Consider the following 53663-nt stretch of genomic DNA (forward strand, 5'->3'; position numbering starts at 1 on the left):
GATTAAGTTCGTAGGGCTGGAAAACTTTAAGGAGATTTTTCAAGATAAGTTATTTTATCAATCATTAAAAGTTACGTTTATCTTTGCTTTAATATCAGTACCTTTGTACCAAGTGATATCACTATTAATAGCAATGCTGCTTAGTGTACGCAGTAAAGCAATGAAGTTTTATCGACTTATCTACTTTATGCCATCGGTTATCCCAGTAGTAGCTGTGTCTATGATGTGGATTATTATATTAAATCCTGAATATGGAATTCTTAATCAAGCATTGGCTATTGTTGGCATACAGGGGCCTGCATGGCTGCAAGATCCATCATATGCATTAGGTGCACTTATTGTAATGGGAATATGGGGAATTGGAAATACGATTATTATTTATTTGTCTGGGCTTCAAGGTGTTCCCGAGGAACTTTATGAGGCTGCGGAAATAGATGGTGCAGGAATTATACGTCGCTTTTTTCATATAACGATTCCTATGATTTCCCCGACAATTTTCTTCAATTTAGTAATGGGGATTATTGGTGGATTTCAATATTTCACACAAGCATTCGTCATGACAAATGGAGGTCCAATGAATTCTACCTTATTTTACAACTTGTATCTTTATAATAAGGCATTTGTTTCATTTGAGATGGGTTATGCATCCGCATTGTCTTGGATTCTATTTGTGATTATCTTATTGTTTACGTTGCTTGTAATTCGTAGTTCTTCTATGTGGGTTTACTATCAGGGTGACGATCAGAAAGATTAAGGAGGTTTTTCAAAAAATGAAGATAGAAAGGGTTAATGCGAAAAAACTTGCGAGCTTCGCCTCCTTGTTTATTCTTACGATTGGTGCCATCATCATTTTGGTTCCACTAGTTTGGACATTTTCAACTTCTTTAAAAACGCCCGCAGAGGTCTTTAGCGATAATTTTTTTCCAAAAGTATGGAATTGGAAAAATTATAGTTATGCAGTTACTTCAATACCATTCTTTCGCTATTTAATGAATACCCTTATCATTTTAATTCCGGTATTAATTGGAACGGTATTTTCATCGGCGTTATGTGCATACGGATTTGCACGATTTAATTTCCGAGGCAAGCGAATCCTATTCCTTGTATTGTTGGCGACGATGATGCTGCCTGGTCAAGTTACGATGATCCCTATGTTTATTATGTTTAAAGAAATTGGCTGGGTAGATTCATTTCTACCTCTAATCATCCCGTCTTTTTTTGGTGGAGGTGCGTTTAATATTTTCCTAATCCGCCAATTCATGCGTGGTATTCCAAGGGAACTAGATGAAGCCGCATATATGGATGGTGCGTCTCGTTGGAAAATATTTACAAAGGTTATGCTCCCACTAAGCACTCCTCCAATGGTTGCCGTCTCTATTTTTACTTTTATGGGCGTGTGGAATGACTTCCAAGGTCCTTTGATTTATCTTAATTCAACAGATAATTATACGTTGGCTCTTGGATTGTCTATGTTTAAAGGGATGTACAACATTGAATGGAATATGTTGATGGCTGCAACCATTTTGATTATGCTTCCGGCATTAATTGTATTCTTTGTTGCACAAAAGTATTTTATAGAAGGCATCTCTATTTCTTCAGCTACGAAGGGCTAAGGTAATTATATAAAATGGCTGTTTTCTTAAAGATTGTTGGTAAAAGCCCAAAAGCTGGCTTTTACACCTAATTAGAAAGTTTGACGATTCTTATGAGGTTTCCAGCTCTTTTCTCAGTTGGATTATTCATTTGAAGAACAGAATCCATTTATCATCATAAAAACTCATAGTAATTAGCAACAATGTATGAGAAAAGAGCCTACAAAATAAAGGAGAATGAATAATGACTAGCATTAAAAGTAAACATCCTATGAACCTTTATTTAAATGCAGGAGAATATGTAAAGGTTACCGGGGCGCAAGATGGTTATTTTCCGGACTTTGGACACCATGTTCCCAATGAGATGGGAGGAATATGGTTACATCCCATTAAACTCTTGGACGGATTTTGGCTAAAAGTTTCAGATTCAACAAGAAATATATCTGTTTGGTCTAGAGCGGATGAATTTGAAAACCATTCATGGGGGAGCCAATTTCGATATGATCATGGATTAGGCCATATTCCAATATCGATAACGAGAACCCAGTTTGCTCCGGAATTGGAAAAGGGATTCATTGTAAAATATGAAGTTTTTAATTACAGTACAACTGAGACAACACTTGATCTTAATCTCTTGGCACGCACCGATTTGCGGCCGGTCTGGTTTTCAGAAGAGATCGGCATTAAGGAAGGTTTTGAAGATCATGCAGATATACTTTCTCCCCGAAAATTAATAGCCAAAGATTCCGACAATGAATGGTATACAATTGTAGGAACCGATATGACTGGTGACAAGATTGAGACCAATCGGAATCTTTACGGTCCCGAATTTACTAGTGGCAATGGAATAGGCGTAAGCTTCCAAGCATCCATAACACTTGCTCCTAATGAACGGATTACTTTTAACCTGTTCATAGCGGGTTCTTATACGTCACGAGAGGATTGCTTGGAAACATACGAAACGATATCAAAACATGCCAATAAACTGATGGATGAGAAAATTGCTTTCTATCAACAAATTGCTTCCCAGACAGACGTAGAGATTGAAGGGGAAACAAAATTGAACGATGTATTTAAATGGGTGAAATGGAATAATCAGTGGCTCGTTCAGAATGTTGATGGTATTGGCCGTGGCTTGACTGCTGGTTCTCCAACTTATCCATGGTGGTTTGGCTGTGATAATACATATTCCTTACAAGGGGTCCTTGCCACAGGCGATCATGAACTTGTCATGGATACAATAAAACTTTTACGTGATAAATCCCGTGAAGTGAATGGAAATGGTAGAATCGTTCACGAAATTACAACGATGGGGGCTGTTGCGAACCCTGGAAATACACAGGAAACAGCACATTTCATTGCATTCATATGGGAAATGTATAAGTGGTTAGGTGATAAGCAACTCTTAAGCGAATATTACGAAGATTGCATTCAAGGACTGGACTGGCTGCTAGGTGAAATGGATCCCGATGGGGACTTACTGCCGTCAGGATATGGGATTATCGAGATTGCCGGACTAAATATGGAATTAATAGATTCAGCTGTTTATACTGTAAAAGCTGTAGAAGCTCTAATGAAGATTAGCCTTGTTCTTGGGGATCATCAAAATCATCAAAAATATAAAGCTTTATATGAACGGATTCTACCTCATGTAGAAGAAATGTACTGGTCTGAGAAACACTCATTATATTGTGATGCTGTTGCAGCTAAAAAAGATATTGCTCCTAATATTGATATTATTACCTCAAGAATGGAAAGCGGAGGGGTTTCTGGATATAGGGATTATCTCCAGAATATGATGGATGAAGAAGCAGATGCCGATAAAGATCGTGGTTGGCTATTTAATAAGAGTTGGGTCATTTTGACGCCAATGGAGGCTGGTATATCTAGTCCAGAACGTGGGCGCCTTGCGCTAGAACAAATGCGCAATGAAGATTATATTGGTGAGTATGGGACATATCTGGCAGGAATATATAAGCAGGGAATCATGACCATATCAACCGGTGTACACGCAGTGGCAGAAGCAACCTATGGAAATGGAGATGCCGCATTAAGTTTACTTGAAAAGATGCTAAAAACCTTTTCAATGGTCTTGCCGGGATCTATGAATGAGATGTCGCCTGATTATGGTTGTAATGTTCAGGCTTGGACAATCTATGCAATGGCGGTTCCAGTTATTAAACATTTCTTTGGAGTTCAGCCTGAGGCATATAATAAGTCAGTGCAAATTCAGCCTGTTATCCCTTCTAATTGGGAAGGCAAAGAGATGAAGCTTCGTAATTTCAAAGTAGGGGACACATCATTTAATATACAATTAAAAACAGAAGCCGGAAGGTTAAATGTGCTAATGGATAATCCTGATGAATGGAATTTAACCGTATCTTGGAATGGTAAGGAAATAAACAGTAGTGAAAAACTCATTCAATTAGAGATGTAGAGTGGAGATTAAAGCAAAATTATTATTAATAGAATAGTAGAGAATTAAGATTATCGCATAAAAGAGGAATACTGCCCGAAATAAACAAATTGGAAGGCGTGAAAATAAATGAAATTAGGTTTAATAGGAAATCCCAATGAAGATACTTTTCGAAAGGCAAAAGAAAAAGGGTTGGAATTCGTGGAGTTTTGCATCAATGTTAATAGTGATGTTGATTCATTTCTTAATGATATAAGTATGATTGCCAAGTTTAGTGGACATTATGAGATGGGAATTCAATCAATTGGGCGTTGGGGATCGGATCGAATAAGTCTTACGGGTCATATCATTGAAGAAGAGCTTCAAATATCCTATCAATTGATTGATGCTGCAAGTCAATTAAATTGTGGGAATTTTATTTGCGGGTGTAATTATATAGATACACTATCATATTATGAAAATTGTTCCTTAGCTATAGAATATTTATCGAAGGTAATGAAATATGGTAAAGAAAAAGGTGTCAAGGTCTCAACTTACAATTGCGATTGGAATAACTTTATTTGTAATGAAATGGCATGGACCTTGATACACGGTTATTTACCGGATTTAGGCATTAAATTTGATCCATCTCATTCTCGCTATGCGGGTCGGGATTACTTAAAGGAAATGAGAGATTGGGGGGAACGTTTTTCTCATGTTCATTTAAAAGGATCCGTCATTATTGATGGCGAAAGATTTGATGATCCTCCAGCAGGACTAGATCAAACTGATTGGAATTCGTTTATGGCTATTTTATGCGCAAAAGGATATGATGGAGGACTTAGTATTGAGCCACATTCTGATAATTGGCAAGGCGAACTTGGAGAAAAAGGTATCGATTATACAGTAGACTTTATGAAACCATTTTTGATATAACTTTTCTCTGACTTCCCAAATAAATCTTTGTAATATGCACTTGTGGAGATACCTTTTGGTCATTTCTCAAGTGCTTTTTTCTATGGTGAAAAATTGTACCCAATATGGTGCCCTTTCCATTTATCTGAAATTTAAAAATATAGAGCATATTTTTGCAAAGCTTGTTATTATTAAATTAGTTATGGATAAGAAGGTGGGAAAGACGTGAAAAAAAGAATTCCAGCTTATTTAATAATTGCGATTTGTGCGTTCATGATGGCAGGCTGTCTTGGCATTGGTGCTAGTAATAAAAGTAAAGTAAAATTAAATGCCATTATCGTAAAACATCCACTGACCGAAGATGTGGTCAATATGGATTGGCTAAAAGAAGCTGAGAAAAATGCCGGAGTGGAAATTGAATGGCAGGAAGTGTCTTCATCTGATTGGGAAAAAGTGAAACAAGAATTACTATTGAGCGGAGAAATTCCTGATCTTATCATTGGATCTAATGCAATAAAGGATGCTGAATTTGCCCAATATCCAAGTTTGTTTCAAGATTTAACGGAGTTAATTGAGAAACACGGTCCGAATGTTCAGCAGATGTTTCAAGATAAACCAGAAACAAAAGTAATTGCGACTCAATTAGATGGAAAGATTTACGGTTTGCCTAAATATCAACCGTTTGGAACGGAAACTGCGACAAGACAATTTATTAATAAGCAATGGTTAGATCATTTAGGGTTGGATATACCGACGACATGGGATGAGTTGTTTGCTGTTTTAGTCTCTTTTAAAGAAAATGATGCAAATGGAAATGGCGATCTCGATGACGAAATTCCGATGGATTTTGCCCCCCTTGGAATGGGAGGATTTGAATTCTTTACTCCTACCGTCCTGTTAGGCAGTGTCGGAATTACAATAGCGAATGGCGGCGGCCAAGGATATTTCGTGGAAGACGGAGTTGTTAAGAACTTTTTCGTAGATGATCGTGCTAAAGAATTAATTACATTTTTACATAAATGTTGGGAAGCGGGTGTGCTGACAGAAGACATTATTTCCCGGGACTATGCAACATATCAATCCGTTGCACGCGGTAATGGCGACATAGCTAATGTTGGCTTTACATGGGGCTGGGAGATATCAGAGAGGTTTGGCAATACGCTTGCTCCACAATACGTTTCGCTGCCTCCATTACAAGTTTCAGCGAGCTCTGATAAGCAACTATCTTGGAGTTATGATTATTATGGATTAACATATGGAGCAAATATGGTTCAAATGTCTGCATCTGCTAAAGATGAAGACGCTGCCATGAAATTCATTAATGAACTATATGATCCGATTGTCAGCATGCAAGTTTTATTTGGTTCAATTGGATCAAATATTTCCGATAATGGAGATGGAACGTATACGGTACTTCCACCAGAAAATCTCGGAATGGACCCCGCCACATGGAAATGGACAACGACATGGGGAGACAATGGGCCATTGTATATACCTGATTCCTTGCAGTTGACACCAAGCGCTGACTTGGAAGCAATCGTTGATCAAACGAAACCATTGAAGCCTGCACTTGATTCGATAGATAAGGAAAAAGATATTTACCCTGAGATTTTTATAAAATATAGTCCGGATGATTACTATGTTTTAACACAGCTTAATACTGCCTTAATGAATATTTCAATGGGTGCTTTCGGCAAGTGGATAACAGAGGGTGGAATGGATGAAGAATGGGATGTTTACGTACAGCAACTAGAAAGCATTGGGATTGCAAAGACGATTGATATGATGCAGAAGTACTATGATGAGTATGAGGAGAATAAAATAGATTTTTAAAAGGGAATAAGAGGAAGAGATGGAGTCTTCCTCTTATTTTTCTGGTTGTATTGTAATCGTTGTCAATTAGTTAGGAAGGTGAGATGGATGAGAACAATCGTATGCCAAGAGCCATTTGTCTTCAATATTAAAAATGCTGAAAAACCAAAATGTCATCATGGAGAGGCGCTAGTAAGGATTAAGAGAATTGGCATATGCGGAACAGACATGCACGCCTTTAGAGGAAATCAACCATATTTTTCTTATCCCCGAATACTAGGACATGAACTATCTGGAATTGTGGAAAAAGTGAACTGTGACCATTCTAATATTAAGGTCGGAGATCGAGTATCAGTACTCCCCTATATGGAATGCGGAGAATGTTCGGCTTGTCGGTCAGGTAAAACTAATTGCTGTTCAGCATTATCAGTACTTGGAGTTCACGAAGATGGGGGAATGAGAGAATACATCACTGTTCCAGTCGATCATATAATAGAAACGAATAATCTAACTTTAGACGACGCAGCGATGATTGAACCTCTGAGCATTGGGGCACATGCAGTAAGAAGAGCACATTTGCGTAAAGGGGAAAAGGTCCTTGTTATTGGAGCTGGCCCGATTGGATTAGCAGTGATGTCATTCGCTGCATTGGAAGGCGCCTCTGTTGTCGCGATGGATATAAATGAAGAACGATTGACATTTTGTGAAAATCAGATTGGTGTACTCGACTCGATTGTACCGAACGAACAAAGCAGGGAAACTCTAAGGGAAATATTTAATGGGGAGCTGCCAGAAACCGTCTTTGATGCAACAGGAAATGTTCATTCTATGAATTCATCTTTTCAATTTCCGGAGCAAGGCGGCAAACTAGTGTTTGTCGGCTTAGTGAAGGAACAAATTACTTTTTCAGATCCTGAGTTTCATAGAAAAGAATTGACGTTATTTAGCAGTAGAAATGCAACAAAAGATGATTTTAATTACGTAAAGGAATCACTTGAAAAAGGAAGAATAAATATTAGCAAATTTATCACACATCGCAGTACATTTGAAAATCTAACATCGACTTTTAATGAATGGCTGAAACGAGATTCCAATGTTATTAAAGTATTGATAGAAATAGAATGAATTCCGGATGGTTATGCGTACAGGTAGAGAATATATTTACTTTTATTGTAAAGATCTTCCTTAACTAATTGAATTTACATACCTAAAATGATAACATGTTCGTACAAGTAATTTTAAAAAAGGAGGGATTGCAACATATGGAATTAGAAGAAATGATAAGCGAAATAGGAGCATTAGGTAAAAAATGCACTTGTGGACATATCCATCATCATATTCCAATTGAAACGATGTTTATTGGTGTCGATGCTTTTGAAACATGCTCGTCCTTTCTTTCAGAAAAAAAATTTAAGCGTGTCCTTCTAATAGCAGATCATAACACATACGCTGCTGCGGGAGAAAAACTAGCAAAAACTTTACGAAATTCCAAAATCGAATGTTCCGTATGCTTAATTGAACCAAATAAAATTGGCGACATAGTAGCAGATGAAGTTTCGATTGTGCAAGCATTTTTGGATATTAATGAACAAACGGATGCTCTTCTTGCAGTCGGATCAGGCACCCTGCATGATATTACAAGATTTTGTAGTGCTAAATCAGGAAAGCCGTTTATTTCGATTCCTACAGCAGCCTCTGTTGATGGTTTTACTTCGCTAGGTGCTCCATTAATCGTTCGTGGTGTAAAAAAGACGTTTCAAACTGTATCGCCGATCGCCCTTTTTGCTGATATCGATGTACTGGTGAATGCTCCAACAGAGATGACAGCAGCTGGATTTGGCGATATGTTGGCGAAATTTACATCTCTTGCGGATTGGAATTTTGGCAGATTCATAGCCGACGAGCCGTATTGTTCACTTGCTGCCTCAATAACGAGGGAAGCGCTGGAAAATTGTGTGGACAAGATTGATAAAATTGCAGCGAGGGACGAAGAGGGGATTCGTATTTTACTTACTTCTCTTATTCAATCGGGGCTCGCGATGCTTTTATTTGGGCAGTCCCATCCTGCTTCTGGCGGGGAACACCACCTATCGCACTATTGGGAGATGGAATTTTTACAGAAAAATCGCCCTCAAGTATTGCATGGTGCAAAGGTCGGTGTCAGTTCGGTTTTACTCTCGAAGCTTTACCGCGAATGGTTTACATCAGGGGAATTATTACCTAAAGCATTAAACGATCGAAATGATCAAATCGCTAAGATTGTGGACGCGATTCCTCATGCTGACCAGTTAGCAGAACTGCTCAAAAAAGTCGGAGGGCCAACAACACCTGAAGAGTTAAGCATAAGCGAAGATCTTGTTAAAAGAAGTTTAAAAGAAGCCCATTTGTTGAGAGATCGCTTTACAATGTTGAAGTGTTATAACATCAAGTTCAGTCAATAAGAAGAATTTTAGAAAAATTAAAATTCATAGGAGCTGAAAAAATGTTAGGTCAACCAAAAGTAACGGATACGTTCTGGTGCAGGTATATGGATGTTGTTAGGGATGAAGTTATCCCTTATCAGTGGGAGGCTTTAAACGACCGCGTAGAGGGAGCTGCAAAAAGCCATGCGATTGAAAATATTCGGATTGCAGCAGGTGAAGCAGAAGGGGAGTATCACGGTTTTGTTTTCCAAGACAGTGACGTGGCGAAATGGCTGGAAGCAGTCGCGTATAGTTTGGCGACAGATCCAAATCCAGAACTTGAAAAAACAGCGGATCAATTAATCGAATTGCTTGGTAGAGCGCAACAAGAAGATGGATATTTAAATACATATTTTACTGTTAAAGAACCTGATGCAAGATGGACGAATTTACGAGATCAGCATGAATTATATTGTGCTGGCCATATGATTGAAGCGGCAGTCGCCTACTATGAAGCAACTGGCAAGCGTGAATTATTGAATATTATGTGCCGGTTTGCGGATTATATTGATTCAGTGTTTGGTGAAGAAGAAGGGAAAATCCAAGGGTATGACGGTCACCAGGAAATCGAGCTTGCACTTGTAAAACTATATGAAGTGACAGGAAATGAAAAATATTTAAAACTGAGCAGTTTTTTTATCGATGAACGTGGGAAACAGCCGCATTTTTTTGATAAGGAAAGTGAAGCGCGGGGCGACACGAATCCATTTTGGTATTTTGGAAGCTATAAATATAGCCAATCCCATCTGCCTGTACGTGATCAAAAAGAAGCGGTCGGACACTCAGTTCGTGCGATGTATATGTATGCAGCAATGGCGGATCTTGCTGTTAAAACCGGAGATGACACTTTAAAAGAAACGTGCAAGACACTCTGGGATAATGTGACGAATAAACAAATGTACATAACTGCTGGAATTGGATCAAGTGAATTTGGCGAAGCGTTCAGTTTTGACTATGATTTGCCGAATGATTTGTCTTACACAGAAACGTGCGCTTCGATTGGGTTAGTATTTTGGGCAAGGAGAATGCTGAACCTAGAAGTGAATTCCTCCTACGCAGACGTGATGGAACGTGCACTATATAATGGAACGATTAGCGGTATGCACTTGGATGGGAAAAAATTTTTTTACGTAAATCCGCTTGAAGTATGGCCGGAAGCATGTTCTAGGCATGAAAAAAGACACGTAAAACCAGAGAGGCAAAAGTGGTTTAACTGTGCATGCTGTCCGCCAAATCTGGCAAGGTTAATTGCTTCTATCGGCCAATATATTTACACAGAGCGCAATGATGAGATTTTTGTTAATTTATATATGAGTAATGATGCTTCATTTGATATTAATGGCAAAAAGGTTAATATCATTCAGAAAACAGAGTATCCGTGGGATGGAACAGTGTCGATTGCCATTTCACCTGAAGAAGCTGCTGAGTTTACAGTTGCCTTAAGAATTCCGGATTGGTGCAGAAAGGCGCATTTAAAAGTAAATGGAGAAAATATAGCTATCGAAAATACTGTTAATGGCTATGTTTATTTGAAACGCAATTGGAACAAGGATGATCAAATAGAATTATTGTTTGATATGCCAGTGGAACGGGTGAAATCCCATCCGCGTGTCAGAGAGAATGCTGGAAAAACAGCTCTGCAAAGAGGCCCAATCGTTTATTGTTTAGAAGAAGTAGACAATGGTTCTAATTTACCGAATATCTTTTTATCACAAAACGCTAGACTTGAAGCCCATTTTGACCAGGAACTTTTAGGTGGGATCGTTGTTATTCAAGCAGAGGCTAGTAGATTGAAAGAATCGGATTGGGGCCAAGTTTTATATAAACCAGCAAAAGAAATATATCAATCACATACATTAACGGCTGTTCCATATTTCGCTTGGTGTAATCGAGAGCCGGGAGAAATGCTTGTTTGGGTTAATGAGAATTAAATTATAATTACTAAGGCTGTACCTTTAGATCTAAGTTGTTAGATTAAAGGGCAGCCTTTAGCTAAATGTGAAAACTTGTAAAATCGCATTGACGTTTGTTTATATCAATAATATGATAAAGTTATGCGAAAACTGACATAATTTTATGACTAAAGTATGATACTTCCCAATTCAATTTTGGAAAGTTATATTGTAAGCGCTGACTTTGTAGGTTTTGTGCGGTAAAAAGGGGGGCATTTAAAGCATTCAAGCTTAAGCATCCAGAAATGATAGAAAGGTGCTGTAGAAATGGAACCAGTTGTAAAAATAGAAAATATTAGCAAGTCTTTTGGATCAGGAAATAAAAAAGTAGAGATTTTGGATGAAATTAACTTATCCATTGAGCCATATCAGTTGGTTGCCCTTAGAGGAAGATCGGGATCTGGAAAAACAACGTTGTTGAATTTAATCGGTGCCCTAGATAAACCAACAGGTGGAGAAATATATATTGAAGGAAATCCGATCAGTAAATACAATGAAAAGCAGCGTTCAGAGCTGCGTAGAAAGAAAATGGGCTTCGTGTTTCAGTCCTATGGACTCGTTCCACTTATGACAGTGGAAGAAAATATCGAGTTTGGACTTAGAATATCGGGGGTGCCGCGTGCAGAATGGGCAGATAAAATAAATGAATCAATCGAGCTTGTCGGACTGTCAAAACGGATCAAGCATCGCCCATTTGAAATATCCGGTGGAGAGCAGCAAAGGGTTGCCATCGCAAGAGCAATTGCAACAAAGCCAGCTTTATTACTTGCGGATGAGCCTACTGCCGAATTAGACACGAAAACGGCATTCAGTATTATTAGCGCTTTTCAGGAATTGGTGAAAAGTCGATCGACTACGATCGTGATGACGACCCATGACCCTGGCATTCTCGAAATAATAGATCACGTTTATACATTGGAGGATCGGAAAATTGCAAAAGAAAAACAAGAAATTATCATCTAATAGACTAAATGTTTACTATTTAATAGGGGTCCTATCATTGCTTTTAATCTTTTTAGGTGGATGTTCTTTTTTACCGAAGGAAGAGCCTGTATTAGCTCCACCGCTTGTTGAACCAGCTAAGCTTGATTATGAAACGGCAGAAGTGAAAAAATCTGAGATAATCAAAAGGGTTAAAGGTTCGGGGACACTCGTTCCAACAAGTCATCAAGATTTATATTATACAAAAGATGGCGGACGTTTAAAAAAGATTCATGTAAGAGAAGGGGACTTAGTTAAAAAAGGTCAAACACTTGCAGAATTAGAAACTGGGAATCTCGCATTTGAAATAGATCAAGCAAATATCGATTTGCAAAAAGCACAACTGAGACTTCAGCAAATGGAGGCAAATCAAGAAGATAAGTATTCCGTCGAAATGGGAAAATTAGACGTTCAAAGTATTAAAAATCGTCTTTACTTTATGAATAATCAGCTTGCTGAATCGAAAATTATTTCTCCAATTGACGGAGTCATTACATTCGTCACTGAAATACGTCAAGGACAAGGTGTTCCTGCCTATGAATCATTATTCCAAGTAGCTGAAACTACCCAGCTGCAAATACAATATACAGCTATGAACGCGAATGATTTAGCTGATGTTAAACTTGGAGTGGCTACTGTTACCAACTTAAAAGGTGAAGATATCAAAGGAAAAGTAGTACAAACACCTAAAGATGTTCCTGCAGATATTTATGAACAAAATCCAGATTTATATAGCAAGTCAATCCTTGTAGAGGTCGAAAAGCTACCGAAAGATGTAAAAGTCGGGGACATTGCTGGTATTGAAATTATAACAGCAAGGAAAAAGGATACTCTCGTCATCCCTAAAAATGGTCTTCGGACAACAGTGGGTAGAAACTATGTCCAAATCATGGTTGATAATACGAAACGTGAAGTAGACGTTGAAGTCGGAATTATTTCTTCTACAGAAGTGGAAGTGTTAAAAGGACTCGATGAAGGAGACATCATCATCTTAAAGTAGGAGGGATAAGTCCGTGGCTATCATAAAGTTAATTTTTCGTAAGATGCTTAATAATCGCTGGCTGACCGGAAGCTTATTCCTTGGGTTAATCATAACTGTTTCACTCGTTTCAAGTATTCCAACATATACTTCCAGCGTTTTACAAAAATTATTAGTTCGAGAATTAGAAGATCATCAAGTGAAAAAAAATCAATACCCAGGTGAATTTTCATTTTCTGATACATTTGCAAATTCTATAGTGAAAAATCCTGCTGAATCGCTTGCGAAAGTGGAGGAAATTAAAAAGAATATTGTAGATAGTGCAGGAATACCAGTAGTAGCAGATGTTAATTTAATCTCTACAACTCCGCTAAGAACAATGTTTGAAGAAGAGGAGCGGCGCGGAAGTTCACAAAATGCGGCAAAATTGCTCATGATTACTGGGATTGAAGATCATGTCACAATAACAGATGGAAAGTTTCCAAGTGAAAAAGCTGTAGATGGGGTCGTAGAAGTGCTAGTTTCAGAAACGGCTCTAGTTAAAAGAAGCATGGTGCTTGGGACTAACTTTATAGTCGGAAGTGAAAAAGAACATCAATTTATTATAAAGCCTGTAGGTACATTCCAACCGAAATCAGTTGAAAATCCATTTTGGTCTCTTGTTCCGCAATCATTCAACGATGATTTTATCGTTAATGAAAAATGGTTCAGAAGTGAATTGATACCGAAGCATGAAGCCATTTTAGGAATTGGCAGATTTAGTTCAGCTTTTGATTACCATAAAATTGAAGCTATCCATTTTCCAACATTGCTTCGTATGGAATCAAAGTTGAAATCAGAAGTATCCAGCGTTAAGAAAGCAACTATTTTATTTAACTTCCCAATCAAAAATATTTTAAAATCATATGACAGTAAAGGAAAGCAAATGACGACGATGCTTTGGTCGCTGAATGTACCGGTGCTCATTATGCTCGCCATTTATTTATATATGATTTCTCGTTTAATCATTGAAAGACAATTAAATGAAATAGCCGTCTTTACAAGTCGAGGCGCAAGTCGTTTTCAAATATTAGGAATCTATTTTATCGAAATAGCCATTTTAGGTGCACTTGCTTTATTAATTGGCCCTCTCATCGGTTTGCAACTATGTAAATTACTTGGGGCTTCCAATGGATTCCTTGAATTTATCCAAAGATCAGCTTTGCCGGTAAAACTCTCACTCAAATCCTATATGTATGCGCTTATTGCAGTATTAGCTTCTATAATTATGATCATGATCCCTGTTTATAGAGCATCAGGGCAAAGTATTGTAAGTCATAAGCAACAATCAGCACGTGATGTTGGAAAAGTACCTTGGTACACGGTGATTTTTGAATTTGCGGTTTTAGGAGTTTCTATATATGGACTTATGTCGTTTAACCGCAGCCAAAAGTTTTTACAGTCAGTTGATGTTGAAAGTTCTGATATCATGATTGACCCAGAACTATTTTTCATGCCGGCACTTTTCATCATCGGTTTAGGATTAGTAGCGCTAAGAATCTATCCGTTGATTTTAAAATTGATTTATAAAATTGGCGAAAAGTTCTGGCCAGTATCGTTATATAGTACATTTTTACAAGTGAGCAGATCTACAAAACAATACCAGTTTCTTATGTTGTTTTTAGTTATGACGATAGGGATGGGTGTGTTCAGTGCGAGCGCTGCCCGGACGATCAACACGAACTTAGAAGAACAATTACTTTATAAAAATGGTTCGGAAATTCGCATGCTTTTAAGATGGGAAAGCAGTCGACCAGTGAATAGCGGTTATACTCCACCAAGCCCGAGCGGCCCAGACGGCGGCGGTGGCGGTGGCGGTTCAGAAGCTGCAGTTGAAGAAATCGAACCGCTAGTATATACGGAACCACCGTTTGATCCGATTCAAAAATTAAAACAAGTGGATAAAGCGGCTAAAGTTTTTAAAAAGGATTCCGTTTCCGTTACAACTCCAAGCGGAAAAAGTATCCATTATCCAACATTGATGGCAGTTGAACCGAAGGCATTTGGAGAAACGGCGTGGTTTAAGCCTTCCTTATTGCCGCATCATTGGTTCCAATATTTAAACCTAATAGCAAATGAGCCTAGTGCCGTCCTTGTATCGAAAAAGGCAGCTGAAGCATTGGATCTTAAGCAAGGCGATTATATATCGATGCAATGGGCTGGTTCTGATTACGGTGAATTTGTCGTATACGGTATTATTGATTACTGGCCTTCCTTTAACCCTCTGGAAAAGTCAGTAGAAAATAAATCAGAGGGAGCGCTTATTGTAGCAAACTTACCGTACGTTCAAAATATGCTTGGGCTTGAGCCGTATGAAGTTTGGCTGAAAATGAAGCCAGATGTATCACGATCTGAATTTTACCAAGATATAAAAGACGCAAAAATTCCAGTTACCGTTATGAATGATGTCAATCCACAAATTACAGATTTGAAAAATGGGGCATTATTATTAGGATTAAATGGTACAATGACATTAGGTTTCCTCATATCATTATTGATTTCATTTATCGGTTTCCTTTTATATTGGGTGCTCACGATCAAATCGAGAACACTACAATATGGTATTTACCGGGCAATGGGGATTCCAATGCCAAAATTAATTGGGATTTTAGTTTCTGAACAAGTTTTAACCTCTGGATTTGCATGTATTCTCGGAATCATTGTAGGTGGGGTGACAAGTCAATTATTTGTCCCATTATTCAAGCTCTCGATGAATGTTAGAGACTTGATGCCGCCATTTACTGTCATTTCGGATGCAAGCGATGAGGCGAAAATCTATATATTCTCGGCTCTTATGCTCATTCTGGGATCCGCCATATTAATTGGCTTCTTGAGAAAAATAAAAATTCATCAAGCCATAAAGTTAGGTGAAGATTAATGATCGATTGCCAAAATTTAATGAAAATCTATAAGATCGATGATGATCATGAAGTCATTGCTTTGCAAGGCCTTGATTTGAAAGTCGAGCAGGGCGAAATGATGGGCATTATCGGGAGCAGCGGCAGTGGTAAATCCACTTTGCTAAATATGCTTGGTGGCTTGGATCGTCCAACAGCAGGAAAGCTAATGGTAGGCGGTAAAGATTTGCTTCGTTTGTCTGATAAGGATTTAGTAAAATATAAACTCGAAACAGTCGGCTTCGTTTGGCAAAATAATGCCCGCAACTTAATTCCGTATTTAACTGCGGTTGAAAATGTTGAGTTGCCTATGCTCATTAAAGGACGCCATAAACGAGAACGCGCTAAAGAATTGTTGGAAATGGTCGGAATGGGACACCGTTTAAATAGTAAACTGAATTCCCTATCCGGTGGAGAGCAGCAAAGGGTCGCCATCGCAATCTCGCTTGCGAATGACCCTAGTTTAGTCCTAGCGGACGAACCGACGGGAAGTGTCGATGTAAAAACAGCGGATATTATCCTCGACGTATTGCGAAACTTAAACCGCGAACTTGGAGTCACGATCGTAATCGTTACCCATGATACGCAGCTTACAAGAAAAATGGACCGCGTCGTCGCCATTCGTGATGGAAAAACATCGAGTGAAATCTTACGTAAATCATTCTATTTGAATAATGACGACAACGAAAGCAGTAATGACGGTGAAGAGGAAGATACACACGTAGAATTAGCCGTTCTTGATAGTGCAAGAAGAATCCAAGTTCCCGAAAGCTATTTGGAAGCCATTGGTATTTCTGAAACGAATAAAGTACGAATGGAACTTGAAGACGGGAAAATTGTCATCGTCAATCCAAATGAAATAAAATCAAAAGTCGTATAAAGCTTGTATGAAGCAGCCACCCTTTTTTGAAAATAGGGTGGCTGTTTTTTAAAAAAAGTTCTCTTCTAATAAAGCTTGGATTCGTACTTAAAAAGCGCTGATCCAAGATTACGTTCCGAATAAAGCTCAGATGCATACTAGCCCCAGACAGTCCAAAATATGGTAAGGGAATGAGTAGAAATTTATTAACTTATTCCTTTTTCATAAAAGGAAATCATTATAAACATAAAACTTTTTCCGGATGACATTTTGTCCATCATAGTCGTTATACAGATAAAATTCTAGTTCGAAAGCTATATGTAGCCTTAATTCCTCTCCCTCATTTCAGCTGTCGAAAAGCCCGAATCATAAACCTCGAAACCTTTACAATTATTTTAAAATCCTACTTTGACAATATATTTTCTAAGAAGTAGAATTAACTCATAAAGTTATCGATTAACTAATTCTCTTTTTTTGCTGGAGGAATAATGATGAAGCAACTAAAAAATGAAGTGGCGATTGAATTAACAGAGCATATTCTCCCGTTTTGGCTAAGGCTGCTAGACCCTGAGTATGGCGGTATGTACGGACTCGTTGACTATGATTTGAATCTGGACAAAAATGCCGATAAGGGGGGCATTGTAACAGCTAGATTTCTTTGGACATTTTCGGCTGCGTACCGAGAAACAGGCAGACAGGAGTATTTAGATGCCGCAACTATGCTATTCCGATTTTTAAAGGAAAAGGTGTACGATCATGAATTTGCGGGGCTTTATTGGCTCGTCGATTATAAGGGAAATCCGAAGGATGCGAGGAAGCACATATATACTCAATCTTTTGGGGTGTATTCATGCAGTGAATATTATTTAGCGTCTAAAGACGAAGAGGCGATTGAACTGGCTAAAACCCTCTATTACCTTATAGAAGAAAACGGGTTTAACCGGGAAAATAATGCATACCGTGAAGAGTTTGATAGGGAATGGAATGAACAGCCTAATCAAATGTTGAGTGACAATGAACTTTTAGCTGATATTACGATGAACACTCATATTCATGTTCTCGAAGCATATACGACTTTGTATAAAGCGTGGCCTGCACCTGAACTGAAGGAAAGAATCGAAAATCTTCTCCACATTTTACACAAAAACATTTATCTTCAAGAATCTAAGTTTCTTGGAGTATTTTTCGATAAAAGCTGGAATAATTTGATCGATTTAAAATCGTTTGGTCATGATATTGAAGCGAGTTGGCTCATTGATGAAGCAATCAAAACGATTGGCATTCATCATCCAAAATATAATCAAATGGTGATTGATATTGCCTACAATATTGCAGATTGCGCGATTGAAGAAGATGGATCCCTTATTAATGAACAAGTGAATGATGAGATTGATCGAACTCGCGTTTGGTGGGTCCAAGCCGAAGCAGCAGTGGGATTTTACAATGCGTATGAACGTACCGGTGATGAAAAATTTCTTAAGCTAGTAAATGGTTTATGGAATTACATTAAAAATAACATTATTGATCAACGTGAAAATGGTGAATGGTATTGGGCAGTAGATCCGGAAGGTATCCCGGAAATAATGAATATTGTGGATCCATGGAAAGCTTCTTACCATAATAGCAGATTTTGTCTAGAATTTATGAAAAGGGTGACGGATAAATGATACATGAAAAATACTTTACGTTATTGGAAAAACAAGAAAAGCTAATTACTAGGAAAAATGAAGTTAATGAAGATTTTTATAATGGCGTTTTTGATCGTTATCTTTACCCTGTCGTCACTCGCCATCACGTTCCACTTCACTGGAGATTTGATTTGAACAAGGAAACGAATCCTCATTTTATGGAACGTTTAGGCATTAATGCGACGTTAAATCCTGGAGCTATTTATTTTGAAGGGAAATATTATCTCGTCGTTCGAACAGAAGGCTATGATCGAAAATCGATTTTTGCCTTGGCTGAAAGTGATAATGGAGTAGATAATTATAGATTTATAGATACTCCACTCGTATGGGAAGATATCGATAAAGATGAAACGAATATGTACGATATGCGCCTTGTCCAGCATGAAGATGGTTGGATTTACGGAATTTATTGTTCTGAAAGCAAGGATCCTAACGCAGAACCATTCGATACGTCTAGTGCCGTGGCTCAAGCGGGTCTTGTTAGAACGAAAGATTTGAAAAAGTGGGAGCGGCTTCCGAATATTGAAACACCTTCTCCACAACAACGAAATGTCGTACTTCATCCTGAATTCATCGAAGGAAAATACGCATTTTATACTCGTCCACAAGATGGTTTTATTTCGACTGGAACAGGTGGAGGAATTGCTTTTGGTTTATGTGATCATATTGAAAAGCCAGTCATTCACAACGAAACAGTCATTGATGAGAGAAAATATCACACCGTATATGAAGCAAAGAATGGACAAGGTCCTGCACCGATTAAAACGGAAAAAGGCTGGATTCATATTGCACATGGAGTTCGGAATACAGCAGCCGGCCTTCGATATGTTTTATATGTTTTCGCGACAAGTTTAGAAGAACCTGCTAAAATAATAGCAAAACCAGGTGGTTACTTTATTGCACCTTATGATGATGAACGGGTTGGGGATGTATCGAACGTTATTTTCTGTAATGCTGCTGTAGTAAATGAGAAAGATGAAGTGTATATTTACTATGCTTCTAGTGATACTCGAATCCATGTAGCAGTGACAACTATAGAAAAACTGGTCGATTATACATTTAATACACCAGAAGATCAGTTCCGTTCGCTGGAAAATGCGGAATTGCGTAAAGATTTAATAGAAAAGAATAATGAGCTGCTCAAGTAGTTTAAATAAAACATAAACTACGCGCTGGGCATGTGAGGGATGTCAATGAAAAGTAATGTAACAATGAGAGATATCGCTGAAAAAATTGGAGTCAGCAGCGTGACCGTTTCAAAAGCGCTTAATGACAAAGAAGGCGTCAGCGACGAATTAAAGGAAAAAATTAAACAGTTGGCTGAAAAAATGGGGTATCGCTTCAACACAGCAGCGAGATCGATGAAGGATGGGTTGTCATTCAATATTGGGGTCATTATTCCTGAACGATTTACAGGCTTGAATCAATCTTTTTATTTGAATTTCTACCAATCCATCTCGAAGGTTTTAGAGGAGCAAGGATACTATGGCATTCTCCATATTTTACGGACCGAGGATGAGAATGAATTGGAGCTCCCTAGAATTTACTTAGAGCAAAAGGTTGATGGCTTTATCATTCTTGGGCAGATCAAAAAACCGTATATAAAAAAACTGCAAACAGTAGAGCATCCGACCGTTTTCATGGATTTTTATGAAGATGAAACAGACATTGATGCCGTTATTACTGATAATTTTTACGGTGCTTACGATATTACAAACTATTTGATTCGGAATGGCCACAAAAAAATTGCCTACGTTGGCAATATTTATTCTACAAGCAGCATTCAAGATCGATTTCTTGGATACTACAAATCTTTGCTTGAACATCAAATACAATTGAATGATGATTATATATTAAGTGATCGCAATGAGCATGGAACGTATATTGATATCGAACTTCCCGATGATCTTCCTACCGCATTCGTATGCAATTGCGATCAAGTCGCCCATAATTTAATCGCTAAATTAAAGGATTTAGGCTATCAAGTCCCGAATGACTTTTCCGTTGTTGGATTTGATAATGATATTTATGCGACCATCACGGAACCTAGTCTTACGACTGTAGAAGTGAATATCGAAGAAATGTCTCGGACAGCAGTCGGTTTTATTCATGAAAAAATCCGTGATAAAGATAAAAGTCATGGCAGGGTACAAATTAAAGGAAATATCGTTTATAGGGATTCAGTGAAAAATATAAAGGGAAATTAATTAAGGGCTGCCCAAAGTCGTAGTAATGACTTGGGAAGCCCTTCTTTTTTTACTTTACTTTACTTTACTCTATTAACTTGGACAGTGATTTCCGCTGGCAGTATCCCACTACAATCAACAATGTGGCTTTTTCGAGGGGAAAAGTGCCCGGAAATTCCCAGTTGCTTTATTTAAGGACTTTTCGGACAGCCTATTGATTATTGAGCGCTTAATTTAATCCACGTGCTCGCATAATCCCCATGCAGCTTTGGTAAATAAAGGCCTGCTGCAAGAAGCTGATCCCCACCATATACAACATTATCATGGTTAGAAAGATAGTTGAAATCAGGATTCAAACCTTTAAGAACGAGACGCTTGCTTAGCATATGAGGTTCAGCCAATACTTTAAAATAAAAAATCAATGCTTCACGCTTATCCTCGGAAACAAACATCCACGCCGCTTCATTTCCGTTAAATGGGTTCTTTAATCGGTAAAAGTCTCCTGTTTGTACGAGGGGGCGAATTTCTTTATAAAGCGCAACCTGCTTTTTAGCGATTTCTTTTTCTTCATCCGTAAATGTGCGTAAATCCATTTCATATCCAAAGTTTCCAGACATTGCAACATCCCCGCGTGTTGTGAGTGGAGCCATTCTGCCGACTTGATGATTAGGCACGGATGAAACATGAGCACCGATTGAACTAATTGGATACACAAGGCTAGTCCCATACTGAATTCTTAAGCGTTCGATTGCATCTGTCGTATCACTTGTCCACGTTTGCGGCATATAGTAAAGCATGCCTGGATCGAAACGACCGCCGCCGCTTGAACAGCTTTCAAATAAAATATGTGGGAATTTTGTTGTGATCCGTTCAAGTAAATCATACAATCCTAGCACATAACGATGCGCAATTTCCGTTTGGCGATCTGCAGGCCAGCCTACCGAACCGATTTCCGTTAAATATCTATTCATATCCCATTTAATATAGGAAATCGGAACCTGTGTGAAAATATCACTCAACGCATTAAAAATATAATCTCGCACTTCTTCGCGGGAAAAATCAAGTACGCTTTGTGTCCGTTGCAAGCTTCTTCGTCTTCCTTCTACATGAATACACCAATCTGGATGTCTTCTATACAGTTCACTTTCTGGGGAAACCATCTCAGGTTCAACCCATAGTCCAAATTGCAATCCTGTTGCTTTCACGCGTTCGGCTAAATCTTCAAGACCATTCGGAAGTTTCCTGCGATCTTCATACCAATCGCCAAGTGAAGTCGTATCGTCGTCTCTTTTACCAAACCAACCATCATCTAAGACGAACAATTCAATTCCGAGTTCAGCCCCTGCCTTTGCGATTGATTCAATTTTATCTGCATCAAAATTAAAATAAGTTGCTTCCCAATTATTGACGAGAATTGGACGTTCTGTGTCGCGAAACTCTCCTCTTGCAAGACGAGTTCGGTACAGCTTATGATACGTCCTAGACATTCCTCCAATTCCGTCTCCAGAATAAACCATCACTGCTTCAGGCGTTTGAAAGCTTTCTCCAGGATTAAGGGTCCAGCCAAAATCGAATGGATTTATTCCAATTGACACTCTCGTATTAAATAATTGATCCACTTCGGCCTCTGCTAGGAAACTTCCACTATATACTAAGCTAAAACCATACACATCTCCATGATCTTCATCTGTTTCCGGGCGCATAATCGCTACAAATGGATTGTGCTGATGACTGCTGACTCCTCGTTTACTATCGATAGCAGTATGGCCAGGCAGCAAAGCTCTTCTGCGAACTTGCGCCTCTCTTGCCCATGCCCCCGAAAGATACATAATGTCATATTCGGAATCGTGAAAATCAACAGAAGCACTAAGCGCACGCCATATTTCAAGCGGTTCTTTACCGTTATGGACAAACCTTACTGACCTGGCAATGGCGTTATGATCAGCAAAAATTGTATAGCTTAAATAAACAATCAATCCGCTGTATTCATCATGCAATTCAAGCACAAGTGTTTCTGCCTCGCCGTCATCCTCTACATATATCGCTGGCAGCCCATCTAGCTTCGGTTTGCCTATATTGATTGTATGATTTTTATATACAAGTTCTGTAACTCTACTGCCATCTCCGAGCTGGACTTGATACGCTGGGCTTCTAAAGTCACCCGTTCCATATTGAGGATATTCCTGTGGGAGCCCGTCCAGTGGAAGACTATTATGTGTATCTTTCCATCGTGGTGCTAAGAATTGTTCTAAACTTGGGTCATTACGTAACTTTTTACCCCAGTATGCATGGGCAGGAGTGCCGTTTACAATTTGAATAATATAGCTCATATCTTTTGATTGAAGGTGGAAAATGCTTGATTCACGATCGTAATGTATTGCCATTTTGCTGCTCCTTTTTGTATGTGTTTTTTCAACATGTATTAGTATGTGTAAACATACTAAAGTCATGATTTTAAATACTTATTTGCTATAAAAATTAATTGCCTAAAGTTAACGATTAAGTTATCATTTATTATATAATATGTTGATTTTTTTCAAAAGCAAAAAGGGAAATGTAAAATAAAAAAATGAGGAAGGAGGAAAAAAATGCAGGAATTATTTGTGAAAGGAATGACGTATGGATGGAATTCTTCCAGAGGTGCGTATCGGACGCCTGGGGCTGTAGAGTCTATGAAAAAGTTAAAAGAAACAGGCAGTGAGTGGATTGCCTTGTCCTTTTATACATATCAAAACACTATTTTCTCGACCGATATTCCTTTTGATTACGGTTTCACCATGACCGACAGTGATATCATGTTTGCAGTGAAAAGAGCTAAAGAGCTTGGTTTGATAGTTTGTTTAAAGCCTGTAGTCAACTCCAAAGATGGATTATGGAGAGCAAGAATAGGTTTTCCAGAAGATGCATATGATTATTGGGCGCAGTGGTTTGAGTCATATACGAACTTTTTGCTTCATTATGCGGAATTAGCAGAAGATCTCGAATGTGAAATGTTTTGTATTGGCTGTGAAATGATAGGAACAGAAGCGCAGACAGAGCATTGGGTCAAGATGATTGAAAAGGTCAGGAAGGTCTACACTGGACCAATAATCTACAATGCAAACCATGGCAAGGAAGACGGGATAGAGTGGTTTGATCAAGTTGATATTATTGGGACAAGCGCCTATTATCCAGTTGCTGAAAAGCCTAATGACTGCGAAGAAACGATGTTGAAAAATTGGGAGAAAGTAAAAGAAAGAATTGAAAATCTCCACAAGAAGTTTAATAAGCCGATTTTATTTATGGAAATTGGCTGTAGAAGTGCTGAAGGCTGTGCAATGATGCCATGGGATTTTGAACATCGCGACCTGCCATTCAACGAGGAAGAACAAGCTAATTTTTACAGTTCCGTCATGAAAACGTTTTGGGATGAGCCGTGGTTTGCCGGATTTTTCTGGTGGGATTGGAGTACAGAACTTTACCCACTTGAAGAAGCAAAAAGCAATCGAGGCTTTGATATTTACGGCAAAAAAGCAGAAGAAGTTTTAAGAGATTGGTATAGTAATAAATAAAGAAACTATCGGAATTTCGAGACATAAATTTGCTGAATTTTCAAGAGCTCTGGTAATTGAGTTTTATTGTAAATATTGTTGTTTACTAAGATTGTGCATGGTTGATTTCCGCTCCAGTTGCTCGCGCTCCCGGAAAGCGTCCGTCTGGAACGGAAATCAACGGTAATAGACTCATACGTTATTATTTCTTATTATCTTGTTCAATATTGATTTTGCAATCCATTTTAAAAATGAACAAATTAAATATAATAGGAGAAAAAAGAGTCGGTGAATGCCGAGAGTCTACATAAAAGTCAGGAGGAAGACTATGAAGGATAAAGGGCGAATTTTATTTATTGGCGACAGCATTACGGAATCGGGAAGATATGAAGATGCAGAAGGTATTGGTAATGGATATGTTCGCCTATTGCATGATTATCTCATCACAGCTTTTCCGAGCAAAGAACTAGAGATTATGAATAAAGGAATTGGCGGCAACCGTGCTACAGATTTGAAAGCAAGATGGGAAAAAGATGTTCTTGCTTTGAATCCTGACTATGTTTCGGTTTCGATTGGAATTAATGATGTGTGGCGCCAGCTCGATAGTCCGGACATGGAACAGGTCTATCCAGAACAGTTTGAAGAGATTTTGACAGGGCTTTTAGAAAAAACAAATGGGCAGCTTATTTTGATGGAACCAACGGTCATCGAAGAGGATGTGGATTCTGAAGGAAATCAAAAGCTTGTTCCTTATGTAGAGATCATCCGTAATCTTGCCAAGAAATTCAATGCGATTCTCGTTCCGACTCATCAGGATTTTATTGATTATTTAAATACAGGGACAGCGTATAAGCTTACGACCGATGGTGTTCATATGAACTCTGCGGGAAATATGCTAATGGCTGCATCATGGATTAAAGCATGTGAAAGTTTACTAAAATAATAGCAATGTAACTTCAAGGAGTGGACAAAATGGTAAAAGTCGATTTAAACGGACAATGGAAAATGCAGGAAGTAGGAGCATCAGAGTGGCTCGATGTTCAAGTACCGGGTTCTGTTATGAATGATTTATTGCAGCATGGTAAAATTGAAGATCCTTTTTATCGAGATAATGAAAAAATTGGGCTTGAGGTTGCAGCAAAAGACTTTGTATATACTAGAATGTTTTCGGTAGATGAAGACCTTTTATTAAATGATAAAGTGCTGCTTGTTTGTGATGGACTTGACACACTCGCCGAAGTTTTTGTGAATGGTGAGCTAGTTGAGAAGACGAATAATATGCATCGTATATATGAAATAGATGTAAAGGATTTTTTAAAAAAGGGAGAAAATGAAATTTCAATCAAGTTTAATTCTCCTACTAAATATATAGAAGTCTTGCAAAACGAAGATCCGCTTGCACCACTTGATGGCGGCGATGCGCTTCCTGGATTTCCATATATCAGAAAAGCCCACTATATGTTCGGATGGGACTGGGGCCCGAAAATCCCCGATATGGGAATTTGGCGTAATATATCTATTCAAGCATGGAGTTCTGCGAAGCTCGATGATGTATATATGACACAAGAGCATAGAGAAAACGAAGTACAACTTGATGTGCGCGTGAAAGTAGAAAGATTGAGTCAGGCGGAAGATCTCCAAGTGGAAGTTACATTAACAAGCCCAGCTGGAGATGTGGAAGTAAAAAACGTCAGTATATCAGCTGTGCAAGAAGTTATTGCATTTAATGTGCAAAATCCTGATTTATGGTGGCCAAATGGATATGGAAAACAGCCTTTGTATAAGGTCGAAGTTTCGGTACTGAATAATGAAGGTTCAATACTTGATACAAAAGACTATAATATTGGTCTTCGTACAATTGAAGTTAAATCTGTTCCAGATGAGTTTGGAAGATCATTTGAATTTTACGTGAACGGTATTTCGATTTTCGGAATGGGTGCAAATTACATTCCGGAAGATAATATACTTGCTAGAAATTCTGTTGAAAAAACAGAGAGACTTTTAAAAGATAGTGTTGAAGCGAATTTTAATATGGTCCGCATTTGGGGCGGCGGTCATTATCCGGAAGACTATTTTTATGATCTTTGTGATCGCCTCGGTCTTATCGTTTGGCAGGATTTCATGTTTGCGTGCGCTTCGTATAAACTGACAGATGAATTTTTGGATACCGTTAAGAAAGAAGTTGCAGACAATGTGAAACGTCTCCGTCATCACGCGAGCCTTGGTATTTGGAGCGGAAACAATGAAGTTGAAGAAGGTTGGGTGCATTGGGGCTGGCCACAGGATCCAATGCGTAAGACTGATTATATAAAGTTATTTGAATACATTATTCCTGAAATGATCAAGGAGTTGGACCCGCAAACATTTTACTGGTCATCTTCACCGTCTTCAGGCGGCGGTTTTGATCAACCGCGCGACCCGAATCGTGGAGATATGCATTATTGGGAAGTATGGCATGGATTAAAACCTTTCACAGAGTATCGGAAATACTTTTTCCGATTCTGCTCAGAGTTTGGATTTCAATCCTTCCCATCGATGAAAACGGTAGAAAGCTTTACAATTCCAGAGGATCGCAATATTTTCTCGCGTGTAATGGAGAAACATCAGAAAAATTCAGGAGCAAACGGAAAGATTCTCTTCTATTTATCTGAGAACTTTCTTTACCCGAAGGACTTTGATTCTTTGCTTTATGTATCTCAACTTCTGCAAGGTGAAGCCATTAAATATGGGGTTGAACATTGGCGCAGAAATCGCGGACGCTGCATGGGATCATTATACTGGCAATTAAATGACTGCTGGCCAGTCGCTTCATGGTCAAGCGTTGACAGCTTTGGCCGCTGGAAGGCGCTCCATTATTTTGCGAAGAAGTTTTATGCGCCGCTTCTTCTGTCCATTGAGGAAGAAGGAAAGACTGCTTCTATTCATGTGACGAATGATTCATTGGAAGACATTCAAGGTCGAATCGAATGGAAATTACGCAAGAATACGTCTGAAGTATTAAAAGAGGGCAGCATTGAAGTAAAAGTCGGGAAACTAACTGCTAAAAACTGTATTGAGCTGTCTTTTGAGGATGAGTTATCAGATGAAGATATGAGAAATACTTATCTTGAAGCCATCTTCATAAAGGATGGGGAAGTCCATTCTAATGCAGTTGTTTTATTTGTAAAACCGAAGCACTTTGAATTTGTTGATCCACAAATTACTTTTGATATACAGGAAGAAAATGATCGATTTACTCTTTCGCTCAAGGCTCAAGGCGGATTGGCGAAATATGTGGAACTTGATTTACAGGAAGCTGATTGCAAATTCAGCGATAATTACTTCGATCTCTCACAAGGGGATACGAAAAAAGTGACGATCATGAAGGATAGCTTAAGTGTAGATGTAAGCTTGGAAGAATTAAAAAGTAAATTATCTGTGCGCAGCATCTATAATACGTTCTAATGGAAAAACAGGCTCACAATGGGCCTGTTTTTTTGTTTCTTGTGAAATGATAAATTATAAGCCCTTGTTTTGGAAGTTTTACATAATCATCACTAAATTACACATACTGACATTAATATATTCTGACAAGTTATGAGGGATACGATATGTCAGGCTGGAAATGGAAAAAGAAGCAGAAACAACTTGATCAAAAAGAGTTAAGCAATGCTCCTCACGTAAAAGTAGAGAAACGTGATTTACGAATATTAAATGGCGATCTTGAAGAAACGATTGACTTCATTACGAGTATTTTAGGAGCGAATGATGACTTTATTACTCGGAAGTTTAAAATTTTTGGAAAGTATCCGGCGGCCATTTTCTACATTTCGAGCATGGTCGATCCGGCTGTCATTAATCACGATCTTTTAAAGCCGCTCATGTTTCCCCCAGATCATCTAGAAATCAAAGAAGTACAGCAAAATCATATATTAAAAGTCTTGTCTGAAGAAGTTTTATATCATAGCGACGTTAAGTTTGAATCGAATGTCGCAAATTTAATAGATGTCTTATTAGTTGGAGAAACGGTGATTGTCACTTCTGGTGTCCTGCAAGCCTTCCACCTTGATACTCGTAAAATTGAGAAAAGAGCACTTTCACAACCTGAAACTGAACAAGTTATCATAGGACCGAGGGAAGGTTTTATTGAGCAGATCGACACAAATATTGGATTAATTCGCTATCGTTTACCAACGGCTGATTTATGTGTGAGAACAATGAAAATAGGACGGTTAACGAAATCGAAAGTAGCCATTTGTTATATAAAAGGAATAGCGGATCAATCCATCGTTGATGAGGTGGAAAAACGTTTATCTGAGATTCATGTGGATGCCATTCTAGATGTCGGATATATTGAGCAATTTCTAGAAAATTACCAGTTCTCACCTTTTCCGCAAACAATCTTGACTGAACGGCCAGATAGTGTAGTTGGCAATATTATTGAAGGGAGAGTAGCCGTTCTTGTGGACGGATCACCATTTGTGTTGATGGTGCCCGTCGTCTTTAATCAGTTTTATCAAACGACGGAAGATTACTCTACCCGCTTTTTATTAGCAAGCTTTACTCGTCTTGTTCGGATTTTAGCTCTTATCTTTTCACTAGTTTTTCCGGCACTTTATGTTTCGTTCATTTCTTTCAATCCTGAATTATTACCTACTGAATTTGCAGTAGCCGTGGCGGGAGGTCGAGCAGGAGTTCCGTTTCCAGCAGTCATTGAAGTGCTGATGATGGAAGTGGCGATGGAAGTTTTACGGGAAGCAACTGTCCGTTTGCCGAAACAAATTGGCGGCGCTTTATCAATCGTAGGAGTTTTGGTCATTGGGCAGGCGGCAGTTGATGCTGGACTTTCGAGCCCGATTACGGTTGTCGTCATTGCGATTACAACAATCGGCTCATTTGCAACTCCAGTTTATAATGCTTCTTTCGCTTTACGGATGCTGCGGTTTCCATTAGCTATACTCGCAGGACTTTTTGGACTTTATGGGCTGGTAGTGGGCATCATTATTATTTTCAATCACATGCTGTCCATAAAATCCTTTGGCGTGCCATATATGAGTCCTGTTTCTCCTGGCAACGCACAAGGGATGAAGGATGTTGTGATCAGAATACCTTTTAGATGGATGCCGCAGAGACCTGAATTTCTCCATCCAAATAATAAAAAAAGGATGGGAAACAACGAGGAAGTATTTTCAGCCAATGCGGCTAATACTTCAAATCAAACGAAGATAAGTAAAAAATGAGCGGAGGGAACTTTTAATGGAGCATTCACGTCAAATAACAGCCGTCCAAGCCACGACTATACTGATCAGTACGATTATTGGTGTTGGTGTTTTAAATCTTCCGCTTATTGCTGTTAAGGCTGCTGATACTAGTGCTCCATTGCTTACATTCTTATCGGTTATGGTTAGTTTTGCGGGATTATATTTTATCACAAAGCTTGGAATACGATTTCCGGATCAAACCATCATTGGCTACAGTCAGGTTGTGCTTGGTAAGTGGGTTGGGCGCATGTATGGGATTTTAATAATCATTTTTTTTACATTTTTAACTGCTATGGCATCGCGAGAATTTGGTGAGGTTGTCGTAGCGGCGGTATTAAAAAACACACCAATAGAAGTAACCGTTATTGTCATGTTATTAATGGCTGCGATCTTTACTCGTGATGATATTAATACATTTGCATATATTCATAATTTTTATGTTCCCGCTATTATAGTACCAGGGTTGTTAATTGTGATTTTATCATTCAAAAATGCCAATCCGCTTTACTTTCAACCAATTATCCAACCAATCTATACGAAAGAATTTGATCCTTTATTTGTTGGAATGTTAACAGTCGTTGCTTTGTTTCAAGGATTTTTTATTATGACGATTGTTATTCCTTCCATGCAGAAACCCAAAAAAGCTATGAAGGCGGCCTTGTTTGGATTGGGCATTTCAGGAGCGTTTTATATCATGGTTGTTCTAGCGGCACTGTCTGTTTTTGGGGTGGAGGAAATGAAAAATCTAATGTGGCCAACACTGGAATTGGCAAGAGCAACCTCTTTACCCGGAAACCTTTTACAGAGATTAGATGTTGTGTTTCTCGCAATTTGGGTAACGGCTGTTTTTACGACGATCTTCTCCAGTTATATGTTAACGATTCATTCTTTAAGTAGATTTTTTCATTTGCAAGGTCACAAATCATTTTCTCTTTTTTTGCTACCCTTTGTTTTTTTTATCGCCATGATTCCTAGGAATGTACTGCAAATGTACGATGTGATTAAAATAGTAGGGAGACTTGGCCTTTTAGTTACAATTGGATTTCCACTTTTCATATTATTGATTGCCGTCATTCGCAAAATCCCCGGCAAAAAAGGCGGGCAATAAATGGATAAAAAATATGCCCATCTATTATGCACCATTTGTTTATTTATCCCTCTTTTATCTGGGTGCTGGGATAGCCTAGATATAGAAAAACGAGCAACTGTACTAGCAATCGCGATTGACAAAGCCAAATCAGGTCATGAATTAGAACATTCAAGTGAAGAGGAAAAGGAAATCACCAATATTCATGGTGATGGCTCAAAAGACGATAGGGATTTAATTCGTTTGACAGCTCAAATTGCCGTCCCCGGCCGTATCCCACTAGGACCGCAAATTGGTGGAGGAGGCGAGGAGCAGAAGCCGGTATGGGTATTGTCTGTTGTGGGCTCGACGCTTGATGCTGCTATGACAAATCTTCAACAAGAGTTATCAGATAAACTGTTTTTGGGGCATTTACGGGTCATCATCATTAGTGAAGAGGTTGCCAAAGATGGAGTTGGACGATTTAATGATTACTTGCGAAGGCAATCCGAAGTTAGAAGGACAGCTTGGATCGCGGTTTCAAAGGAAGAAGCTTCTAAATATATGTCAGTTGCACCGGAATTAGAGCGGGTTCCCGCTTTATATCTTAATGTTATGATAGAAAACTCAGTTAAACTAGGGAAATTTCCTAACAATCCAATTGGCGTGTTTTGGCGAATTCATGCGAGTAAAGGACAAGATGCCTTCCTTCCAATGCTCGAAATAAAACGTGGGGGAAATATTAATCTAGAGGGGCTGGCGTATTTTAAGGGAGATAAAATGCATGGGGAGATTGCACCTATTAAAATTGGCCTCCTCATGGCTATCAATCGACAAGGAAAAGGCGGTTATGCAGCATTTTATTCAATTCCAAGTACAGAGGAGCAAGTATTACTCCGTGCGATGAAACGAAAAGCTAAGGTTAAAACTTCAATCCATGACGGAAAACCTAAAATACGAATTAAAATTCGCTATGAAAATGAAATTATCGAAAAGGAGAAGGGAAAAGTACCAATCAATAATCCAAAGGCTATTGAAGAACTTGAACAAAGCTTTAATCATGATGTAACAAAATCAGTAGAAAAATTAATAAAGAAAATGAAAAATGAAAAATCAGACATCTTTGGTTTTGGTGAATATATAAGGGCTAAACATCCTGATTATTGGAACCAGCATGTAAAAACGAAAGAGGAGTGGCAAGAGATTTTTAAAAATGATTTAAAAGTTGATATACAAGTCGAATCGCAAATACTAAGAATAGGCATGAAAGCAAAATAATTTCATTTAAAGGGAGTGGACTGCATTGCATTATGCTTACTATTTTGTAGTCCTTTTGATTATAACCGGGATCTTTATCTTATCTATTGACGCAAAAACATTTAAAAAAATTCAAATGAATAGAGAAAAGAAATTCGCAATCTTTTTGGGATGGACGAATGTTATTGGGGGAACAGTATTTTTTGTTGTGTATTGGGCGTATCAGAAGTGGTTTTGGTAATGAATAATTGACGAACAAATAGTTGCTGAAGGGGATCAGGAAGAAGGAAGGACCTTCCCCCCTCTTCCTAATCTACTCCTTTACACGATTAATTTACAAACGAACATCGCTTGCTGGTCGGTCATCTTTTCGATTCTGAGCTTCTACTAGTTCTTGATCCCATGTTAAATGACGATATTTTTGAGTTTGTTCTGAATCCTTAAACCATTCAAGGAAATCTTCCCATAACGATAAAGGCCAGCCTGCATCAATTTGTGCTCCTGTATATTTTCCTTCTTTTAATCGAATAAAGCCAAATATATCACGAACTTGGGATTTTTCCGCTAAAGTAACCGTATGTTCTGCCAAGTGTGGAGGTATAAATATTACTCCATATGGCGTACCAAGTACAACGTCTCCTGGCAAGCAGATGGCTTTACCTATTCGTGTTGGAACATTAATTCCAACCATCGTTACTTCAGCAATAGCAGTAGGATCACTTCCACGATAAAATACATTAATATCTTCAATTTCCTCTACTTGTTGATTATCTCTAATCCCGCCCCAAATGACAGCACCGCCACCCTTTGTTCTAGAGGCAATAGCAGTTCCAAGGTTTCCGCCTAAAAAAGTTCCTTTATGAATTTTATCAAACATATCAACGACGATGACGTCTTCTTCTTCTAATGCATCAATAACCCATTGATTGAAAAAGCCTTTTCTTCCCTCTTGTTCATGACCGTATTTTAATAATGTCTCATGTAAATCCGGCCGTTGTGGAACCATGATCGCTGTAACAGCACGCCCAACCATAATCTGATTTGGACGTACAACCTTGAAGTCTCCTTCAAACTGAAAGTGATAGCCGTGATGCCAAAGAGGACCCCACGCCTCTTCCAAAGTAATATTTTTAAAACGTTGAAGAATGTCAGTTGGTACCTTTGGACGTCCGTTTGGAAATCGTTCACCTTTCCAAAGGCTAGTTAATTGAAGTATATCCTCAGGGTTATCAAATTTCAAAAAAATCAATCCTTTCTTCGTGATTATAGTGATATATAAAGTTTCAAATCTATTGTTAGATATTATGGCTTTATTGTCGATGCGGATTTTTTAAGTTGTTTTGCCTCAGAATCGTAAAAAATTAACCTACTCTAAATATGAACTCGAACTTTTAAACTTTATATTTTAAAAAACAGGACACTTTCGCCTTTTTATCGAATGATTATTGTATATCAATCTAATAGAGAGGTGGGATTTGAGAATTATGGCGGTTGTAGATGATTCTAAAAAAGTATTAGTAACAGGAGCTAGTCGCGGAATTGGTAAAGGTATTGCGCTAAAAATGGCATCGCAAGGATACGATGTAGCGATCACCTATCGTTCTGAAAAGGGAGAAGCAGAGGCAGTCGCCCATTCCATTGAACAAGATTATGGGAGAAAGTGTATTATATTTCACGCTGATTTATCTAATGAACATACAGCTGAGGATCTTGTAGGAAAAACAATAAAAGAATTCGGTCACCTTAATATACTTGTTAATAATGCAGGCTTAACAATTACAAGCCCAATAGCGGAAATGGAAATTGAGAAAATTAATTATCTCTTAAATCTAAATTTGAAAGCGCCTCTTCTGTTGATGCGGGCAGCGATTAGGCATATGAAGGAAGAGAAGATCCGTGGAAACATAATAAATATTGCCTCTACTAGAGGGAAAAGAGCTTATCCTGTAGATGCAGTATATGGAGGAACAAAGGCGGCGCTTATTCGTGCCACAGAGTCTGTAGCGCTAGAGTGTGCGCCATATGGAATTCGAGTTAACTGTATTGCGCCAGGTGCAACGAGGGTGCGTGATGGAAATGATCAGTTTTATGAAAAATTAGGAAACAAAATACCGCTTAAGAGAATGGGCACTCCTGAAGATATTGGCCAAGCGGCAGTGTGGTTAGTTTCTGATCAAGCATCCTATATAACGGGTGAGACGATTAAAATCGACGGTGGTCTCATTTTACCGGGCATGCCGGAAGACGTAAGTCCTGAAGCTGGATATGGTTGGGGAAAAATATGATAACAATTCATATTAGAAAGGGGTAGCCTAGATTATGGCATCTATCACTATTAGAGATGTAAAAACAATCTTGACGGCACCGGAAGGAATTAATCTAGTTGTAGTAAAGGTGGAAACATCAGAGCCAGGACTATATGGAATTGGATGTGCTACTTTCACACAACGACATTTGGCTGTGAAGACGGCTGTAGATGAATATTTAAAGCCTTTTTTAATTGGTAAGGATCCATTACAAATTGAAGATATATGGCAATCAGCGATGGTGAGCTCTTATTGGCGCAACGGTCCCGTTTTGAATAATGCTCTATCCGGAGTCGACATAGCACTATGGGATATAAAGGGCAAACTTGCCGGAATGCCCGTATACCAGTTTTTAGGTGGAAAGTGCCGTGAAGCTGCCGCTGTATACCGGCATGCTGACGGAAGGGATGGCCAGGAACTTGTTGAGAATGTCCATTTTTATATGGAACAAGGAGTCCGTTATGTTCGTTGTCAATATGGTGGATATGGTGGACGAAGTCAGAAAATACTCTCACCAGAAAATTCACCGCCTGGCGCATATTTCGATCCAGATGCATATGCACGCTCTATACCTAAAATGTTTGACTATGTACGGGATAAGATTGGTTTTGAAGTAGAGCTAATTCACGATGTACATGAACGAGTAGCTCCTATCGAGGCAGTGCGGCTCGCCAAACAATTGGAACCATACCGATTATTCTTTTTGGAAGATCCGTTAGCACCTGAGCAAATAGAGTGGTTTCAAATGATTCGTCAACAAAGTTCTACTCCGATTGCGATGGGAGAGCTGTTTAACAACCCCCGAGAGTGGACGCCCTTAATTGTAAACGGACTGATCGATTTCATACGGGTACATATTAGTCAGATTGGTGGTCTTACTCCTGCAAAAAAGCTTGCATCAATATGTGAAGCATTTAGTGTACGGACAGCATGGCATGGACCAGGAGATGTGTCGCCCGTAGGACATGCGGCAAATATCCACCTTGATGTAAGCAGCCCTAATTTCGGCATTCAAGAGTGGTATGGCTTCTCAGATGTGATCCAAGAGGTTTTTCCAGGGTGTCCGGAATTGAAAGATGGTTATGTTTATCCAAATGATCGTCCAGGATTTGGAATTGACATCGATGAAGAAAAAGCCGCTAAATACCCATGTTCAAACGAATTGCCAAGATGGACATTGGCGAGAACTCCTGATGGAACTTCAGTTAGGCCTTAATGAAGCTATCAAATATATGTAGAAATGAAATAGGAAAAGTAATGTTCTCTTATTTCTTTTTTAAATAATATAATTACTTTACAAGTAAAAAGCATAAGATTTTATTCGTCTATAGTCTTTGCTATTTTCAATAAAATTCAAGCAAAACTCCTCTGTTGCTAAAAAACGGTTTGTTATTACCGACCAAAATTTTAGCAGCGGAGGAGCTTTTTTGTGGGAAATTAGATGGAATTAACCATATATATATTACATTGATTTTTTCGAAAAATATTATTACCCTTTTTTGAAAAAAATCAAACAATTTCGTAAAATAATCACCTATTAAATTTGTAAGCGTATTCAATATAATGAATACACAGATCATATTTTACGAGAGAGGGGAAGGTACCTTGGGATAATAAAACCTTTTTCAATAAGCACTTCTAATCCAATTAACGAGGTTGATGTTGAAAGGTTAGTAGAAAAACAATCATTTCTCATGCGTTTTTTCAGAAGAAAGAAAAAAACATCTAATGGAAATAATCTAGCCGGCTATATTTTTATTTCTCCTTGGCTCATAGGTTTTTTGCTTTTAACAGTCTGGCCAATTGCTCAATCTTTTTATTTATCTTTTACAGAATACTCTTTACTAGAAAGCCCCAAATGGGTAGGCTTCGAGAATTATCATAACATTTTTTTAAAAGATAATTTATTTCGAAAATCTTTAGCTGTTACTTTTACCTTTGTTATCATTTCTGTTCCACTAAAACTACTTTTTTCATTAATGGTAGCGATGCTATTAAATCAAAAGTTAAGAGGTATGAACCTTTATCGTACGGCTATTTATTTTCCCTCATTAATAGGTGGAAGCGTTGCGGTTTCCGTCTTATGGAGAAATATGTTTGGTGCAGATGGATATGTAAACCAAGTATTACAATGGTTCGGAATTCAAGGTGTCGGTTGGCTTCATACTCCAGAAACAGCACTTGGCTCATTAATTCTATTAAACACATGGCAATTTGGCTCAGCAATGGTTATTTTTTTAGCAGGATTAAAGCAAATACCTCAAGATTTGTATGAATCAGCATCAGTGGACGGCGCAGGGAAAATTAGAAACTTTTTTCACATTACACTGCCTATGCTATCTCCAGTCATGTTTTTTAATCTCATCCTAGGTATCATAGGATCTTTTCAAATGTTTACCCAAGCTTTCATAATTACAAAAGGTGGACCTGTCAATTCAACTTATATGTATGCTCTTTTCTTATTTGAACAGGCGTTTAAACATTATAAAATGGGATACGCTTCCGCTCTGGCATGGATATTATTGTTTATTGTTGCTGTATTGACAGCTATAAACTTCATAGGATCACGCTACTGGGTTTACTATGAGTCAGATGATGGGAGAGAGGGGAAATGAGTATCAGAAAAAAGTGGTCAAAAATGGGAAATCAAATGTTTTTAATTTTATTCTCATTATTAATGCTTTATCCGGTAATTTGGTGGATTGGAGCATCTTTAAAAAAGCCTGAAGAATTAAGGCTTCCAACAATTTGGCCAGAGGTTCCTAATTGGAACAACTATGTAAACGGCTGGTTATTCTCCTCAGAATTTACATTTGCTCATTTTTTTAAAAATACTTTGATTATGGAGTTTTGGAATGTATTAGGTGCAGTCTTAACAAGTGCACTTGTAGCTTACGGTTTTGCCAGACTTAATTTTAAATTTAAAAATCTATGGTTTGGCATATTAATGTTAACGTTAATGCTGCCTGGGCAAGTTACGATCGTTCCTCAATATATTTTGTTTAACCATTTTGGTTTTGTAGACAGTTATGTTCCATTAATATTACCCCATTTTTTTGGGGGAGGAGCATTTTTCGTATTTTTATTAGTTCAATTTATTAAAGGGATACCAAAAGAATTGGATGAAGCTGCAAAAATTGATGGTGCATCTGTTTATAGTATTTTCATTAGAATTATTTTTCCTTTACTTAAGCCGGCATTAGTGACAGTAGCAATCTTTACTTTTATATGGAGCTGGGATGACTTTTTTGGGCAGATCCTTTATTTAAGTTCAATAGATAAATATACCGTAGGATTGGCATTACGAATGTTTGTTGATCAGTTTGAGGTTCAGTGGGGGGAATTACTAGCAATGTCGCTATTATCCATCACGCCTTCCGTTCTACTATTTTTCTTTGCTCAAAAACACTTTGTTGAGGGAATTACCACGACAGGTCTAAAAGGATAGTTTATAAAACTTTGAAGGGAGAATGTAGAGTGAAAAGCAACGTGAAGGTGTTAGGTTTATTCATTTTTTCCATATTTTTGGTGCTAGCCTTAGCTGCTTGTAATGGGAAACAGGGTAAGGAAACTTCGAGTAGTAAAGATGGAAAAACAAACTTGAGTATCATGTGGTGGGGTCCAAATGAGAGGCATGAAGCTACTTTAAAAGCACTTGAAATTTATTCCGAACAGAACCAAAACATTAAGTTTACTCCTGAGTATTTAGCATGGGATGGATTTTGGCAAAAGCTTCCGACGCTGGCGGCATCAAAAACAATGACAGATATTTTGCAAATGGATGGTGCCTATATTGATGAATATGTCAGTAAAGGTACATTGGCGGATTTATCTGATATAGATTTAGATGGAATCGTTGATCCAAAAATTGTTGAAAACTTAAAAATAGATGGCAAACTATATGGAGTTCCATTAAGTCACAATGGGTCAGGGATTGCATTTAATAGACAAGAGCTTGAATCTTTAGATATTACGCTGCCACAAAAAGATTGGACATGGGAAGATTACTTCAATTTTGCCAAAGAATCACGGTCTAAATTGCCTGAAGGGAAATATCCGATATCAGATTCTACTGGAAGTTGGGAGTGGTTCCAATTTTATCAGACATCCAAAGGAAAAGGGCCAGTATTAGAAGGGAAAAATTACAATATTGATAAGGATTTGTGGTTTGAATACCAGGGAATCTATGACCAATTTAGAAAAGAAAAAATTGTCCCTCCAGCTGATGTACAAGCTGCCTTTTTGGAAAATGATCCGCAAGGAGACCCAATGGCTTCTGGAACGGTAATGACAAGAAGTGCTACTGTAGGTTCCGTAAGTGTATTGGAAACATTAATGCCTGGTCAAGTGGAGGTTGTGAATAATCCAACTGGACCTGCTGGCGGTGGGTGGGCACAGTCTACTATTTTCCTAAGCGTGAGTGAGACTAGTAAATATAAAGAAGAAGCTAAAGAATTTGTTCGTTGGTTTATATCAGATATGGAAGCTGGAAAAACGCTTGGTTTGACGAGAGGTATCCCAATCAATGATGCAATCTATAAAGAACTTGAGCCAAACTTGGAAGATAAAGATAAAATGAGCAGGGCATTACTAGATGTAGCTATTGATAAAGCATTGCCATTTTACCCAGCTCCTGCGGGATGGTCGGAATGGGTGCAAACCTATGAAACAGAAATGGAAGCTGTTATGTTCGGTCAAAAATCGTATGAAGAAGCTTATAAAGTAATTGATGAATTAGGAAAAAGTACAGCAGCTAAGTTAGGTAATTAGGAGAAAGGAGGAATATGAGTGAAATTAGCGGAAATGTTTTCCTCATCGCCCGACCAAATGTGGCACTTAGCAAAACAAATGGGAGTGGACTATGCTGTTGGCCCTCTCCCACGAAAAACCAATTTCTATGAATCATATGATTATACGAATCTCATGCATATGAAAAAAAGATTTGAAGACTTTGGTTTAGAACTGATGGTAATAGAATCAGCACCTCCTACTAATAAAATAAAACTAGGTGTTCAAGGGCGGGACGAAGAAATAGAAGTCATGCAAAAATTAATTACAAATATGGGCGCATTAGGGATTCCGGTTCTTTGTTATAATTTTATGGCAGAATTCAACTGGTTCCGGACCTCCACATCAACTAGATCTCGAGGAGGAGCGCTTGTAACTAGCTATGATCATTCCGTCATGAAAAATGCTCCAATAACGAATGCTGGGCTTGTAAGCGAAGAAAAACTTTGGGACAACTTAAAATATTATCTTGAAAAAATTGTTCCAGTTGCAGAAAAAGCAAAAGTGAAGCTCGCACTTCATCCAGATGATCCTCCAATCTCACCGATACGTGGTGTATCAAGAATTTTAGTAAATGCAGACGCATTACAACGTGCGATAGATTTGGTACCAAGTGAATATAGTGGAATTACATTATGCCAAGGGACACTAGCAACAGCTGGAGAGAATATTCCATCTGTGATTCGCCGTTTTGCTCGTCAGGATAAAATCTTTTTTGTCCATTTTCGTGATGTCCGAGGGACAGCGGAAAAATTTGAAGAAACCTTCCACGATGATGGGAAAACGGACATGCTGGAAACGATGGTAACCTATTATGAAGAGGGATTTGATGGTCCAGCTAGACCTGATCATGTCCCTACGATGGAAGGAGAGGATAATAGTAATCCGGGATATGAAATTCTAGGTAGGTTATTCGGTGTGGGTTACATTAAAGGATTAATGGAAGCAGCGGAGAAAAGAGATAAAATTATTGGATTAAATAACCAAGCTAGTGAATTGATTGAAAGTTAAACATTGAAGTATTAGGATCGAGTCTTTACATAATACTACTCGGTCCTTGGTTTTTCTAATTCATTGGTAATTGGAATCCATGAAATATAAAAATTTCTTTTAATGCGTTTTTATAAATCTGCTGTGCCGTAAATAAGGGAATTACCTTAACTATAAGTCAATCACTAATAATAAATTCATTAATTATTATTCTAGTTAAAAAGAGGTTAGCCCTTATATAAGGGGGTGGAGGAATTGAAATGAATAGGGAGGAATTAACATAAAGATAGAAGTAGCAAAAGAAACACAATTAGATTTACTTGTGTCCCAGTTTTCTCCAAATAGCCCTAAGTTTCATTACAACCGATAGAATGTTCAAAAGAAGAGTGAAGGACTATATTTAATTGCTTGAGCGACAAAATTCCTATTGGTCATTTTTTATTGAAGTGGTGGTCCAATGATGTCTCTATCACCCAAAAGATTGATATTACCTACACTGCCTATTCAGAAGCGGGAGTAACAATAGAGGAATATCGAAAAATGGGAGTAGCAACAACTTTAATTAGAGAAGCAGAACTGTTTCAAAAGAAAAGGGTTGTACTTGCATAGGCTTAGAAGTTGGAGTAGAAAACACTATAGCGAAACGACTTTATGAAAAACTAGCTTATAAATATTGGGAATATAGTGAATATACAGTTAATTGAGAATATAATGATTGTAATGGAAATAAATCAATTACGACTGAGATAGTCTCTTTTATGCATAAAGATCTTCAGAAAGATAATAATTGTTAGTTAAAGAGAAAAATGAGATTACAGAACAGTAGTTTTCAGGCTAGTAATTTTTATTTTATCCCAACTTGATACTTAAAATTATCGATAATCGATAGTGTGGAATAAATTATCGATAATCGATAAAAAAGGAGGTTCCTATTTGAATGTACGGCATGCTCCACTTCAAACCAACTCAATTAGTACACAAGTTTATTTAACATTAAAAAAGAAAATCCTTGAAGGAGAGCTCAAACCATATGATAGGTTACCAGTATTAGATATAGCGAATGGTTTTCGAATAAGTCAAGCACCTGTTAGGGAGGCCCTAGAACGGTTAAAACAAGAAGGGTTAATTATTGGTCAGCACAATAAAGGTTCAGTTGTGTCTAATATTACTTCAAAAGAAATTAAAGATATCTTTATTTTACGAGAAATGATTGAAGGATACGCTGTAAGGCAATCGATTCAAAAACTTAAAGAATTTGATTTTGAACTTCTTGAAAATATTACTAGAGAGATGGACACTGCAATCAAACAGAATGATCTGCTAAAAATATTAGAATTAGATATGGATTTTCACGGCTATTTATATGAACGTTGCGATAACTATGCCGTGTTAGACCTTTGGAATAGCATGAAAACAAAGATAATGCGTTTTATGGCTATATCCAATAAATATCACTCTACGGACGGGCTTGTTCAATGGCATCAAATATTAATAGATGCATTAAGGCAGGGAGATGCTGACGAGGCTGAGGCAATGTTTATAAATCATATGCATTCATATAAAACCATCCATGTAGACTAAATAGTATCAAATACCATTGGAAATTGGAAAAGCACTTACAGTTAAGGAGGAAAAGTGTATGCAACTCCAAAGCATGGTAAAAGAAGATATTATGCTTAAATTAATGAAAAGTCGAATTCTAACGGAAATGGTTTATAAAGAAGGAGCCCATAATAAATATAATGTTATTCGTTTTTTTTCCAGTTTAAATATAAGTGTACCATTTAGTTTTCCTACACTTGCCTTACTTGAGCCTTCAGGTAACTTCCGAAACAAACATGAGGAGTGGGCATTTACCGAGCACGTTATGGATTACATACAGACGAATATTACTCCTAATAGTGTAACCTTTATGGACGTAGAGGGTAGAATTGGTTTGTTATTCTCATGGGAATCCAGAAATACGATTGAATTTGTACACCAATCATTAAATGATCATTTTACTATTCCAATTAATATTGGAGTTGGAGAACCAAGTAATCGCTTAGAAAATATTCATATTTCTTATCAAAAGGCTGTGGATGCGTTAAAAAATAAATTTTATAAAGGTATAGGGAATATATTCTATTTTAATGAGATTGAAGAGTATAACGATCACTCTAGTTATCCAATTGAGCTAGAGGAAGATCTATTTAATAGTATTAAATTAGCTGATGATGATTATGACATTCATATTGCAGTAGAAAACTTCTATCATAGCATATTAAAAAGAGGCCTCCTTAATACTAAAAATGTATGCGAAATGACAATTCGTTTAATTGTAGGTTTGGAAAAAAAGGTGATTGCCGATATAGGAGAGACAAATATAAGTGTTTTTGTAGAATTAAATATTATGAGAGTTATATATATGGAAACTTTACAAGAAATAAAAGAATATGTTTGTAATTACTTGAAAATGCTAAACAAAATACTAATGTATAATAATAATGGCCACAGTGTTATTACTAAGGCACTTCATTATATGGAAAGGGAATGTAATAATGCAACTTTAGAAAGTGTGGCAGAGGAAGTTTACATGACTCCAACGTATTTGAGTGCTTTGTTTAGAAAAAACACAGGATATACATTTATTTCGAAACTTACTCAAATACGAATCGAAAAAGCTAAAACTATGTTAAAAGGGACTCCTTTAAAAAATTATGAAGTTGCTGAAATGGTAGGATACCGGGATTCTAGATATTTTAGTCAAATTTTTAGAAAGACTGTTGGAATAACTCCTACTGAATACAGGGAATTAAATAAAAGTGCTCAATAAGACTATGAACGAAAAAAAAGAGATCGCTTCAAAAGGTACTAGAACTTTTGAAGCGATCTCTTGTTATAATTCTTGAATTTAACTCCAGAGCCTGTCATTAGAATAGAAATTATCCCACTCATTGGTCGGTTCCCATATGCCTGGGATATCAGGATGAAGATGCTGAGCAATTACTTCATCGTTCAAATCATCAATACCAAGACCCGGGGCTTCAGGAACTTTAATGAATCCGTTTTGTACAAGTGGTTTTGGAAGCTTACTTATAATAAGATCATCCCACCATGGAACCTCTACAGAATGATATTCTAATGCAAGGAAATTTTCAGTCGCAGCTGCAACATGAGCAGCTGCCAGGCAAGCTATTGGACTTTCCGCCATATGAATTGCCATTCCAACACCGTATTCTTGAGCCATATCACCGATTTTCTTTGTTTCTAATATTCCACCAGTTGTTAATACATCAGGATGGATTACCGAGACTCCACCAGATTCAAGCAAAGGTTTAAAGTTTTCTTTTAAATAAATATCTTCACCTGTGCAAATTGGAGTGGTCACGGAATTTGCGAGTCTTACATATTGGCTTGTATATTGCCAAGGAACCATATCCTCCATCCAAGCAAGATTATACTTATCGATACGGCGGCCAAGCTTAATGCAATCTTCCACACCAATATGCCCAAAATGATCGATGCATAATGGAACTTCATAACCAATGACATCTCGGACCTGGGCAACATATTCTTCTAACATATCTAAACCTTTTTCAGTTACATGGATGCCAGTAAAAGGATGCGCTATATTATAGACATCGTATAGACGGTTTCGGAGATATTTCATCTCTAATTCTGACATATTTGAATTATTTCTGTTATACCAAGCTGTTGATAGTTCTCGCATTTCAACTAAAAATCCAAGTGGAGCACTTAATGTACCAGGTTCCTGAATGATTTGGCCGATGCCTAAGTCCATTTTTAAAAATGTAAATCCTTGCTCCATTCTTTTTTTAAGGGCATGCCCCATGGCTGTTCCCGTATCTTTGCCTTGAACATCTGTATCACAGTACATGCGGATTTGATCACGGAATTTACCGCCTAGCATTTGATAAATGGGTACCCCGTATGCTTTTCCGGCTAAATCCCATAAAGCAATCTCAATACCACTCACTCCGCCGCCTTGACGGGCGTGTCCTCCGAATTGCTTGATTCTTCTGAATATCTTATCGATATTGCAGGGGTTTTCACCGAGAAGTCGTGATTTTAGCAATTGAGCATATACTTTATCGGCACCATCACGAACTTCACCAAAACCAACTAAGCCTTGGTTAGTATATACTTTAATTAAACTACAGTGCATTGGGGCACCTGTAATATCCGCAAACCGGATATCCGTAATTTTTAAATCAGTTGGAGTAGAATGTGTACTTACGTACGCTAACGCGCTTTCAAATGTTTCTTGATTTGTCATATTTTTAACTCCTTAAAAAATATTATAATAACATGCTTCCGCCATCCATTCGAATTGCGGCTCCATTCATAAATTCACTTTCATTAGACGCTATAAATGAAGCAATATGACCAATATCTATTGGTAGTCCGACTCGGCCAAGGGGAAATTTTTTTAATCTCTCTTTCCTTTTTTTCTCACTGATTTCTGGATCGATCTCTTCGTCTATTTTGTATTTCCCTACGTCAACTGCTCCAGGTTCGATCATATTAACAGTAATTCCATACTTTGCAAGCTCAATAGCACTTTCTCGCACCAACATTTTTATAGCACCTTTTGTCATTGAGTAAACGGTGTCAAAGTCTGTTGGTCTTTTATCATGAACGGAGGAAATATTGATAATTCTTCCTGATTGTTTCTTTTTCATATAAGGAACAACGGCTTGGATGCACTGCCAATATCCTTTCAGGTTAGTATTCATCATGCGGTCGTAATCACTGCTTGTGTAATCAAGGAGGTCAATATTTAGTTGTAATGCAGCATTATTTACTAAAATATCTATGGATCCAAAATTATCGATTACCTTTTCTACCATTCTTTCAATTTCATTCTTAGATTGAATATCAGCTTGTACAATAATAGACTCACTACCTAGCCGATCTATTTGCTCTTTTGTGTCCAGAGCTCCTTTATTACTCGAATTGTAGTGGATGGCAACCTTTGCACCTTGTTTAGCAAGTTCTACCGCAATCCCTTTCCCAATTCCTGTTCCTGCCCCAGTAACTAAGGCAATCTTGTTAGAAAGATCCATAGAATCACCTCGAATAAAAAATAGTTATTCAGTTATTTAAACTTCAGAATTTACTTTAGTTACTGGGACTTTCATTTTATGGTCCATGTAATGTAATAAAAATCCACCATCTAGACGAATATCAGTCCCATTTATATAACGTGATTCATCTGAAGAAAGGAAAAGGGTAAGATGAGCTAAATCCTGAAAATCTCCTAATATTGCATTTGGCACTTTATATTGATAAGCTTCATAGATTGAAGATATATTACTTTTGAATTTTTCATTATCTCCGACAATTGGGCCCATTTCAATTGAATTTACATTTATTCCATGACGCCCTAGGTTTAAAGCTGATTCACTACATAGAAGTTTAACAGCACCCCTTGAGGCACTATAAACAAATGAGGAACCTGTCGGTTTTTCGGCATGAATGGAACTAATAAAAATAACTTTTCCAGATTGCTTTTTTACCATTTGTTTGCCTACGACTTGCGTACAAACAAAAGCCGACTTTGCGTTGCTGTTCATCACTTGTAAGAATAATTCTTCTGTACAAGTTTCGACTTTTGTTGGGATAATAAAATTATTATTATGGATAAGGATATCTACTGATCCTAGTTGTTTTTCTATTGTTACTAAAAGCTGACTTAATTCCCTTTCATTGCAAAGGTCAATATTAGCAACTACTGTTTTACTTCCCTTACTTTTACAACTTTCCAAGTTTGATTCGATTGCATCCCCATTAGAAGCACTATTTAATAAAAAATGTGCACCTTCACTTGCAAAATGGTTTAAAAGTGTTTTTCCGGAATCATGATCGGCATCAGTAATAAAGACAAGTTTATCCTTAAATTTCATGACTTCCCTCCCTTCAAAATATTCGTTTGGAAGTGCTAATTGTTATTTATAGAATAGAAAACACGGTCCATCCAAAATAAGTGCAATAGGCTCATATATACACAACTCAATCATACATAGTAGCACTTTACTTTTTCGATGCCGTAAAATTATGATTTTGTTTGATTTTTTTATCATCATGCAAGTCCCTAAGAAATCAAACAAAATCATAATATTGTAATCTTTAAACATCTATATAAAACTTATAAATTGTAAATATATTAAATCAGTAATGAACAGGAGGAAATATGAATAAAGCTAACTTTACTTCAGGAAAGGGCATGCGTAGGAATGTATTGTTGGTCATGTCAGATGCTTCTCTTTTGATCTAGGTAAAGGGAGTGAAGGAAGAAGTTAAAGTTATAGCAAATAAGGATATTCACATTGAAAAAGTGGAATTAAAGGTTGAACTCGAATGCATATTAATTCTTAAACTTTTTATTAGGAGATGGATGCTTTGGTAAAAAACTTAGATGATACAACAGTTTTACATAATGGAATTAAGATGCCTTGGTTTGGGCTAGGGGTCTTTAAGGTGGAGAGTGGAGAAGAAGCTGTGAATGCAGTAAAGGCTGCAATAAAAAATGGATATAGAAGTATTGATACTGCTTCAGCGTATAGAAACGAGGAAAGTGTTGGAAAAGGAATTAGAGAGTCGGGAGTTCCTCGTGAAAACATCTTTGTGACTTCAAAAGTATGGAATAGCGACCAAGGGTATGACTCTACATTGGAAGCATTTGATGCAAGTATAAATCGTCTTGGACTAGACTATCTTGACCTATATTTAATTCATTGGCCAGTAAAAGGGAAATATAAAGAAACATGGAAAGCGTTGGAAGAAATCTATAAGGAGGGTAAAGTTCGTGCAATAGGGGTTAGTAATTTTCATGTCCATCATCTAAAAGATTTATTGCAAAATGCTAAAATTAAACCAATGGTTAACCAAGTGGAACTGCACCCAAGGCTTGCTCAATTAGAACTACGCACTTACTGTAAAGACCAAGGAATACAACTCGAGGCTTGGTCTCCTTTAATGCAAGGAAGACTTTTAGATAATGAAATCTTGGCTGAAATTGGGGAAAAGCACAACAAAACGACAGCTCAAGTTATTCTACGATGGGATATTCAAAGTGAGATTGTAACAATTCCCAAATCAGTAAAAGAACATAGAATTATTGAAAATGCAGATATTTTTGACTTTGAATTATCAAATGAAGAGATGGAAAAAATCGATGGATTAAACCAAAATAAACGTGTTGGTTCAGATCCAGATAATTTTAATTTCTAAGATACTTAATATTGGTCCTAAGGTTATAAGCATTCCAATAAGTGACTGTATGTTTTCGTCAATATAAGGAAGTAATGAAAAAAATAGATATCTTATGGAAGTTTAGGAATGGAGTACTTCTTCAAACGGGTAAATAAATATGCGAATATATAGGGGGAATTTAAGAAATCCCTACTATACAAACAATGTCCACCAATGTATAGTATAACGTAGTCATAACTAGCCAGTCCTCAAATTAGGGCTGGCTCATTTTAGTGAAAAACGACAGAGAAATTTACTTGTAAAGGAAGCATACTATATGTTCAGAAAAAACCCTCTCGTATCCCTTAAGATGTTTTTGTTTTTCGGTGCGGCGATCAGCTCACTAGTTGTTAGTTTTTTGCCTTTATATTTTCAAAATAATGGGCTGTCAAAATCTGCAATCGGGATGTTTTTTGCACTAGGAACGGCGGTCGGTCTTTTTGCCCAGCCAGTTTGGGGATTTATGAGTGATAGATTTAAAACAGTTAAGAAAATCATTACTGTTGTTTTAATTGGTATTTTAATAGGAATATTTTTGATATTCCAACTCAGCTCGCTTGTTTGGCTTTATGTAGCAGGTGCCTTATTTTTCTTCTTCTTTACCGCTTTAAACCCATTATCAGATAATTTAGCTAAGCGTGTAGCGGATGAATATAAAGTATCATTTGGCTCAATACGATCTTGGAGTTCCTTTGGTTTTGCCATTCTTTCTTTAGCAAGTGGATTTTATTTTAATAAGATGGGTGTACAATCTCTGGCCATTCCGATGATGACCGTTGCGGGAATTACATTTCTATTATCGCTGACACTAAAAGATGCGAAATCTGGTGCGAAAAAAGTCAATTTAAAAGAAGTGGGTCAATTTTTTAGAAACAGAACATTACTTATTTTCTTTTTGTTAAGCTTTTTTATTTTCCTGACGCATCGTGTGAATGATAGTTTCATTAGTTTATATTTATTTGAAATCGGTGGGAATGAAATGCTTGTTGGCTGGCTTTGGTTCATAGGCGTGCTTAGTGAAGCCATCCTTTTCTTTACAAGTTTTATCTGGTTCCGATCGGAAAGCCCCATTAAATATATGATCATTGCTGGTTTTCTTTTTACGATTAGATGGATCATGATTGGATTTATTACAGACCCGTCTATGTTGCTATCTATACAAGTATTGCATGGGATTTGTTTTGCAATCATGTATATGGGCGCCATAGAATATTTATATCGGGCCCTTCCTGTTGAGATGCAAGCAACGGGCCATATGGTTTTCATGGGGATTGCGTTTAGTATTACGAATATCATTGGCTCCTCAGTTGGCGGCATTATCTTTGACACATTTAGTGGCTCGACTCTATATTTTTTAATGGCTGTTAGTTCGTTCATAGGGACAGTTGGATTTATCTTATTTTCGATTAAAGAAAAGTCTAGTAGAAAACTAGGAATGGTAGAAGGATAAGAAAAAAGGTGCAAGATCATCATGATCTGCACCTTTTTGTTTGCTGTCTAGCTTCAGTGTCTGTCGACTAGCAAACTTCTTACTTCTTCCTATAATAAGTCAGCATCAGCTTATTCCAAACCGTGTTTCCTTCATCTAATAAAAGAAAAGTCGACTAAAACCGCTACGTCTTGTGACGATGACGAGCCAGATTCTATAGGTCTGTACATCGATATAAAAGGAGCTTGAGTTTTTCTTATAATTATTGTTCTAATTTAGTATCTTTTTTTACAAATTTCAAATAAGCGAAATAAATGACTCCAATTCCTAGCCATGTGAATCCTAGTTTTTTAGCAAGGATGTCTAAATTGATCCAAACATAGGCAATAATCAGAAAACCGATGGCTGGAAGTACTAGGTGACTGAAATAGTTCTTGCTTTTCTTCTTTCTAATATAAAAGTTAATAACAGAAATGTGCAATAACAAGAAAGCAGTAAGTGCACCAAAGTTGATGACTGAAGCAAGTTGTCCAATTTGTGCTGAGAAGAACATTGTTACAATAAATGAAATGACAGCAACTACAATCGTTGCGACAAATGGCGTTTTAAACTTCGGATGAACTTTTGATAATGCATGTGGCAGCTTACGGTCGCGAGCCATACTAAAGAGAATACGAGAAATGGCTGCTTGAGCAACGAGTGCGTCTGCAATCCCCCATGCAATAACTGTAGCAATAATGGTCGTCCATTTTAGCCAAGTACCACCGGCAATTTCAGCAATTTGATAAAAGGCAGTGTCTACATTTTCAAAAGTAGTAAAGTCTGGCCAGATTAATGCTGCTACCCAAGTTTGGATAATGAACATGACACCGACGAGAAGCAGCGCCCCGATAATAGCATTACCAATTGCTTTTCGGCCGCCTTTAGATTCTTCGGCAAGTGTGGAAACAGCATCAAAACCAAGGAAGCTTAGAACTGCAATAGAAACTGCTCCCATTACTGTAGCCATTGAAAAATGTTCTTTATCGTACAAAGGTTTGAACGTAAATTCTGCACCGTTCACATGTTGTGCAACGGCAATAATACCTGCTACTACGAAAATAACTAAGACTATAAGTTCAGCAATTAATATATATTTATTCGTTTTTGCAGTAAATTCAATACCTAGTACGTTAATAAGTGTATTTATTCCAATGAATATGAGCAGCCATATAATGATAGGCACTTGCGGCACGATATCTGCTAGTGCAGCAGCACTCACTAAATATAAAAGTGCAGGAACGAAAATATAGTCAAGAAGAATGAGCCAGCCTCCAAAAAATCCAGCTGTGTCATTAATTCCGTGTTGTGCATAAGCGTAAACTGAACCGGAATATGGAATGGCCTCTGACATACGCGCATAGCTGAGCGCTGTAAAAATCATCCCAATCATCCCGATTACATACGCAAGGGCGACCATTCCTTTTGCACCTGTTGCAACCTCACCATAAATACCGAATGGCGCAATCGGAACCATGAAAATCAAACCATAAATCATTAAATCCCAAAATGTTAATGCACGTTTCAGTTCCTGTTTATATTCAGGAGCCTTCCCGTTTAAATCAGCCTCTTGGCTTAGTTTTTCTAGTGACACTCAAATTTCCCCCTAAACATTAAAATATTTCTATCTTATAAGCATCTAAAAATGATTGTGGAACAAAGAATCTAGCTGTAAGAAGGGGATCAACAATTTGAGAGATTTGTGATTGTCCAATTGAACTCATCAACATTGTCATCTCTGCCACATTCATATCTGTGTATGGCATTAATAAATCGATCATCTCTTCAACAGCAAGCTTTGCTGCCTCATCAAGTGTTTCAGCACTTACTAAGATGCTAAGGCCATCCTTATTTTTAACAAGTGGATGTTTTAAACTTTTTCCTTTTTTCACTTCAAGTGTTAGGTCAGCTTGTCCAGCAACCTCAATTCCTGAAACGCCGATTTCTCCATCTCCCATTGCAGCATGCATATCACCAAGACCAAATAAAGCACCTTCGTGAAAAACAGGGAAATAGATGGTTGCACCTTCTGTGATTAAAACAGTGTCTAAGTTTCCACCGTGGTTGCCTGGTGTTCCGCATGGCACAGCTTCATTTTCTGGGGCAACTCCGATCACGCCGATCATTTTATTGAGCGGGATGCGGACTTTTTCATTGAAAATAGCCTCATTCCCTTCAAGCGGAATCATTTTGACTGTGAACTCATCAATCCTATGGCCCATAACACCAAGGTTTTGACCCGTCGCAAGTACCCCGGGACCTTTAATATCAAGGCCATGAATTGTTACAGCAAGTACATCTCCTGGTTCAGCTGATTCCACATAAATCGGCCCAGTTGCTGGATTAATTCGTTCCCAATCGATTGCGTTCATCGTTGTTTCGCTAGATGTAATTTGTCCTTCGAAACAATCATACGCATCAACCGTAATTCGGGTTCCAGATGCAACAGTGGCAACAGGTGTATGTTCTTTGCTGAATGAATAAATTGGAGTCCCTAAACCAACCGTTTGACTCATTTTTCTACCATCCTTTCTGAATTGTATAAATATTAATGTCATAATGTTACGACATATTGCGAAGATTATAACATATAAGAAAATGAAAGTGAATGTTTTGTGAACTTTTTCCTATTTTATTAGAGTAATAAGGAGGTTTTTTAGAGGAGGATGGCTCATTGTGGTCAAAATGTACTGCTTTATTATGAATGCATATGATATTCACGTTTTTGTTGAGTGCATGCAATGGATGAATTAGATATAATAATAGAAAATGATTTTAAAAGGAATTTTTTTTATGAAAAAAAGATATTTTTGGCTGCTTGCAGCTATTCTTTGGTGTGCAGCCATTTTTATTGCAACGGCTTCCCCTTCATCTACCGGGGGTCATACTCAATCCATATTGGAAAGATTTTTTCATCTGACTTCAAGCGAGGCGCAAATGTGGAATGTGATTTTTCGTAAGTTCGTTCATTTAGCTGCGTTTGGATTTCTTGCCGTCCTATTCTACAATAGCTTGCAACAAAACCGATTTTTGATGGCATGGATGTTGACGACAATATATGCAGCAACAGATGAACTACACCAAGTCTTTATTCCAGAACGAACAGGTGCATTGCTTGATGTTGGATTAGATTCCTTAGGGGCCATCGCCGCGCTTGTTGGGGCGAAGCTATTAATAAGGAGAAAAGAGGGGAGAAGGGTTCATGGTTAAAGTATTGTTTGTCTGTCTAGGGAATATTTGCCGCTCTCCAATGGCGGAAGCGGTATTTAGGGATTTGGTAAATAGAGAAAACCTTGGCGGAAAGATCTCAGTTGATTCCGCGGGGACAAGTTCGTGGCATGTCGGCGCTCGCCCGCATAAAGGTACGTTAAAGAAATTGGAGGAATATCGTATTTCCTCTGAAGGTATGTTTGGAAGACAATTTATTAAAAAGGATATAGAAGAATTTGATTACATCATTGCCATGGATGAAATGAATATTCACGATATTTATGATATATGTGGTCAGCCTGAACATCCGAAGGTAATCAGATTGCTTGACTTGACGGATCGGAAAGCAGATGTACCTGATCCATATTATACGGGTGATTTTCAAGAAACGTATAATCTTGTTTTGGAAGGCTGCCAAAGATTGATGGAAAAAATAAAAAACGAAAAATCATTGGAAGGATGATCATCATGTGCGAACCTTTATTTTTAGAACCTGTTTTTCAGGAGAGAATTTGGGGAGGGACTGCATTAAAAGAGAAATTTGGCTATGATATTCCGGATGATCTTACAGGAGAATGCTGGGCGATTTCTGCTCATCCAAATGGACCCTCTGTTGTGAAAAATGGCGAATTTGCTGGTAAAACATTAATAGAACTATGGACTGAGCATCCTGAATTATTTGGAAATCAACAAGGCGGAGTATTCCCTTTATTGACGAAAATTTTAGATGCGAATGCTGATTTGTCTGTTCAAGTGCATCCAGATGATGAATATGCAAATGAGCATGAAAATGGCGAGCTTGGAAAAACGGAATGCTGGTATATCATTGACTGTAAAGAAGGAGCGGAGTTGATCTATGGTCACACCGCGCTTACAAAAGAAGAATTTGTCTCTAAGATTGAAAATAACGAGTGGGACAAGCTTTTGAGCCGAGTGAAAATTAAACCAGGCGATTTCTTCTATGTACCGAGCAGAACGATCCATGCGCTGGGAGAAGGAACGCTCGTTCTTGAAACACAGCAAAGCTCTGACACTACATATAGGCTATACGACTATGACAGACCTGGACAAGATGGAAAGCCACGCGAACTTCATATTGAAAAATCAATTGACGTATCAACAATTCCACACCAAGTTCCTGAGTTTTCGCCTGAAGTAAGTACAATTCCGGGAGCTGTCATGACTAAATTCGTTGAAGCCGAATTCTTTACAGTTCATAAATGGGACATTGACGGTACTGCTAAGTTTGAACAAAATCAACCATTCATGCTATTAAGCGTACTCGAAGGAGACGCACTCCTATCCCTAAATAAAAAAACATACCCTATAAAAAAAGGCGATCATCTCATTCTTCCATCAGGAACAGAAAGCTTCCAACTCGAAGGAAAAACAATGCTCATCGTATCGCATTTATAACGTATTTGCCGCCAACAATTCAGAATTGTTTCCAAGTTGTGTGAGTGCCCACTAGTGTTGCACGTTTGTAAAAAAATGTAAGGTCAGACTAAATATTAATTTTCCACCTTGCGGTAAAATAAAAAAACTCCTAATGTAGATAGGGAAAGACGACCTCATCAGTTCCCTACACTACAAAAGGAGCACGCAATGAATAGTGTAGATCAAGATTTAGTCTTTCGTCAATATTTATCTTTATTACCAGCCACAACACTGGCATGCCCATCCCATAATTACAACTTCACAAAATTATCGGATGAATCCTTAGTGAAAATATTTCTCCTTTCGACCCTCTTTCGCTGGGGTAGCCTTCGGGAAATCGAAGTAGCTATAAGGTCG

The 53663-nt window shown here is 37.7% G+C and carries 43 protein-coding genes and 1 pseudogene (1 of these 44 only partly in view); 37 read left to right on the top strand and 7 right to left on the bottom strand.

Annotation, left to right across the window (positions count from 1 at the left end):
- From KHA96_RS13130 to KHA96_RS13200, 15 genes are all read left to right on the top strand, one after another.
- Window positions 1–754, top strand: partial view of a carbohydrate ABC transporter permease gene (locus tag KHA96_RS13130; protein WP_213129713.1) — the 3' portion only. 143 nt of this gene lie to the left of the window's left edge; only the last 754 of its 897 coding nucleotides appear in the window; its start codon lies off the left edge, out of view; its stop codon occupies window positions 752–754.
- A gap of 16 nt (window positions 755–770) precedes the next feature.
- Window positions 771–1613, top strand: coding sequence for a carbohydrate ABC transporter permease (locus KHA96_RS13135; protein WP_213129714.1), 843 nt, complete (start codon window positions 771–773; stop codon window positions 1611–1613).
- 223 nt (window positions 1614–1836) lie between these two features.
- On the top strand, window positions 1837–4029 hold the full coding sequence (locus KHA96_RS13140; protein WP_213129715.1) for an alpha-L-rhamnosidase-related protein: 2193 nt from the start codon (window positions 1837–1839) through the stop codon (window positions 4027–4029).
- Between the two features lie 108 nt (window positions 4030–4137).
- The gene (locus tag KHA96_RS13145) at window positions 4138–4923 is read left to right on the top strand and encodes a sugar phosphate isomerase/epimerase family protein (RefSeq protein WP_213129716.1); all 786 of its coding nucleotides are present in this window, start codon (window positions 4138–4140) and stop codon (window positions 4921–4923) included.
- Window positions 4924–5127: 204 nt separating this feature from the next.
- On the top strand, window positions 5128–6735 hold the full coding sequence (locus KHA96_RS13150) for an extracellular solute-binding protein (RefSeq protein ID WP_213129717.1): 1608 nt from the start codon (window positions 5128–5130) through the stop codon (window positions 6733–6735).
- A gap of 87 nt (window positions 6736–6822) precedes the next feature.
- The gene (locus tag KHA96_RS13155) at window positions 6823–7839 is read left to right on the top strand and encodes a zinc-binding alcohol dehydrogenase family protein (RefSeq protein ID WP_213129718.1); all 1017 of its coding nucleotides are present in this window, start codon (window positions 6823–6825) and stop codon (window positions 7837–7839) included.
- Between the two features lie 137 nt (window positions 7840–7976).
- A complete protein-coding gene (locus tag KHA96_RS13160) occupies window positions 7977–9155 on the top strand; it encodes a sn-glycerol-1-phosphate dehydrogenase (RefSeq protein ID WP_249315511.1) in 1179 nt (392 codons plus the stop codon).
- A gap of 41 nt (window positions 9156–9196) precedes the next feature.
- The gene (locus KHA96_RS13165; protein WP_213129719.1) at window positions 9197–11107 is read left to right on the top strand and encodes a glycoside hydrolase family 127 protein; all 1911 of its coding nucleotides are present in this window, start codon (window positions 9197–9199) and stop codon (window positions 11105–11107) included.
- Window positions 11108–11395: 288 nt separating this feature from the next.
- Window positions 11396–12091, top strand: a complete 696-nt coding sequence (locus tag KHA96_RS13170) for an ABC transporter ATP-binding protein (protein ID WP_213129720.1) — start codon at window positions 11396–11398, stop codon at window positions 12089–12091.
- Window positions 12060–13109: an efflux RND transporter periplasmic adaptor subunit gene (locus tag KHA96_RS13175; RefSeq protein WP_213129721.1), complete on the top strand. Its 1050-nt coding sequence runs from the start codon at window positions 12060–12062 to the stop codon at window positions 13107–13109. Before KHA96_RS13170 ends, KHA96_RS13175 begins: the two co-directional genes overlap by 32 nt.
- 13 nt (window positions 13110–13122) lie before the next feature.
- The gene (locus tag KHA96_RS13180) at window positions 13123–16005 is read left to right on the top strand and encodes an ABC transporter permease (protein ID WP_213129722.1); all 2883 of its coding nucleotides are present in this window, start codon (window positions 13123–13125) and stop codon (window positions 16003–16005) included.
- Window positions 16005–16904 (top strand): ABC transporter ATP-binding protein, encoded by a 900-nt coding sequence (locus tag KHA96_RS13185; RefSeq protein WP_213129723.1) that lies wholly within the window; start codon window positions 16005–16007, stop codon window positions 16902–16904. Before KHA96_RS13180 ends, KHA96_RS13185 begins: the two co-directional genes overlap by 1 nt.
- A 470-nt stretch (window positions 16905–17374) precedes the next feature.
- A complete protein-coding gene (locus KHA96_RS13190; RefSeq protein WP_213129724.1) occupies window positions 17375–18550 on the top strand; it encodes an AGE family epimerase/isomerase in 1176 nt (391 codons plus the stop codon).
- Window positions 18547–19719, top strand: a complete 1173-nt coding sequence (locus KHA96_RS13195) for a glycoside hydrolase family 130 protein (RefSeq protein WP_213129725.1) — start codon at window positions 18547–18549, stop codon at window positions 19717–19719. Before KHA96_RS13190 ends, KHA96_RS13195 begins: the two co-directional genes overlap by 4 nt.
- 45 nt (window positions 19720–19764) lie before the next feature.
- Window positions 19765–20778: a substrate-binding domain-containing protein gene (locus KHA96_RS13200; protein ID WP_213129726.1), complete on the top strand. Its 1014-nt coding sequence runs from the start codon at window positions 19765–19767 to the stop codon at window positions 20776–20778.
- A gap of 197 nt (window positions 20779–20975) precedes the next feature.
- On the opposite strand, the gene KHA96_RS13205 is transcribed toward KHA96_RS13200, so the two are convergent.
- The gene (locus tag KHA96_RS13205; protein ID WP_213129727.1) at window positions 20976–23141 is read right to left on the bottom strand and encodes an alpha-galactosidase; all 2166 of its coding nucleotides are present in this window, start codon (window positions 23139–23141) and stop codon (window positions 20976–20978) included.
- Window positions 23142–23345: 204 nt separating this feature from the next.
- Here KHA96_RS13205 and KHA96_RS13210 point away from each other — a divergent pair, with 204 nt between their 5' ends.
- From KHA96_RS13210 to KHA96_RS23550, 7 genes are all read left to right on the top strand, one after another.
- Window positions 23346–24308, top strand: a complete 963-nt coding sequence (locus tag KHA96_RS13210) for a glycoside hydrolase family 113 (RefSeq protein ID WP_213129728.1) — start codon at window positions 23346–23348, stop codon at window positions 24306–24308.
- Window positions 24309–24615: 307 nt separating this feature from the next.
- Window positions 24616–25230, top strand: a complete 615-nt coding sequence (locus KHA96_RS13215) for an SGNH/GDSL hydrolase family protein (RefSeq protein WP_213129729.1) — start codon at window positions 24616–24618, stop codon at window positions 25228–25230.
- A 29-nt stretch (window positions 25231–25259) separates the two neighbouring features.
- Entirely contained in the window at window positions 25260–27731 is a 2472-nt protein-coding gene (locus tag KHA96_RS13220; RefSeq protein ID WP_213129730.1) for a beta-mannosidase, read from the top strand.
- A gap of 146 nt (window positions 27732–27877) precedes the next feature.
- Window positions 27878–29506 carry a spore germination protein gene (locus tag KHA96_RS13225; RefSeq protein ID WP_213129731.1) on the top strand — a complete coding sequence of 543 codons (1629 nt, stop codon included), beginning with the start codon at window positions 27878–27880 and terminating at the stop codon, window positions 29504–29506.
- Between the two features lie 16 nt (window positions 29507–29522).
- Window positions 29523–30635, top strand: coding sequence for a GerAB/ArcD/ProY family transporter (locus KHA96_RS13230; protein ID WP_213129732.1), 1113 nt, complete (start codon window positions 29523–29525; stop codon window positions 30633–30635).
- Window positions 30636–31871, top strand: a complete 1236-nt coding sequence (locus KHA96_RS13235; RefSeq protein WP_213129733.1) for a Ger(x)C family spore germination protein — start codon at window positions 30636–30638, stop codon at window positions 31869–31871.
- 25 nt (window positions 31872–31896) lie between these two features.
- A complete protein-coding gene (locus KHA96_RS23550; RefSeq protein WP_481748231.1) occupies window positions 31897–32091 on the top strand; it encodes a CLC_0170 family protein in 195 nt (64 codons plus the stop codon).
- 93 nt (window positions 32092–32184) lie between these two features.
- On the opposite strand, the gene KHA96_RS13240 is transcribed toward KHA96_RS23550, so the two are convergent.
- Complete coding sequence (locus KHA96_RS13240; protein WP_213129734.1) at window positions 32185–33090, bottom strand: RraA family protein; 906 nt, start codon at window positions 33088–33090, stop codon at window positions 32185–32187.
- Window positions 33091–33334: 244 nt separating this feature from the next.
- On the opposite strand from KHA96_RS13240, the gene KHA96_RS13245 reads away from it, so the two are divergent.
- The 9 genes from KHA96_RS13245 (at window position 33335) to KHA96_RS13285 (ending at window position 42749) form a co-directional block, all read left to right on the top strand.
- Window positions 33335–34135, top strand: a complete 801-nt coding sequence (locus KHA96_RS13245; protein WP_213129735.1) for an SDR family NAD(P)-dependent oxidoreductase — start codon at window positions 33335–33337, stop codon at window positions 34133–34135.
- Window positions 34136–34169: 34 nt separating this feature from the next.
- Entirely contained in the window at window positions 34170–35372 is a 1203-nt protein-coding gene (locus KHA96_RS13250) for an enolase C-terminal domain-like protein (RefSeq protein ID WP_213129736.1), read from the top strand.
- A gap of 478 nt (window positions 35373–35850) precedes the next feature.
- A complete protein-coding gene (locus KHA96_RS13255; RefSeq protein WP_213129737.1) occupies window positions 35851–36771 on the top strand; it encodes a carbohydrate ABC transporter permease in 921 nt (306 codons plus the stop codon).
- Window positions 36768–37604 (top strand): carbohydrate ABC transporter permease, encoded by an 837-nt coding sequence (locus KHA96_RS13260; protein ID WP_213129738.1) that lies wholly within the window; start codon window positions 36768–36770, stop codon window positions 37602–37604. Before KHA96_RS13255 ends, KHA96_RS13260 begins: the two co-directional genes overlap by 4 nt.
- A 29-nt stretch (window positions 37605–37633) precedes the next feature.
- The gene (locus KHA96_RS13265; protein WP_349305745.1) at window positions 37634–38926 is read left to right on the top strand and encodes an ABC transporter substrate-binding protein; all 1293 of its coding nucleotides are present in this window, start codon (window positions 37634–37636) and stop codon (window positions 38924–38926) included.
- Window positions 38927–38944: 18 nt separating this feature from the next.
- Window positions 38945–39955, top strand: coding sequence for a mannonate dehydratase (locus KHA96_RS13270; protein ID WP_349305746.1), 1011 nt, complete (start codon window positions 38945–38947; stop codon window positions 39953–39955).
- Window positions 39956–40342: 387 nt separating this feature from the next.
- Window positions 40343–40543 (top strand): hypothetical protein, encoded by a 201-nt coding sequence (locus KHA96_RS13275; RefSeq protein ID WP_213129740.1) that lies wholly within the window; start codon window positions 40343–40345, stop codon window positions 40541–40543.
- 324 nt (window positions 40544–40867) lie between these two features.
- The gene (locus KHA96_RS13280; protein WP_213129741.1) at window positions 40868–41515 is read left to right on the top strand and encodes a GntR family transcriptional regulator; all 648 of its coding nucleotides are present in this window, start codon (window positions 40868–40870) and stop codon (window positions 41513–41515) included.
- A 58-nt stretch (window positions 41516–41573) separates the two neighbouring features.
- Window positions 41574–42749 (top strand): helix-turn-helix domain-containing protein, encoded by a 1176-nt coding sequence (locus KHA96_RS13285; RefSeq protein ID WP_213129742.1) that lies wholly within the window; start codon window positions 41574–41576, stop codon window positions 42747–42749.
- Window positions 42750–42827: 78 nt separating this feature from the next.
- Here KHA96_RS13285 and KHA96_RS13290 read toward each other — a convergent pair whose 3' ends face one another.
- The 3 genes from KHA96_RS13290 to KHA96_RS13300 are packed head-to-tail and all read right to left on the bottom strand — an operon-like array spanning window position 42828 to window position 45843.
- The gene (locus tag KHA96_RS13290; RefSeq protein ID WP_213129743.1) at window positions 42828–44213 is read right to left on the bottom strand and encodes a mandelate racemase/muconate lactonizing enzyme family protein; all 1386 of its coding nucleotides are present in this window, start codon (window positions 44211–44213) and stop codon (window positions 42828–42830) included.
- A 22-nt stretch (window positions 44214–44235) separates the two neighbouring features.
- Window positions 44236–45003, bottom strand: coding sequence for an SDR family NAD(P)-dependent oxidoreductase (locus KHA96_RS13295; protein ID WP_213129744.1), 768 nt, complete (start codon window positions 45001–45003; stop codon window positions 44236–44238).
- A gap of 36 nt (window positions 45004–45039) precedes the next feature.
- Window positions 45040–45843 carry an SDR family NAD(P)-dependent oxidoreductase gene (locus KHA96_RS13300; protein ID WP_213129745.1) on the bottom strand — a complete coding sequence of 268 codons (804 nt, stop codon included), beginning with the start codon at window positions 45841–45843 and terminating at the stop codon, window positions 45040–45042.
- Window positions 45844–46330: 487 nt separating this feature from the next.
- Here KHA96_RS13300 and KHA96_RS13305 point away from each other — a divergent pair, with 487 nt between their 5' ends.
- Window positions 46331–47170, top strand: coding sequence for an aldo/keto reductase (locus KHA96_RS13305; protein ID WP_481748232.1), 840 nt, complete (start codon window positions 46331–46333; stop codon window positions 47168–47170).
- 298 nt (window positions 47171–47468) lie between these two features.
- On the top strand, window positions 47469–48641 hold the full coding sequence (locus KHA96_RS13310; RefSeq protein WP_213129747.1) for an MFS transporter: 1173 nt from the start codon (window positions 47469–47471) through the stop codon (window positions 48639–48641).
- 241 nt (window positions 48642–48882) lie between these two features.
- Here the strand turns inward: KHA96_RS13310 and KHA96_RS13315 are convergent, their stop codons facing one another.
- Window positions 48883–50253, bottom strand: coding sequence for an APC family permease (locus tag KHA96_RS13315; RefSeq protein ID WP_349305747.1), 1371 nt, complete (start codon window positions 50251–50253; stop codon window positions 48883–48885).
- A 19-nt stretch (window positions 50254–50272) separates the two neighbouring features.
- Window positions 50273–51175, bottom strand: coding sequence for an acetamidase/formamidase family protein (locus KHA96_RS13320; protein ID WP_213129748.1), 903 nt, complete (start codon window positions 51173–51175; stop codon window positions 50273–50275).
- A gap of 277 nt (window positions 51176–51452) precedes the next feature.
- On the opposite strand from KHA96_RS13320, the gene KHA96_RS13325 reads away from it, so the two are divergent.
- The 4 genes and pseudogenes from KHA96_RS13325 to KHA96_RS13340 all read left to right on the top strand — a co-directional run.
- Complete coding sequence (locus KHA96_RS13325; protein ID WP_213129749.1) at window positions 51453–51869, top strand: VanZ family protein; 417 nt, start codon at window positions 51453–51455, stop codon at window positions 51867–51869.
- Window positions 51862–52332: a low molecular weight protein-tyrosine-phosphatase gene (locus tag KHA96_RS13330; RefSeq protein WP_213129750.1), complete on the top strand. Its 471-nt coding sequence runs from the start codon at window positions 51862–51864 to the stop codon at window positions 52330–52332. Before KHA96_RS13325 ends, KHA96_RS13330 begins: the two co-directional genes overlap by 8 nt.
- Before the next feature lie 5 nt (window positions 52333–52337).
- Window positions 52338–53285: a mannose-6-phosphate isomerase, class I gene (manA, locus tag KHA96_RS13335; RefSeq protein ID WP_213129751.1), complete on the top strand. Its 948-nt coding sequence runs from the start codon at window positions 52338–52340 to the stop codon at window positions 53283–53285.
- A 189-nt stretch (window positions 53286–53474) separates the two neighbouring features.
- A pseudogene (locus KHA96_RS13340) lies at window positions 53475–53663 on the top strand (IS4 family transposase); the annotation flags it as partial.

Origin of the sequence: Bacillus sp. FJAT-49711, assembly GCF_018343715.1 — a bacterium.
Classification (GTDB): Bacteria; Bacillota; Bacilli; order Bacillales; family Bacillaceae_C; genus Lederbergia.

What these genes read in the sequence shown, in the direction of transcription:
- KHA96_RS13135 (WP_213129714.1), top strand. Translation starts at nt 771, where the DNA reads ATGAAGATAGAAAGGGTTAATGCGAAAAAACTTGCGAGCTTCGCCTCC.
- KHA96_RS13325 (WP_213129749.1), top strand. Translation starts at nt 51,453, where the DNA reads ATGAAAAAAAGATATTTTTGGCTGCTTGCAGCTATTCTTTGGTGTGCA.
- KHA96_RS13255 (WP_213129737.1), top strand. Translation starts at nt 35,851, where the DNA reads ATGCGTTTTTTCAGAAGAAAGAAAAAAACATCTAATGGAAATAATCTA.
- KHA96_RS13305 (WP_481748232.1), top strand. Translation starts at nt 46,331, where the DNA reads ATGGATGCTTTGGTAAAAAACTTAGATGATACAACAGTTTTACATAAT.
- KHA96_RS13155 (WP_213129718.1), top strand. Translation starts at nt 6,823, where the DNA reads ATGAGAACAATCGTATGCCAAGAGCCATTTGTCTTCAATATTAAAAAT.
- KHA96_RS13260 (WP_213129738.1), top strand. Translation starts at nt 36,768, where the DNA reads ATGAGTATCAGAAAAAAGTGGTCAAAAATGGGAAATCAAATGTTTTTA.
- KHA96_RS13300 (WP_213129745.1), bottom strand. Translation starts at nt 45,843, where the DNA reads ATGAAATTTAAGGATAAACTTGTCTTTATTACTGATGCCGATCATGAT.
- KHA96_RS13235 (WP_213129733.1), top strand. Translation starts at nt 30,636, where the DNA reads ATGGATAAAAAATATGCCCATCTATTATGCACCATTTGTTTATTTATC.
- KHA96_RS13195 (WP_213129725.1), top strand. Translation starts at nt 18,547, where the DNA reads ATGATACATGAAAAATACTTTACGTTATTGGAAAAACAAGAAAAGCTA.
- KHA96_RS13165 (WP_213129719.1), top strand. Translation starts at nt 9,197, where the DNA reads ATGTTAGGTCAACCAAAAGTAACGGATACGTTCTGGTGCAGGTATATG.
- KHA96_RS13330 (WP_213129750.1), top strand. Translation starts at nt 51,862, where the DNA reads ATGGTTAAAGTATTGTTTGTCTGTCTAGGGAATATTTGCCGCTCTCCA.
- KHA96_RS13170 (WP_213129720.1), top strand. Translation starts at nt 11,396, where the DNA reads ATGGAACCAGTTGTAAAAATAGAAAATATTAGCAAGTCTTTTGGATCA.
- manA (WP_213129751.1), top strand. Translation starts at nt 52,338, where the DNA reads ATGTGCGAACCTTTATTTTTAGAACCTGTTTTTCAGGAGAGAATTTGG.
- KHA96_RS13140 (WP_213129715.1), top strand. Translation starts at nt 1,837, where the DNA reads ATGACTAGCATTAAAAGTAAACATCCTATGAACCTTTATTTAAATGCA.
- KHA96_RS13220 (WP_213129730.1), top strand. Translation starts at nt 25,260, where the DNA reads ATGGTAAAAGTCGATTTAAACGGACAATGGAAAATGCAGGAAGTAGGA.
- KHA96_RS13160 (WP_249315511.1), top strand. Translation starts at nt 7,977, where the DNA reads ATGGAATTAGAAGAAATGATAAGCGAAATAGGAGCATTAGGTAAAAAA.
- KHA96_RS13295 (WP_213129744.1), bottom strand. Translation starts at nt 45,003, where the DNA reads ATGGATCTTTCTAACAAGATTGCCTTAGTTACTGGGGCAGGAACAGGA.
- KHA96_RS13285 (WP_213129742.1), top strand. Translation starts at nt 41,574, where the DNA reads ATGCAACTCCAAAGCATGGTAAAAGAAGATATTATGCTTAAATTAATG.
- KHA96_RS13310 (WP_213129747.1), top strand. Translation starts at nt 47,469, where the DNA reads ATGTTCAGAAAAAACCCTCTCGTATCCCTTAAGATGTTTTTGTTTTTC.
- KHA96_RS13145 (WP_213129716.1), top strand. Translation starts at nt 4,138, where the DNA reads ATGAAATTAGGTTTAATAGGAAATCCCAATGAAGATACTTTTCGAAAG.
- KHA96_RS13320 (WP_213129748.1), bottom strand. Translation starts at nt 51,175, where the DNA reads ATGAGTCAAACGGTTGGTTTAGGGACTCCAATTTATTCATTCAGCAAA.
- KHA96_RS13225 (WP_213129731.1), top strand. Translation starts at nt 27,878, where the DNA reads ATGTCAGGCTGGAAATGGAAAAAGAAGCAGAAACAACTTGATCAAAAA.
- KHA96_RS13205 (WP_213129727.1), bottom strand. Translation starts at nt 23,141, where the DNA reads ATGGCAATACATTACGATCGTGAATCAAGCATTTTCCACCTTCAATCA.
- KHA96_RS13215 (WP_213129729.1), top strand. Translation starts at nt 24,616, where the DNA reads ATGAAGGATAAAGGGCGAATTTTATTTATTGGCGACAGCATTACGGAA.
- KHA96_RS13200 (WP_213129726.1), top strand. Translation starts at nt 19,765, where the DNA reads ATGAAAAGTAATGTAACAATGAGAGATATCGCTGAAAAAATTGGAGTC.
- KHA96_RS13250 (WP_213129736.1), top strand. Translation starts at nt 34,170, where the DNA reads ATGGCATCTATCACTATTAGAGATGTAAAAACAATCTTGACGGCACCG.
- KHA96_RS13245 (WP_213129735.1), top strand. Translation starts at nt 33,335, where the DNA reads ATGGCGGTTGTAGATGATTCTAAAAAAGTATTAGTAACAGGAGCTAGT.
- KHA96_RS13190 (WP_213129724.1), top strand. Translation starts at nt 17,375, where the DNA reads ATGAAGCAACTAAAAAATGAAGTGGCGATTGAATTAACAGAGCATATT.
- KHA96_RS13290 (WP_213129743.1), bottom strand. Translation starts at nt 44,213, where the DNA reads ATGACAAATCAAGAAACATTTGAAAGCGCGTTAGCGTACGTAAGTACA.
- KHA96_RS13230 (WP_213129732.1), top strand. Translation starts at nt 29,523, where the DNA reads ATGGAGCATTCACGTCAAATAACAGCCGTCCAAGCCACGACTATACTG.
- KHA96_RS13210 (WP_213129728.1), top strand. Translation starts at nt 23,346, where the DNA reads ATGCAGGAATTATTTGTGAAAGGAATGACGTATGGATGGAATTCTTCC.
- KHA96_RS13185 (WP_213129723.1), top strand. Translation starts at nt 16,005, where the DNA reads ATGATCGATTGCCAAAATTTAATGAAAATCTATAAGATCGATGATGAT.